A 56,087-nucleotide genomic window follows, 5' to 3' on the forward strand; every position below is an offset into this window, starting at 1 on the left:
CCGTTCCGGGACACTGTGGGCACCCTGCTGGTGGACGACGTGCGGCCGTACTACGAGCGGCTGGTGGCTGAGGGCGCGGAGATCGTGTTCCCGCTCCAGGACGTGCCGACCGGAGCCGGTTTCAACGCCCGGCACCCCGACGGGACAGTGGTGGAGTACGTCCATCATCGTCCCATCTAGAACGGGCGAGCAGCGCGCTTCGGCTCGCGGCCCGGGACGAGGTGGCCTTTCCTGTGGAGGGTGCGGGACCCGGCTGGGCGCCCCCAGACGCGATCACGACCGCACCCGCGCGGTCCATGTCGTATCTCGCGGAGGACTCGGCCGCCCATCAACACCGGACATCCCCCGGCCAGGCCCGACGGAGAAGAATGATCACTTGCGTGGTCCTGCAGCACGTTCAGCACGGCAGCGGCGACCGGGAGCCGTTTGCTCGTCGACCCACGGCGTGCGCCCGTGCCTGTCGGCGGGAGAGTTCGCCGGTCACCGTGGCGGGGCCGGGCACGAGGATTGACTCCTCCTCGTACAGGTTCCGGTACGTCTCCTTCGGCAGCCCGTGCCGATCGAGCAGGTCCACGGCGTCATCCCGGGCGAGGTGACTCGATCGCATGCGGATGGCCCTGGCAGCGAAGTCCTGAAGGACCGGCCCGGCGCCCGGTCAGCGGGCCGCGGGGAGGAAGGCGCGTCGCCACGCCTTGGCGGTCAGGCGGAGTTCCGTGAACACCTCTCCGGCCCTGCGCGCGTCGCCGGTGTCCCCGCCGATGTGGGCGCGCAGGGCCAGCGCCAGGCCTTCGTGCAGGCGGTACCCCGCGGTACGGGCCAGCGCCAGGGCCAGGTCGGCGTGGCGGAGCGCCGGTTCGCGGGCGCCGCGCAGGCTCTGGCCGGCGGCGAGGCCGAGCAGCGCCTTCGTCTCCGGATAGCGGTTGCCCGCCGCCCTGGCCAGCTCCAACGCCCGGCTGTGGTGGTCGAGCGCGGCGTCCACGTCGCCGAGCGCGAGGTGGATCAGGCCGAGGGTGTGCAGGGTGTCGGCGACGAGCCTGCGGTGCCCGGTCTGGTGGGAGGCCTCAAGCGCCGTGGTGGCCAGCCGGAGCGCTTCGCCGAGGTTGCCGTCGTCGCGTTCGACCGCGGCCAGGTTGCGCAGCGTGTCGGCCTCGTTGCCGCGGTTGCCGATCTCCCGGTGCAGGTCCAGCGCGGCCAGGAGGGTGTCGCGGGCCACGGGCAGCCGGTCCAGGCCGTGCAGCACCTCGCCCATGATCGCCAGGCCGTTCGCCTCGCTGGCCCGGTGCTCCAGCTCGCGGCACAGACTCAGCGAACGGGTCAGGCTGGCCTCGGCATCGTGCAGGCGGCCCATCTCCAGGTAGAGGCAGCCGAGATTGCCCAGGTTGATGGCCTTGGCCGGGGTGTGGGCGAGGTCCTCGTTGAGGGCGAGCGCGCGTTCGAGGTGATCGACGGCCTCGCGGAGCATGCCCAGGTCGGCGTACGTGGCGCCGGCGTTGCACAGGGCGGCGGTGAGCGCCTCGTGCCAGCCGGTCTCCTCCGCCAGACGCATGGCCTCCGCGTAATGGTCGAGCGCCTGCTGCTGGCGGCCCTGGAACCCGTTCAGCCCGGCGAGGCTGAGCAGCAGCGCGACCTGCGCCCGTCGCTCGTCGGCCGCTTTGGCCGCCGTCAGGCCGGTGTAGCCCATCGTGCGCCACTCCGCCACCTGGTGACGCAGGAAGAAGTAGCCGCGCAGGGTGTCGGCGATGAGCCAGGCCAGCTCGTACGGGCCGTGCTCGGCGGTGTGGGTCACCGTGGCCAGCAGGTTCGGCAACTCGGCGTCGAGCCACCCGGACGCGGCCGTGTGGTCGGGGAAGCGTTCGGCGGCGGGCGGCATGGGCAGCCGCAGGAACTGCGGGTACAGCGTACGTGCCGCCGCGTCGGCCCGGTCGAGGTAGTGGCGGTGCAGGCGGACCAGCTCGGCCCGCTCGTCGCGGGCGTACTCGGCGGCGCACAACCTCAGCAGGTCGTGCTGGGCGAACCGGCCCGGCAGGTGCTCATCCAGCAGGCTCGCCGAGCGCAGCGCGGCCGCCAGCGCCTCGGCCTCCTCTTCGGTCGTCTCCAGGAACGCGGCCATGGCCGGGACGGTGATGTCGGGGCCGGGGATCAGGCCCAGCAGCCTGAACAACCGGCGCGCGGGCGGCGTGAGCGCGGTGTAGGAGAAGTGGAACGTGGTCCGCACGGCCGATTCGACGTCCCCGGGGATCTGGAGCACGTCCAGCCGGTCACCTGCGCGCAACCGCTCGGCGTACCGGGCGATGGGCCGGGCGGCGGGCCCGGCGGCGGGCCGGTGTGCGGGCCGAACGGGCTGACTGGAGGCGGCGGGCGCGAGCGCGCCGAGCAGGTTGGCGGCGGCGATGCGCAGGGCGAGCGGGAGGTGGGCGCACAGGGCGGCCAGCTCGGCCACCGCCGCCGGCTCGGCCCTGACCTGCGCGCGGCCGAGCAGCCGGGCGAGCAGGTCGCGGCACTCCGCCTCGGTGAGCGCCGGCAGTGGCAGCACCCGGGCGCCGTCGAGCGCGACCAGCCCGGCCAGCGTGTCCCTGCTCGTGATCAGCGTGGCCGAGCCCGCCGTGCCGGGCAGCAGCGGGCGCACCTGGCCTGGGTCCGAGGCGTTGTCCAGCACGACCAGCACCCGCTTGCCTGCCAGCATCGTCCGGTAGAGGGCGGCGGCCTCGTCCGGGTCGGCGGGGACCTGCTCGGGTGGCACGCCGAGTGCGTGCAGGAAGCGGGCGAGCGCGTCGATCGGGCCGAGCGGGTGCGCGGCGGCGTAGCCGCGCAGGTTGACGTAGAGCTGGCCGTCGGGGAACCGGTCGCGGGCGCGGTGCGCCCAGTGGACGGCGAGCGCCGTCTTGCCGACGCCCGCCGTGCCGGTGAGCACCGCGATGGCCGCGCTCTCCCGCCGCCCCTCCAGGAGCCCGTCCAGGCGGCGCAGCGCGGCGGTACGGCCGGTGAAGGCGGCCACGGCGGCGGGCAGTTGCGCGGGCACGGTCACCGCCCGTTCCGGTTGCCGTCCGGCCGGGACCTCGGGCGGGCGGGTGAGGATGCGTTCGCGGGCCCGGCGCAGCTCGTTCCCCGGTTCCACGCCCAGCTCCGCGGCCAGCCTGGCCCGCATCTCGCCGTACAGGCGCAGGGCCGCCGCCTGCTCGCCCTGCTCGGCCAGCGCCGTCATCAGCCTGGCGGCCAGGCCCTCGTGCAGCGGCTCGTCGTGCACCACCCGCCACAGCGCGGCCACCACCTGCGGCCCGGCGCCGGAGGCGGCGTCGGCGTAGGCCAGGGCGGCGGCGACGCGCGTCCTGGCGGCGGCCACCGCGATCGGGTGCTCGCGCAGACGGCCGGGCGATCCGGCGAGCACCGGACCGCGCCAGCACGCGAGCGCCGCCGCAAGGTCGTCCGCGGGCTCGTCGGGGAGGGTGCCGGCGCGGGCGGTCAGTGCCTCGAAGGCGGCCAGGTCCAGGCAATCGGCGGCGGACGCGAGGAGGTGGCCGGCGGACGTGCGCCGGATCGCCTCTGTGCCGAGGACCGCGCGCAGCCGGCCGGCGTACACGTGGATGAGGTTGTCGTACGTGCGCGGCGGCCGGTCCTCCCACAACACGTCCACGATCTCGTCGGACGGGACCGGCCGCCCGGCGTGCAGCGCCAGCAGGCCGAGCAGGGCCCGGGGCATCGCCGCGCCGACGTCCAGTTCGACGCCGCCCTGTCGGACGGCGAGGGGGCCGAGCACCCCGATCCACGGCGGCGCGGCGCGCTCGAAGCCGGCCAGCAGCTCGGCCCGGTCGGCGTCGGCCAGGGGCAGCGCGGCGACCAGGCGTTCCAGGGAGGCGCGCTGCGGGCGGCGTACGTGTCCCCGCTCGATGTCGCGCAGCGTGCGCACGCCTACACCGGCGCGGGTGGCCAGTTCGAGCTGACTCCATCCCGCCGCCACCCGCCTGCGCCGGAGCGCTTCACCGCCCGAGCTCATCTGGATTCCCGCCGCGATTCCTGCCGGTCGCCCCGCCTCAGACACCCCGTGTGCCTGGTGGACATACTGGCAAATAGTTAAGAAGCTTGCCAGTAAATCCGAGGCGCCGATTTTCTACGGTTCGGCGCATGGACCTTCTCGCCGTCGGATGTGGCGTCGCCCTCGTCGTGGTGTTCGGCGCCGCGGTCGCGGGCAAGGCACGCGACCTGCCCGCCTTCGCGCGGTCGCTGGAAGAGAGCGGGATCGTCCGCCGCCGGTGGCGCGGGTGGGCGGCGGGCGCGGTGACGACGGCCGAGTCGGCGGTCGTCGTGCTGCTGGTCGCGCCGGTCCCGCCGCAGTACGGCTTCGCCCTGGCCGCGGCGGTCTGCACGGTCTTCACGGCGGCCGTCGCGTTCACCGTGGCCCGGCGTACGCCGACGTCCTGCCTGTGCTTCGGCGGCCCGCCGCGCACGCTGGGGCCGGTGCACGTGGTCAGGAACGTGCTGCTCACCGGCGTGAGCGTCCTCGGGTACGTCGCCGGCGCTGCCCCGGCGGCGACGGTCCTGGCCGGCGCCCTGGCGCAGAGCGCCGTCGCGGGGCTGGCCGGAGCTGTCGCGGCGCTGTTGCTCATCAAGATCGACGATCTCAGGAGCGTGTTCCGATGACGTACTTGCTCATTTTCGTCACCGTGCTGAGCGTGCTGAACCTCCTGCTGGTGCTGGCGCTCATCGCCCGGCTCCGCGGCAGCGGGGGCGCCCGCGGAGCCGGGCCCGCGCCGGAACGGATCCCCCTGCCGGTGCTCCCGCCCGGAACGACGCCCGCGCCGTTCACGGCCACCACCCGCGACGGCGAGCTTGTGGACGCCGGCGCGATCCGCCTGGTCGGCTTCTTCAGCCCCGCCTGCTCGCTGTGCGGCGAGCGCCTGCCCGGCCTCCTGGACTACGTGCGCCGGGGCCGCTTCCGCCGGGAGGAGGTGCTGGCGGTGCTCATCGGCACGCCCGACGAGGTGGCGGAGCTGGCCGCCAGGATCGGACCGGCGGCCAAGGTGGTGATCGAGGAGGAGCCGGAGGGGCCGGTGTGGCGCGCCTTCGGACTGCGCGGGCTGCCCGCCTTCTACCTGCTGGACGAACGCGGCGTGATCAGCGGTTCGGGCACCGAGCCCGCCGCGCTGCCGACCGCGGAGCCGGTGTGAGGCCGGGCGACGGGAGCCCGGCGCGGTCGCTCGGGCAGGCCGTGGCGCTCGCCTGGGAGGCGGGCCGATGGTACGTCGTGCTGCAGGCCGTGCTGACCGCGGCGACGGGCGTGGCGCCGGTGCTCACCGCCTGGTACACCAAGCTCGTCCTGGACGAGGTGGCGGGGCGGGGCACCACGGCGGCGGCCCTGGCGCCGTACGTCGCCGCGCTGCTGGCGCTGGCCGCGGTCGCCGGGACGGGCCCGTACGTGCTGACCTTCGCCGGCGCCGAGTTCGAGCGCCGGGTCGGCCTGCTCGTCCGCGACCGGCTCTACACGGCCGTGAACGCGCTGCCCGGCCTCGCCCGGCTGGAGGAGCCCGCGTTCCAGGACCGGCTGCACCTGGCCGAGCGGGCCGGCAGTGCCGGGCCCGGCCGGGTGGTGACCAGCGCGCTGGGCCTGGCGCAGGCCGTGCTCATGACGACGGGATTCCTGGCCACGCTGGCCGGAGTGAGCCCGGCTGTCGCGGTCCTCGTCGCCGTCGCGGCGCTGCCGCTGCTCCGCGTGCACCTGCGGCTGGGACGGGAGCAGGCCGAGGTCATGCGGACCACGGGACACGGGCAGCGCAGGGAGCTGTTCTTCGCCCGGCTGCTGAGCATGCCGCACGCCGCCAAGGAGATCCGCCTGTTCGGTCTCGGGGACTTCTTCCGCGGCCGGATGCTGGCCGAGCTGCGGGCCATCGACGCCGAGCGGCGGCGGGTGGCGGTGCGGCAGCTCCGGGGACAGGGCGGGCAGGCGCTGCTGGCCGCCGCCATCTGGGGGGCCGGGCTGGTGTGGATCGTGGCGGAGGCGGCCGCGGGCCGGGCGTCGGTGGGCGATCTGTCGGTGTTCGTGGCGGCGGTGGCAGGCACGCAGGGCGGGCTGGCGGCGGGCGTGCGCAGCCTGGCCGCCGCGCACGAGGCGCTGCTGCTCTTCGGCCACTACCGGGCGGTCCTGGACACCGCACCCGACCTGGCCCCGCGCACGCCGTCCGGGCGCGGCGCGCCGTCCCCCGGCCCGGTCCCGCGGGGGATCGAGGTGCGGGACGTGTGGTTCCGCTACGGGCCCGACCAGCCGTGGGTGCTGCGCGGCGTCGATCTCGACATCCCCTCCGGCCACTCGCTGGCGCTGGTCGGCCTGAACGGCGCGGGCAAGTCCACCCTGGTCAAGCTGTTGTGCCGGTTCTACGACCCCGAGCGCGGCGCGATCCTCTGGAACGGCGTGGACCTGCGCGAACTCGACCCGGCGGCGCTGCGCGAACGACTGGGCGCGGTCTTCCAGGACTTCGCCGCCTACGACCTCAGCGCGGCCGAGAACATCGCGGTCGGCGACCTGACGGCCGGGCGCGCGCGGATCGAGGCGGCGGCCGTCCGCGCGGGCGCCGACGCGATCCTACGGGCGCTGCCGCGCGGCTACGACACGCTGCTCACCAAGCTGTTCTCCGACGACGAGCAGTCGGGCGTGACGTTGTCAGGAGGGCAGTGGCAGCGGATCGCGCTGGCCAGAGGGCTGTTGCGGGACCGTCCCGAGCTGATGATCCTGGACGAGCCGAACGCCGGTCTCGACCCGGCCGCCGAGCACGAGGTGCACACCGTCCTGCGCGAGCACCGCGCCGGCCGGACGACACTGCTGATCTCCCACCGGCTGAGCACGGTACGCGACGCCGACACGATCGCCGTGCTCGCCGACGGCCGGATCGTCGAGCGCGGCGACCACGAGGACCTGGTACGCGCCGGCGGCCGGTACGCCGAGCTGTTCGCGACCCAGGCCCGCGGCTACGCCCCGGCGGGCGTCCGTTGACCGCGGTGGCCGTGGCGGGCGTCGTCGGCGTGGTCGTCCTGGTTCTTCTCGTCGTCCTGGTTCTCGTGTTGCGGGCGCGGTTCCTCACGGTGACCGTACGCGGGCGGAGCATGGAGCCCGCGTTGCGGCACGGCGATCGTGTCCTGGTGCGCAGGTCGCCCCTGGCCCGGGTGCGGCCAGGACGGCTCGTGGTGGTCGCCGCGGCTCCGGGGCTGGGCATGAAGTGGATGGTCAAGCGGGCGGCGGCGGTGCCCGGGGATCCGGTGCCGCGCGCCGAAGTGCCCGCGCTGGCGACCCGGCCGGAGCCCGTCGTACCACCCGGACAGCTGGTCGTGCTCGGCGACAACCGGCCGATCAGCCTCGATTCCCGCAGGCTCGGCTACGTACCCGCCCGGCAGCTCCTGGGCGTGGTCGTCGGCCACCTGCCGCGAACTCCGCGCCGGCGTCCCGCCGGGCGGTGAGGAAAAGGTGAGGAAAGGACAACAGCAATGGTCAAGCTCGCGGAGCGGGTGCTCGCCCGTGTCCTCCCCCAGACGACCGCCGGCGCCGGCTGCACGTACCGCACCTGGTGCGACCACTGTGGCGGCTCCTACTACAAGCGGATCTTCTTCTACACCGACTGCACGTCGAACTACACCGCCTGCAACAACCCCTGCCCCTCGTTCTGACCAACCTCGGAGGCCGGACGGCAGCCCGCCGCCCGGCCTCCGGCCCAGTCACCAGCCGTGGACGTCGTTCAAGGTGAGGGCGGCCGGCGCAGCGTTCCAGCCGGGCGAATCCGACGACAGCGCGACGATCGGCCTGCTGCGCGAGATGGCCGGTGATCGGCGGCTACGACCTGCCGTGATGCGAGTGATGACCGGCGGCACTCGGCCCTGGAGGAGATTCACGCAGCGCTGCTCATGGTGGCCGCCCCGCACGCGCAGCGCAGGGCGGCAGATCACCACGGACAGGGTCCAGCCCGCACGCCAGACCATCGCACGATCGGGGCCTACCCCGGCGATCGGGCGCAAACACCCTGCCGGCTCCCCCAGCTGGGCCCTTGCGGCAGGTCTGACCTGGTGGGACAGATCACGCGCAGATCCGAGGCCCGTGTTCTGACGGGGCTTGCGATGTACTGAACGCCTCGCCGAGCACGTCGCGGGCGGACGGAAGTCGGCGATGATCAGCCGGAGCCGAGCCCGGCATCCCGCGCCCGGACAACCGCCGCCGAACGGTCGGAGACGTGCAGCTTGGCGAAGATGTTGGAGACGTGGTTGCGCACGGTCTTCTCGCTCAGCACGAGCCGCCGCGCGATCGCCTGGTTGTTCAGGCCGACCGCGACCAGGTCGAGGATCTCCACCTCGCGGTCGGTCAGCTCGGGCAGCGGGCGCGGGCGTGCCGCGGTCGTGGCGAGCACCGACAGCAGGCGTTCGCCCGTAGAGGCGCCGAACACCACCTGCCCGGCCGCGACCGCCCGCACCGAGCGCACGATGTCCTCGCCGGTCGACTCCTTCAGCAGGTAGCCGCGGGCTCCGGCGCGGATCGCGGCGAGCACGCTCTCGTCGTCGCTGAGCATCGTCAGCGCCAGCACGACCGTCTCCGGCCGGTCGGCGAGGATGCGGGCGGTCGCCTCCACGCCGCTGATGCCCGGCAGGTGCAGGTCCATCAGCACCACCTCCGGCGCGACGCGTCCGGCGAGGTCGACGGCGGCCTCGCCGGTGCTCGCGACGCCCACGACGTCGATCTCCGGCGCGTCGCCGAGGAGCGCGACCAGGCCCTCGGCGAACACCGGGTGGTCCTCCACCACCATGACCCTGATCATCAGGCCGCCAGCGGGAGTCTGACGAGCAGCAGCGTGCCCGGGCCCGAGCCGGTGACCAGCTCGAACGTGCCGTTCAGCTCCTCGGACCTGCGCCGCATCGAGGCCAGGCCGAACCCGCGCCGGACGGGCGCGCCGACGCCCACGCCGTCGTCCTGCACGCGCAGCTCCAGGGTGTCGGTGGCGCGCAGCGTGACCGTGCAGCGGGAGGCCATGGCATGCCGTACGGCGTTCGTCAGCGCCTCGGCGGCGATCCGGTAGGCGGCGAGCTCGACCGGCGGCGGCAGCACGGGCAGGTCGGGCGGCACCTCCACGTCGACCGCGAGGTCGCCGGCGAAGCCCCTGCCGAGCTCGGCCAGCGCGCCGGCCAGGCCCAGGTCGTCCAGGGGCGGCGGCCGCAGGTCGTTGACGATCGTGCGGACGTCCTCGACGGTGGCGCGGATGCGCCTGGACAGCTCGTCCATCACCCCCTTGGCCTTGGCGGGGTCGGTGTCCACGAGGCGGCGGGCGCGGTCCGTCTGGAGCGCGAGCGCGGCCAGGTTGGGGCCGAGGCCGTCGTGCAGCTCGTACAGCAGGCGGTCGCGTTCCTCCTGGCGGGCGGCGAGCATACGGCCGTGCGAGCGCTCCAGGTCGGCGCCGAGGCGGTGGGCGTGCACGGCCACCGCGACGTGCGGGGCGAGCTCGCCCACCAGCCTGTGGTCCTTCGGGCGCAGCCGTTCGCCGAGCAGCAGCGCGCCGACCGGCTCCCCCCGGTGCAGCAGCGGCACGCTCTCGGCGACCTCTCCCGGACGGCCCCAGGAGGCGACGACCGCGCCGGATTCCTCGACCGCGACGTAGTGGACGCGCAACACCCTGCCGACCTCAGCGGCCATCTGGTCGAGCAATTCGCCCGGCACGCCGGCGCCGGACAGGCGGGTGCCGAGCATGCGCAGCGCGCGGGCCGGGTTGTCGCGGTCGCCGTACACCAGACGGTTGGCGGCGGCGAGGACCCGGGCGTACAGGGGATGCACGACGAGCGCCACGAGCACCGCCGACACGCCCGCGCCGACGATGCCACCGAGGGTGAACGCGACCAGCGCGTACATGATCAGCAGCCCGACGCTGAGCGCGCCGAAGGCGAGCGCCCGCGACAGCAGGAGGTCCAGGTCCCACAGGCGGTGGGCGACGATCGCGACCGAGACCGCCACCGGCAGCGGCACCGCCGCCAGCACGAGCGCGCCCGCCCCCCACGGCGCGGCGAGCGCCACCCCGGCCAGCGCGACCGTGATCAGCGCGGCGGCCACCACCCACTGCAGCCGCCTGCGCACCTCCTCGCCCGACGACCGGTAGCGGACGGCGAGCGAGGCCACCGCGGCGGCCACGGCCCCCGCCGTGCACACCACGACCGGCCCGTCCAGCACGTCGGGCAGGCCGCGCAGACCGGCCAGCACGCCCGCGTACCCGTCGGGGAACAGGCCGGGCACGTTCTCGTACGGCACCGGCCGCAGCATCCAGTCCAGCGTGTTGGCCCCGATCGCGACGAGCGCCGCCACCAGCGCGGGCCGCCAGCGGCGCGAGGGCAGCCGCCCGTCCGGGAAGATCAGCAGGAAGACCGTCGGCACGACGAGGTAAGCCGGCATCCACAACCAGTTGGACGCCCACATCGCCCAGTCGTCACCCGGCAGCCGCCCGCCCCCGACGCCGCCTTCGACACCCTGGTTGATGCCGAGCAGCCCGTACGTGCCGAGCGCCAGCCCCACCGCCTGGGCCGCCCCGGTGAACACCATCACCCAGCCCACCCGGCCCGCTGGCCCGCCCGGCCGCTGCGACACCACGAAGAGCCCCGGCACGCCGAACGACAGCGCCGCCACACCGCGGAAGGCGTCGAACCGCTCGACGATCCCCGTGACGCCGAGCGCCCGCAGCCGCGGCTCGACCGCCAGCGAGCCGACCACGAGGGCGACGAGCACCCCGCCGACCAGCGAGGCTCGCCGTACCGATCTGTCCTTCATGGAGTGAATCGTGCCACCCGGGTGTCCCGCCGTCACGGGACGAGAAGTCCCCTCCGGGTCGGGACATGAGACTCATGACGCCCGGCGGCCGCCCCGCACATCCTTGAGGCCGTTCCCTACGACCTCAGGAGAAGAACATGTCCGTCGCCACCACGACCACCACCGATCGGCCGCTGAAGGTCTCGCTGCTCGCCGGGGTCGGGCTGCTGCTCGCCCTGGATCTGGCCGGCGCGCTCATCTCGCTGTCGGCCGGGCTGAACGCCACGTTTCTGGACGCGCTCGGCCCCCAGGCGCGCCTGTCGGCGCCGATCCCGATGATGGGCGCGCAGGTCGTCCTGGTCGCGGGGGCGACCAGCCGCCGCCGGGCGCTCGCCGCGCCCGCCGCCGGGCTGCTGGTCGTGGCGGGGGTGCTGGCGTTCATGTCCGGCTTCTACGACGGAGGCTACGCGGCCGACCTCACCGGCGGGCAGCGGATCTTCCAGATCGTCCTGGTGTGCGCGCATCTGGGGGTGGGCGTGCTGGCCGCGATCCGGCTGGTCAGGCTGCTGCGCCGCCGTAAGCCACTTGCGTGAGCAGGAAAACGTCGATCGCCGGAGCCGGCGGCGCAAGGTGGACCATCACGACCCGTCCGCAGCACGTCCAGCCATCATGGAGGCCAGCCACTCCCGGTCAGCGGCAACCGCGTCCAGGTCGCCAGGATCCTCAAGAGCACGTGATGGCCGAGCCTGCCATGCGATGACCGCCATCTGCGTGCTGCAAACGGCGCGGGGCACTGGGAGGCCTAACCCTCAAGACGAGCCACAACCACCTGCTCGGGCATGGGCCACACCCGGAGAGATCCGATCACATGGCGGACAAAACGCAGTTTTCGACGCACTACAGGCTCTAAGAGGTTGATTGGTCGGATGAAACGTGACCTTGGCGTGATCGCCTTCGTCTGAGTGGTTGGCCACAATGAGGGCCATCCCCCCACTGGAGGCCCTTGTGCGCCACGGCAAGCCCTGGCGGCTGCTCCTCGCGGCAACGCTCGCCGCGACCGGACTGACCGCTCTCTCCCCCGCCTCCGCCCAGGCGGCCGGCACCGTCTTCCACGTCTCCCCCGACGGCGACGACGCCGCCGCCGGCACCGAGGCGGCGCCGTTCCGTACGATCGAACGTGCCCGGCGCGCGGTGCGCGCGATCCTGCCCAGCGCGCCCGAGCCGCCCCGGGTACGCGTCCGCGGCGGCGTCTACCACCTCGCCGAGCCCCTCACCTTCACCCCCGCCGACTCCGGGGCCGTCTACGAGGCGGCCCCGGGCGAGCAGGTCGTGCTCAGCGGCGGACGCCGGCTGACCCCCGCCTGGACCCCGTACCAGGGCGCGACCCTGGTGGCCGACATCGGCGCGGGCCTCGACTTCGACGAGCTCTTCCTCGACGGCGCCCGGCAGATCCTGGCCCGCTACCCCAACGTCGATCCCAGGGAGCCCGTGCTCGACGGGTACGCCGCCGACGCCATCTCCCCCGAACGGGTGGCCCGCTGGAAGAACCCCACGACCGCGCTGGTCCGCGGGCTGCACCAGGGCGAATGGGGCGGGAACTCGTTCAGGGTGACCGGCGTCGGAGCCGGCGGCGCCCCGATCCTGAAGTGGGTCGGGGACAACAACCGGGGCGACGGCCTGCATCCGCAGAAGCGCATGGTCGAGAACGTCCTGGAGGAGCTGGACGCCCCCGGCGAGTGGTTCTACGACAAGGACGCCGGCCGCCTCTACCTCCAGCCGCCCGCGGGCCTCGACCCGGCCACGGCCCGCGTCGAGACCGCCGAGCGTGAGGAGCTCGTGCGGGTGGTCGGCGACTCGCCCTCCGCGCCGGTGCGCGACCTCACCTTCACCGGGTTCACCTTCACCCAGACCCACCGCACGCTGTTCAGCCGCCCGTACGAGAAACTGCAGCTCGGCGACTGGGCCATCGTCCGCGCCGGCGCGGTCTACCTGCGCAACACCCAGCGGGTCGCCATCCGCGACGCCCGGTTCGACCAGGTCGGCGGCAACGCCGTCTTCATGGACGGGTACGCCGAAGGCAACGTCGTCTCCGGCGGCGAGTTCCGCGGGTCAGGGGCCAGCGACGTCGCGGTCGTCGGCTCGCCGGCGGCCGTCCGCGAGCCGTCCACCTGGGACGACATGCGACGCACGATCACCGACACCACGCCGGGCCCGAAGACCGAGGACTACCCGCGCGACATCACCATCAGCGGCAACCACATGACCCGCAACGGCCGGTTCGAGAAGCAGAGCTCGGGCGTGCAGATCTCGATGAGCCGCCGGGTGACGGTGTCCGGCAACACCGTGCACGACGGCCCGCGCGCCTGCGTCGACATCAACGACGGCACCTGGGGCGGCCACGTCATCGAGGACAACGACATCTTCGACTGCGTGAAGGAGACCTCCGACCACGGGCCGATCAACACCTGGGGCCGCGACCGCTTCTGGCCGCTGACCGCCGGCGACGCCCAGAAGAAGGCGTACGCCAAGCTCGACGCGATGGAGACGACGAAGATCCGGCACAACCGGATCCGGCACTCCTCCCACTGGGACGTCGACCTCGACGACGGCTCCTCCAACTACGAGGTCACCGGGAACCTGCTGCTCAACGGCGGGGTGAAGCTGCGTGAGGGCTTCTTCAGGACCGTGCGCGGCAACATCTTCGTCAACGGCGGCGGCCACTTCCACGTCTCCTACGCGAGCAACGGCGACGTCGTCGAGAAGAACATCTTCGTCACCGACGACCCCTACGACTTCATCCAGAGCGACCCGTCCACGTCCGGGACGGTCTACGACGACAACCTGTTCTGGAACAACGGCAAGCCGGTCGCCGACATCAGCGCCGCGTGGCGGGCCCGCGGGCTGGACACCCGCTCGGTGGTCGCCGACCCGCTGTTCGAGGGGCAGAGCCCGTACGCCGACCCGGCCAAGCTCGACTACACGCTCAAGGCCGGCTCCCCCGCCCTCGCGCTGGGCTTCCAGCCGTTCCCGATGACCGGGTTCGGCAAGCCGGGCTCGCCCACGCCGCCGCCGCTCACCTGGCGTGCGCCCGAGACCGGCATGACGATCGGCAACCTGGCCGAGCCGCTCATGGGCGCGACGGCCACCGAGGTCCACAGCGACGAGGTGAAGTCCTCGGTCGGGCTCACCGACTACGACGGCCTGTTCCTGGCCGCCGTCCCGGCCGGGTCCCACGCCCACGGCCAGGGGCTGCGCACCGGCGACGTGATCAGGGAGATCGCCGGGACCAGGGTGACCGGCCGCGACAGCTTCTGGAAGGTCTACAACCGCACGCCCGCCGGGCGTCCGGTGCCGCTGAAGGTCTGGCGCGCGCAGGCGCTGACCGAACTGAGCCTGACCAAGGCGTACGGCGTGGAGACCATCGACAACGTCTCCGGCGTCACCTACACCGGCGAGGGCTGGGACTGGAAGAACGACCGGCGCGGCGGCGGCGGCTCGACCCTCGACGACCTGCACGCCACCCAGACCGACGGCGACTCCTTCGAGCTGGCCTTCCACGGCACCGGCGTGGAGTACATCGCCCAGGTCAACTCCGACGAGGGCAAGGTCGACCTCTACCTGGACGGCAAGCTCGACGCCACCATCGACAACAGCAACCCGACCCGGGAGTACCAGAAGGTCGTCTACACCAGGACCGGGCTGGCGCCCGGCCCGCACACGCTCAAGGGCGTCAAGAAGGACGGCTCGTACTTCATCGTGGACGGCTTCAAGATCCACTCCGCCCCCGCGAGCGAGGACGGCGAGCCTCCGGTGACGACCGCGTCCGGGGTGCCCGCCGGCTGGTCGGACGGGCCCGTGGAGGTGGTCCTGACCGCCGCCGACGCCGGCTCCGGCGTGGCGCGCACCGAGTACCGGCTCGGCGACGGCTCCTGGCAGCCCTACACGGCCCCCGTCCGGGTGGACCGCGAAGGCGAGAGCGTGCTGGCCTTCCGCAGCGCCGACCGGGCGGGCAACGTCGAGGAGCCGAAGTCGGTCACCGTCCGGATCGACGCGACGGCCCCCGCCCTGACCGTCACGCCGGACCCCGCCCGGCTGTGGCCGCCGAACCGCAAGCTGGTGCCGGTGCAGGTCGCGCTGAAGGCGTCCGACGCCGGGCCCGTCACCGTCACCCTGGTCTCGATCACCAGCTCCCAGGGCGACGCCCGGGAAGACGTGCGCGAGGCCGCCACCGGCACCGCCGACACCTCCTTCGCCCTGCGCGCCGAGCGGGACGGCGGCCAGGACCGGGTCTACACGATCACGTACCGGGCGGTGGACCGCGCGGGCAACGCCACCGAGGCCCGCGCCCAGGTCACCGTGGGACACGCCGGGTAGGCAGCGGACGGACCGGCTCCTTCCAGCCGGTCTGTCCGACTTCCGCCGTCATGCGCGTGGCGGGCTTCCTGTCAGGGCAGGACCCCGCCATGACGTCTGCGCGAGGCTTCGACGGCGGGTCCGGGATATTCCGCCGCAAACCAGTAGAACAGATCGCCACCGAGCACGAGGGCGAGCTCAACCGCGTGCTCGGGCTCTGGCAGCTCACCGCGATCGGGGTGGGCGGCATCATCGGCGCCGGCATCTTCGCGCTGGCCGGCGCCGTCGCCAACCAGACCGCCGGGCCCGCCGTGGTGATCTCCTTCCTGATCGCCGGCATCGCCAGCGCCGCCGCCGCGTTCTCCTACGCGGAGTTCACCGGCATGATCCCGAAGGCCGGATCGGCGTACACGTACGGGTACGCGGTGCTCGGCGAGATCGTCGGCTGGTTCATCGGCTGGGACCTGCTGCTGGAGTACACCGCCATCGTCGCGGTCGTGGCGATCGGCATCTCCGGCTACTTCGGCTTCCTCCTCGGCCAGTTCGGCATCGACCTGCCCGCCTGGATGCTCGGCGCGCCCGGCACCGGGCCGGGACACGTCGTGGACCTGTTCGCGGCGATCCTGTGCCTGTTCATCGCGTTCCTGCTCAACCTCGGCATGCGGTCGGCCGCCCGGTTCGAGACGTTCGTCGTCGCGATCAAGGTCGCGGTGGTGCTGCTGGTGATCGTGGTCGGCTTCTTCTACATCGAGACGGCCAACTACACGCCGTTCTTCCCCTTCGGCTTCGGCGGGGCGGTGACCGGCGCGGCCACCGTGTTCTTCGCCGTCTTCGGCTACGACGCCATGAGCACGGCGGCCGAGGAGTCGAAGGACGCCCAGCGGCACATGCCCAAGGCCATCCTCTACTCCCTGGCCATCTCGATGGTCCTGTACGTGCTGGCCTGCCTCGTGCTCACCGGCATGCAGAACTACCAGGACATCGACCCCGAGAGCGGCTTCTCCTCGGCGTTCGCCTCCGTCGGGCTGTCCGGGCTGGCCAGCGTCATCGCGGTCGGCGCCATCGTCGGCATCCTGACCGTCATGTTCACGTTCATGCTGGGCGTCACCCGCGTGTGGTTCGCGATGAGCCGGGACGGGCTGCTGCCCTCCTGGTTCGCCAAGCTCCACCCCGTGCGGCACGTGCCGTCCAGGGTGACCTGGATCGTCGGCGCCGGGTCCGCGCTCATCGCCGGGTTCCTGCCGATCAGGGAGGCGGCGGAGCTGACCAACATCGGCATCCTGCTGGCCTTCGTGGTGGTCTGCGCGGCGGTGATCGTGCTCCGCTACCGGCGTCCCGACCTGCCGCGCGGCTTCCGCATGCCGGGCATGCCGGTGGTGCCGGCGATCGGGGTGCTCTTCTCCCTCTGGCTGATCACGTTCCTGGAGCCGCTGACCTGGCTCAGGTTCGTCGTGTGGTTCCTGATCGGGCTGGTGATCTACTTCGCCTACGGGCGCCGCCACTCGGCGCTGAACCGCCCCGACTGACGTCCGGCGGCGGGGTCAGTTCGTGTCCTGGTAGACCTTGGGGCCGATGGCCTTGTACGCGGCCTTGGAGGCGTCCTTGAGCCACGGCCGGGTGCTGGTGGAGTTGGCGCGGTTGGTGTAGACGGCCATGGTGTGCAGCAGGTAGCGGTGGGTGTACCCCACCCATCCCCAGGTCTGGGCCCGGCTCCAGCTCGTCGAGTGGCACAGCCCCGAGCCGGGGCCCTTCCTGGGGCATACGATCCCCCAGGCGTCGGCGTAGGCGTCGTCGAGCCGGGCGTACGCGGTGTCGGCCCGGCCGTCGTTCTTCAGCGGCACGACCCACACCGAGACCATGATGCGCTTGTTCCCGGGGGCTCCGGGGTTCACGTACGAGCCCTTGACCATCTTCGAGCAACGCGCCTTGCGCAGGACCGAGCGGACGTTGGCCGCGTGGTAGGCGTCCGGGCACTTGTCCACGCCGCTCGACCGGAGGGTGTAGCGCACGCCCTTGGCCGTGGTGAAGGAACTGGGCAGCAGGGCGCTCGGCGTCAGCGGGATCGGGTCGGTGTCCTGGCGGTCGAGGTCCCCCGGGTCGAACGGCTCCTCGGTGGGCGGTTCGAGGGTGGGCGTCTCAGTGGGCGTCTCGGTGGGCGTCTCGGTGGGCCCCGGGGTGGCCGGCGACGGCGACGGTGTGGGGGCGACCGCGTCCGGCGAGCCGGAGGACGCCGCCGTCAGCCGGCTGTCCCCGCGCTCCGGGCCGAGATCCTTCACCACCGAGACCACGAACACCGCGGCCGCCACGACGAGCGCCACACCGACCACTCCCAAGCCGACCCCCAGACCGACCTTCATCCCCGTACTGAGACCGGCACCGGACGGAGGCGGCCCCCCGGGCCCTGGGAAAGGCGGCCTCGAAGTCCCCTGCGGCGGTGGCGGCGACATGTGTGAGGGCGACGGCAGGAGCGGCGCCCCCGGCGATGGTGCCGGTGACGGTGCTGGGAACGCCGGCGGAGGCGGCGACGGCGGCCCCACCGATGGTGCCGGGGGCAGCAGCGAAGGTGACGGCGGCTGAGGTGACGGCGGCCGCAGCAGCGGGGACCCTTGCGATGGTGCCGGTGGCAGCAGCGGCAGTCCTCGCGATGGTGGCGGGGGCGGTGGTGGGGATGACGGCGATGGCACCAGTGGGGGTGACGGCGGGGGTGGCGGGGGCTGGAGCGGGGGTGGTGGGGGCGGTGCGTGGGTGGGCGCGGGCGTGGCCGACGCGGCGGCCTGCCGCAACTCCTCCGCCCACTGCTCCGGACGCGGCCGCTCGTCGGCGGGCCCATCGAGCGCCGCCGCCGCGAGGTCGGCCGCCGCGGGGGCGACGGCGGCCAGCCGTCTGGGGTCCGTGGAGGTCCGGTCGCGGGCCAGGAGCCGTACGGCCAGCAGCGCGAACCTGTAGGCGTCGGCCTGCGGGGTGCCGTCGGGCTCGTCGGCGGGGATCTCCCAGCCGGGCGTCTCCACCTGGGGTAACGCCGCCGCTCCGGCGAGCCGCATCGTGTCGCAGCCGATGAGGAAGCACTCCGGGGAGCCGTCCGTGGCGAACAGCAGGTGCTCGGGCGACAGGTCGCCGACGACGATGTCCATCGCGTGCAGGCGGGCAAGCGTGTCGGCCAGGTCGGCGAGCAGCAGCAGGCGGTCGCGATCATCGACCCGCCGACCGATGCCACCGCCGTGAGCGCCGTCATGAGCGCCGGCGTCGGCGGGGTCGCCGGTGCTGACGTGGGCAGGATCGTCGGCAGGGGTGTGGGCGTCGTGGTTGAGCAGGAGCTCCATCGTGGCCGGTCGGCGCTCGGTTCCCGAGGGCGTCCGCAGGTCGAAGGAGAACCGGTGGGGCACCGACCGCATGAGGAAGCCGCGGACCGCGCCGTCGTGCCGGACGATCTCGGCGGGCCAGGCAGCCTTGTCGCACAACCAGGCCGCGTCCCATCCGGGTAGCCGGCCGATCAGCCCGGCCATCTCGGTGAGCACGCCGGCGTCGAGGCCAGGCAGGACGGCGGGGTCGTACTCCTTGTAGACGACCTCGAACTGGCCGTTGATCCGGCGCCCGGGCACCTCGTGGACCGTGCCCCGGCCGCCCCGCCCGAGACGCCGTCCGAGGACGAGGTCCGCCCGGTCAGTACCGCCCGTCGCGCCGGTAGCCGGGCCGTTCGTCGGGTCGTTCATCGCGTCGTTCGTCGGGTCGTTCATCGCGTCGTTCGTCGGGTCGTTCATCGCGTCGTTCGTCGAGCCGCTTGTCGAGCCGTTTGTCGAGTCGCTCATCGGGCCGCGTCCCTCGGCCACAGGGCCGGCAGCGTGCGGTCGCCGTCGAACGCCTGCCCGGAGAAGTCCAGCAGGCGCGCCAGCCACGGCGCGGGCTCGGCCCCGGGGCGCGGCGGCTCCGGCTCGGGGCCGGGCGCGTCGAGCACGACGCGCTCCCGGGCGCGGATCCGGTCTGCCTGGTCCGGTGCGTGCCGCACGTGCGCTCCCCGTCCTTCGAGCCTTCGAGCCCGCCCTTTTTCGGAGGATATCAGCGTCCATTTGCTGAAGATCAAGGATTTGTGGAGCCGGATCTGCCGGTGCCCCCGGCATACCGTGGCGTTATGGAAATTTGTGAGCTGTTCGCCTGACCACCCTGGGTGACAACTTTAAGCAAGCCCCAGCCAAAGGGCTCCTTCGATCCCCACACCCCCGGGGACATGTGAGAGGAGTCACCCAGAGTGAACAGCACGTTCAAGTCGGGCACGATCGCCATATTGGCGGCGGCGGCCCTTACCGCCTCGATGACAGGCGCCGCCGGCGCCACCTCGAAGGCGCACTTATCCACCGCGGCGACCACCGTCGCCAGGACCGAACCCCCGGCGTTCGCGCCGGCGGACGCCAAATCGCGCGACCGCGCGAAAGTGAACGCCGACGCGGCACTCGCCGCCGGCGCCGAACGCCTGCACAAGGGCTCCGGCGACGCCTTCACTCTCTCGTCCAACGTCGCCGGAACCTACGGCCTGCAATATCTGACCTACGAACGTACGTACAAGGGCCTGCCCGTCTACGGCGGCGAGGTCGTCGTGGGCACCGACCGGGCCGGCCAGGTGATCCAGCAGGTGGTCACCGGCCAGACCGCGAAGATCAAGGTCGGCACCGAGCCCTCGGTCACGGCCAGGCAGGCGACGGCCACCGCCAGGGCCCTCCTGCCCCAGGTGGACGAGGTGACCACGGCGAAGCTGGTCGTGCACGCCACCAGCGCCACCCCCAAGCTGGCCTGGCGGGTCCAGGTCACCGGGCGGACGGCCACCGGCAGGCCCAGCATCCTCGACGTGTTCGTGGACGCGCGCTCCGGCTCGCTGATCGACAAGTTCGACAAGGTGCACGAGGGCACCGGCCGCGGCTTCTACGACGGCACGGTGACGATCGACACCAGCGGCTCCGCCGGCTCGTACCGGATGGTGGACACCACCAGGCCGGGCCTCCAGTGCGGCGGCCAGAACGGGTCGGCCTACACCAAGAGCAGCGACTCGTGGGGCAACGGCTCGGGCACCGACCTGGAGACGGCCTGCGTGGACGCGCTGTACGCCGCCCAGATGGAATGGAACATGCTGCGCGACTGGCTGGGCCGCAACGGCCACAGCGGGACGGGCCGCTCGTTCCCCATCCGGGTCGGGCTGAACGACGTCAACGCCTTCTGGAACGGCTCGTATACCACCTTCGGCCACAACCAGGCCGGTAACCAGCAGGCCACCCCGATGGACGTCGTCGGCCACGAGTTCGGCCACTCCGTCTTCACCAACACCCCGGGCGGCGACACCGGCAACAACGAGGTCGGCGGCCTGAACGAGTCCACGGGCGACATCTTCGGCGCGCTGACCGAGGCCTACGCCAACAACCCGAACGACCCGCCGGACTACCAGGTGGGCGAAGAGGTCAACCTCGTCGGGAACGGCCCGATCCGGTACATGTACAACCCGTCCCAGGTCGGCGACCCCAACTGCTACAGCACCGCGATCCCCACCACCGAGGTGCACGCGGCGGCCGGGCCCCAGAACCACTGGTTCTACCTGCTGGCCGAGGGCAACAACCCCGGCGGCGGCAAGCCGAGCAGCCCGATCTGCACCGGCGGACCGTCCTCGGTGACCGGCATCGGCATCCAGAAGGCCGGCAAGATCTTCATGGGCACGCTGCAGGCCAAGACGCAGCCGTGGACCCACGCCAAGGCGCGGGTGGCCTCGCTCAACGCGGCCAAGGCGCTGTTCCCGAACAGCTGCGTGGAGTTCAACGCGGTCAAGTCGGCCTGGGACGCCGTGAGCGTCCGGGGTACCAGCGACCCGACCTGCGTGGCCAACCCGGACACCTTCTCGCTGCAGGTCAGCCCCGGCTCCGGCGCGGCCGACCCGGGCGGCTCGGCCGCCACGACCCTGAGCACGGTGACGACCGGCGGCAACGCCCAGCAGATCCAGCTCAGGACGGGCACGCTGCCGGCGGGCGTGACCGCCCAGTTCAGCCCGGCCACCATCCAGTCCGGCCAGTCGTCCACGCTGACCCTCAACGTGGCGGCGAACGCCGCCCGCGGGACGTACACCGTCCAGGTGATCGCGCAGGGCACGGCCCAGACGCAGACGCAGAACTACACCCTGACCGTCAACCGGCCGATCCCCGACCAGTTCTCGCTGACGCTCAGCCCCACGTCGGGGTCCGTGGACGCGGGCGGCAGCACCGCCTCGACGCTGACCACCACGACCACGAGCGGCAACGCCCAGCAGATCCAGCTCAGGACGGGCACGCTCCCGGCGGGCGTGACCGCCCAGTTCAACCCGGCCACCATCCAGTCGGGCCAGTCGTCGGCGCTGACGCTCGCGACGGCGTCCTCCGTGCCGGCCGGGACGTACACCGTCCAGGTGATCGCCCAGGGCACGGCCCAGACGCAGACGCAGAACTACACCCTGACCGTCTCCCGGCCCGGTGACCCGGACGCGTTCTCCGTCCGGCTCGACCCGGAGGCGGGCACCGCGACGGCCGGCGGCACCGTGGCCACCACGGTGAACACGGCGACGACCGGCGGGCAGCCCCAGCAGGTCACGCTGTCGGCGGCCAAGCTGCCGAACGGCGTCACCGCGGCCTTCGACCCGGCCACGATCCAGTCGGGCCAGTCCTCCAGGCTGACCTTCACGGTGGCCTCGACGGCGAAGAACGGCACGTACCCGATCACGGTGACGGCCACCGGCACGGCCCAGACGCAGACGGCGAGCTACGCGCTCACGGTCACCGGCGGCACGCCGGCGGGCGACTTCACCGTCGCCGCGGACCCGTCGTCGGCCACCGTCACGGCGGGCGCGACGGCGACCACCACGCTGAGCACGCAGGTCACCACCGGCCGGCCGATCCCGCTCACGCTGGCGGCCGACGGCGTGCCGCCGGGCGCGACCGTCACCTTCAGCCCGTCGTCCATCAACTCGGGCGAGTCGTCCACGGTGACGGTGACCACGTCGTCCAGCACGCCGGCGCAGACGTACACGATCACCCTCAACGCGAACGGCTCCGCCAGCCACGGCACGTCGTTCTCGCTGACGGTGAACGGTGGCGGCAGCGGTGACACCTGGCAGGAATGGCACGCCTACAACGCCGGCGACGAGGTCACCTACCAGGGTGTCCGCTACCGCTGCGTGATCGCCCACACCTCGCAGCCGGACTGGACGCCCGACGTCGTACCGGCTCTGTGGCAGCGGATCGGATGACGGTCCGCCCGGTGCCCCACGTACCCGGGGGGTGACTGAGGGCCGGAGCGGAGGGGGTCCCACCGGACCCCCTCCGTTCTGGCTTCCGGCGCTCCGGCACTGTCCGATCGCGTTCGGGGACGTCCGGCCGTAACTTTCACCGCGTTCCCTGCGTCGAACACCACATGAGACGCATCACCACCGCCACGCTCGTGGCCGGGCTGCTGCTGGCGGGCGGCGCCGCGCCGGCGCTGGCCGGCGAGTCCGCCCCCGTCCGCCGCTGCTCGGCCGGCCAGCTCCAGGTTCGCCTGGGCACGATCGACGCCGGAGCGGGCAACAGGAACGCGCCGCTGGTGTTCACCAACAGCTCACGCACCGCCTGCACCCTGTACGGCCACCCCGGCCTGATCATGATCGACAAGCAGGGCGACACGCTGCGCACCCGCGTCCGCCGCGCCACCGGCCCCAAGCACCGGGTGATGGTCAAGCCGGGCGGCAGCGCCCGCACCACACTGCACTGGACGGTCGTCGAGACCGGCGACGAGACCGCCTGCCCGAGCCCCGCCCGCCTGCTGGTCATCCCGCCGGACGAGCGGTCGTACCTGAACGTGCCCTTCGACGCCGGCCAGGTGTGCGACGGCGGGCGGCTCGACGTCACCCCGCTGGCCTGAGCTCCACACGGGGCAGGCAGGGGGGCCGGTCAGCGCAGCAGCAGGTTGACGACGACCGTGAGCACGGCCGACAGCAGCAGCGAGATCAGGATCATCGCCAGGCAGCCCGGCCAGCCGCCCAGCGGTCGCACTTCCCAGTTCCCGAACCTCATCCCCGGCCCCTACCCGGTGCGGCCGGGGTCGTACCCGGGCCGGGGCGGGCGTCAGAGACCGGCGACGAAGTCGAGGGCGACCGCCCAGGCGCGCTCGGCGGCCGGGGCGTCGTAGTCGGGCAGGCCGGGGTCGGTGAACAGGTGACCGACGCCCGGATAGCGGAAGACCTCGACGTCGGCCCGCGCCCGGCGCATCTGGAGGTACCAGGCGTTGAGCCAGTCGACCGGCTCGTAGAAGTCGGGGTCGGCGACGTGCAGCTGCACCGGCAGGTCGTCGGCGGCGGCGCCCTCGGCCATGTCGGAGGTGCCGTGCATGAGCAGCAGCCCCTGGGCACGCTCGTCGCCCAGCGCGAGGTTCTGGGCGATGGCCGCGCCGAGGGAGAAGCCCGCGTAGACCAGGCCGTCGCCGGACAGCGGGGCCGCCACCGTGATGGCCCGCTTCAGCAGCTCCTCGCTGCCGATCTCCTCCTTGATCGCGATGCCCTCCTCGGGCGTGTCGACGACGCGGCCGTCGTAGAGGTCGGGGACGTGCACCTCGTGCCCCGCCCCCCGGAGCATTTCGGCGGCCTGGTGGACGGCGGGCCGCAGGCCGTACATCGAGTGCAGGAGGAGAATCCGCGCCATACGCGCAGCTTAGCGGCCCTGGACGAGTGCGCCCGGCCCGGCCGCGGCGGGTCAGCCGTCCTCGCCGGGCAGGTCGCGGGCGGTGAACATGTCGATCAGCAGGCGGACGGGCAGCCCGGCCTCGGTCGGGTAGCGGAACTGCCGGTCGAGGTCGAGGCTGTAGCGGTTGCGGCGGCCGATCCGCTCGCGGGTCAGGTAGCCGGCCTGGAAGAGGTCGGAGACGATGTTCTGCACCGTGCGTTCGGTGACGCCGATGCGGGCGGCGATGTCGCGCAGCCGCACGCCGGGATCACGGGCGATCTCCACCAGCACGCGGGCGTGATGAGTCAGGAAGGTCCACGTCGCCGGATGGTCTTCAGGGTCGGGCACAGCCTCTGACGCTTTCTACCTGGACGTCCCGGATCCGCGGGGCGGACGAAAATGCTTACCTGAAGATCCTATGACGAAAGCTCTTTCCTGCAACCCTCTTCGCCCCTAACCTTGGGTCGAGGGCGGCTCAGACGCCGTCCCTACCGGCCAGGCCCACTTGGGGAACAACAGATGTCCGTCACCCAGACGTACCTTGCCGTCGCGTCGAGCGCCGCCACCAGGCCGCCATGTCCGTGCTCGACATGAGCTGCCGGCCGGTTCCGGCCGGCGCGCTGGTCACGGTCTCCGGTGAGCTCGACGCCACCAACGCCGATCGCCTGGAGGGCGCCATCCACGACGCCCTTCGCCCCGGCCGGTCCGTGATCCTCGACCTGGGCGAGCTGACCTTCATGGACAGCAGCGGCCTGCACGTGCTGCTGCGGGCGCACGACGACGTCCACGACGCGGGCGGGAGCCTGCGCCTGGCCGCCGTGCGGGACATCCCGGCCCGCATCCTGCAGATCACCGGGGTGTGGGACGCGCTGCACATCCACGCCTGCGTGGAGGAGGCCGCCGGCGCGGCCGCGGACGCCCAGCCCGATCGACTGCCGGATGATGTGGAGCGGTTGTGATGCACCTGGCCAGCAGCTATCTGCCGGGGATCACCGTGATCACGGTGGCCGGCGAGGTGGACGCCACCGCCTCCGGCCACCTGGAGACCTACCTCGACCAGGTGCGCCGCCGCCTGGACGAGCACCTGGTCATCGACGCGCACCGGCTGACGTTCCTGGACAGCTCCGGCCTGTCCGTGCTGCTCGCCGCCGCCACGCTGGCCCGCGCGCACGGCGTCGACGTGCACCTGGCCGGCCTCCAGCCCACGGTGGCCCGGATACTGGAGATCACCGGCACCGCCGAGCTCGTGACGCTCCACGACCGCATCTCCCAGGCCGTCACCGCGGTGCAGGCGCTCCGGGACGCCGCGCCCGGTGAGCCCGGGGAGCCGGGTGAGCCCGCCGAGCCGTCCGAGGCCGTCTGACCGTCTCGTGGGTGTGGCGGCCGGCGGCCACCGGGTGCTCACCTGCGGATCCCGCCCTGCCACCGCCGGCTAGCAGGAAGTGCCCTCGGTGTCCAGACCCGGCCGGCCGTGACCTCCCCTCCAGATGGACGGCGGCTTCGTTCATGGGCATGAGCACCGAAATCATCTCCGGTACGGAGTTTTTGCGCGCTGCGCGTACCTAGCGTGGCGGTCATGAATCGCGCACTTCTCCGACGGGGTCTGGCCGCCGCGGTGGCGGTCGGCCTCCTGCTCAACGGACCCGCCGTACAGGCCAGGTCGAAGCCCGTCACCGTGACCCTGCCGCAGCCGACAGGCCCTCGCGAGATCGGCACTGTCACCCTGCACCTGCGTGACGGCTCCAGGGCCGACCCGTGGATCAAGACGCATGACCGGCGTGAGCTGATGGTCAGCCTGTGGTACCCCACGCGCCGTCCGGACGGCCGCCCCGCCGCGCCCTGGCTGCCGCCCCGCGCCGCCGAGGCCTTCTACCGCAACAACGGCCTCTCGCCCGCGGCTGTCGGCCTGCCCCTGACCCATGGCCGCGAAGGGGCCCGGGTAGCCGGGCGGGGGCTGCCCGTCGTCCTGTTCTCGCCCGGCAACGGCGCCGACCGTTCCATGAACACCACCACGGTCGAAGAGCTGGCCAGCTGGGGCTACATGGTGGTCACCATCGACCATCCGGGCGACGCGGGCGAGGTGGAGTTCCCCGACGGCACGGTCACCGGCCGCGTGCTGAAGCCCGTCCCGGTGAGCCGGCTGGCGGAGAAGGCCGACGAGATCAACGTGCGGGTGGCTGACGCGCGCTTCGTGCTGGACCGGCTCAAGGAGCTGAACAAGGGACAGAACCCCGACGCTGAACGCCGGGCGCTGCCGGAGGGTCTGCGCGGCGCGTTCGACCTGAAAAGGGTCGGGATGTTCGGCCATTCCGCCGGAGGAGCGACGGCCGCCGCGACGATGCTGGCGGACCGGCGGATCAAGGCGGTGCTGAACCTGGACGGACCCGCCCTCGGCAAGGTGGCCGCCAAGGGGCTGGCCAAGCCGTACATGCTCATGGAGGCCGAGATCTTCGACAAGCCCATCCGCGGGCAGAAGGCCTTCTGGTCCCGGTTGAAGGGCTGGCGGCTGCACGTGCGCACCAACGGCGCCAAGCACAATTCCTACACCGACCTGCCGCTGGTGTACGAGCAGGCGGCCGCGGCGCTGGGCCTGTCGAAGGAGCAGTTGCGAGCGGTGAACGGGACGCTGCCGGCGGCGCGTGCCGTGGCCGTCACGCGCGCCTACACCAGGGCCTTCTTCGATCTGCAGCTACGACGCGAAGGCCATCTGCTCGACCGGCGTTCCCCGCGCTTTCCCGAGGTGCAGGTGATCGCCCGCTAGTCATCGACGGCCGCCGAACCCCCAGTCGTGCACCTCGATCCCGGCGTAGCGGTCGGCGGTGAGGACCGCGCGGGCCGCGTCCGCGTCCGGCGCGCGGACCAGCAGCGCGGTGCCGACCCAGGTGGCGCCGTCGTCGGACAGCAGCGGCCCGTAGGCGATCAGCTCGTCGCCGTCGGCCGGCGGGACGAGGTCGGCGGGCTGCCCGGAGCCGAGGCCCAGCACCAGGTACCGGTTCCCGCCCTCCCGGCCGCCGGGGAACTCCCACATGGTGCGCCCCAGCACGTTGCGCCAGCGGCGGAGCAGCACGTCGCGGTAGACCCCGGCCTGGTAGTTGGGCTCGTCGAAGGCGAACGCCCGCGCGGCGGCGGGGTCGGGCAGGTCGACGATGTGCACGCTGCCGGTGGCCGCCCTGGTGTCGCGGTCGAAGGTCGGGCCGCGGGCGATCAGCTCCGCTTCGTACCGGTCCATGTAGGACCAGTGCGCCTCCCCCAGCTCCCCGCGCAGGGGGCCCGATCCGGGACGGTCACGGTGGTAGCAGAAGAACTCCATGACGAGAGCGTACCTACCACGTGATCTTCACCCGGTCACGACCGTCGCACGGCCCGGCGGCTCAGCCGAGCATCTGCTCGACGAGGTCGGCGGCGCGGGTGGTGCCGCCCTCGGCCCGCGCCTCGGCCTGCAGGCGCGTCAGCCGGCGGGCCACCTCGGGGTCGCCGGTCAGCTCGGCCAGCGCGGCGCGCAGGGCCTGCGCCGTGGCGTCGGCGGTGTCGATGCGGCGGGCCACGCCCAGCTCCACGAGCCGGTCGGCGTTGGCGAACTGCTCGGCGCCCTGCGGGACGGCGATCATCGGCACGCCCGCCAGCAGCCCTTCGCAGCAGCCGCCCATCCCCGCGTGGGTGACGAACGCGTCGGCCTGGTCGAGGATCGCCCGCTGCGGCACCCACGGGTGCACCTCGACGTTGGACGGGATCTCGCCCAGCTCCCCCACGTCGGTGTACTTGCCGATCTGCAGCACGATGTGCCAGCCGGGCAGGTCGCCGAAGGCCGCCAGGCACCGGCGGTAGAACTCCGGCTGCCGGGTGTAGGCCGACCCCAGGGAGATCAGCAGGACGTTCGCGGCGTCGGCCGGACGGGTCCAGCCGTCCTGCCCGTGCAGGTCGTGGCAGGGGCCGACGAAGGTCACGGTGGCGGTGTCGACCTGGTCGGCGTGCGGCTGCATGGCCCGCGGGATCAGGGCCAGCGCGCGGGGCGGACGGCCGGAGAAGGCATCGACGTCGGTGGTGGTGGCGCCGCATCCGGCGAGCCAGGCGGCGAACCTGGCTCGGTAGGCGTCGGCCCCGGGCAGCCGCCACAGCTGGGCCGCCACCTCCTCCTGGTAACCCTTCCAGGCCACGAACGTCGGCGACAGCTGCAGCAGGGGACGGCCCTGCGCCTCGGCCATGGCCCGCGCGGCGTAGGCGCCGATGTCGTACAGGTAGAGGTCGGCGGGGTCGTCGTCGTAGGCGGCGCGCAGCTGCGGGAGCGCCTGGACGGCGTCGTCCAGGAAGAGGCTCATCGCCGCGATGGGGTCGTCGGGCCAGTCGTTGTCGGCGACCGGCAGCGTCGAGGTGCACGGGACCAGCTCGGCGCCGGTGCCCGTGACCAGGTCGGCGACCGCCGGGTCGTTGGCGTACGTCACCCGGTGGCCGCGGGCCACCAGCTCGCGGACGATCTCCAGGCTGGGCAGGACGTGGCTGACGGCGGGGATGCCGACCATGGCGATGTGGGCGCGGCGGCGGGACACGGGCGAATCACTCATTTCAGGTTCTGTCGCGGCGGGACGAGCGCTGGTCGGCGGGACGAGCGCTGGTCGGCGGGTCAGGCGGGACGCGCACCCGGGGCGGCGGCCTCCAGGTCGGCGACGCTGCCCGACATGATCGTGCGCACGTGCTCGGTGATGTGCTCGGCGGGCCAGTCCCACCAGGCCACCGCGAGCAGCCGGGCGACGTCGTCGGCCGGGTAGCGGGTGCGGATGAGGCGGGCCGGGTTGCCGCCGACGATCCCGTAGTCGGGCACGTCGGAGGTGACCACGGAGCCGGCGCCGATGATCGCGCCGTGCCCGATGCGCACGCCGGGCAGCACCGTCGCGCCGTGGCCGAACCAGACGTCGTTGCCGACGACGGTGTCACCGCGGTTGGGCAGGCCGGTGAGCAGGTCGAAGTGGTCGGACCACGAGCCGCCCATGGTGGGGAAGGGGAAGGTCGAGGGGCCGTCCATGCGGTGGTTGGCGCCGTTCATGATGAACCGCACCCCGGTGCCCAGGGCGCAGAACTTGCCGATGACCAGCCGCTCCGGACCGTAGTGGTAGAGCACGTTGCGGGTCTCGAACGCGGTCGGGTCGTCGGGGTCGTCGTAGTAGGAGAACTCCCCCACCTCGATGAGCGGGGACTTGACCAGCGGCCGCAGCAGCACCACCCGTGGCTGGGCGGGCATCGGGTGCAGGACGGTGGGGTCGGCGGGGCCGCGGGCGTTCATGGATCTCTTCCTTCCGCCACCGCTAATGCGACAACTTGTACATTAAGATGGTGGCATGCCGACGTCCGCCCCGCAAACGGGAAAGGGATCGACGACGCCCGAGAGCCCGTCGTCCGGGCCGCGCCGCCGTCCGGGCGGCCGTACCGGCCGCATCCGCGCGCAGGTTCTCGACGCGGTCCGCGCCGAGCTCGCGGAGCGCGGCTTCGACGGGCTGACCCTCGACGCCGTCGCGGCCCGCGCCGGCGTGCACCGCGCGACGGTCTACCGGCGCTGGCGGGACGTCGGCGGCCTGCTCGCCGACGTCCTGGAGGCGACCGGCGACGACGACTGGCAGCCCGAGGACACCGGCTCCCTGCTGGGCGACCTGACGGCGCTCAACCACGAGAACCAGGCGGCCATGACCGCGCAGCCGTCGATCGCCACGGCCCTGATCGCCGCCTCGTTCCGCTCGGAGGAGGCCGCCCGCGGCCTGCGGCGGCTCTGGGACGACCGGTACACCCGCTGCGAGGTCATCGTCAGCCGGGCGGTCGAGCGGGGCGAGCTGCCGGCCGGCACCGACGCGCGGCGGCTGCTCGTCGCCGCCACCGCGCCGCTCTACCACCACCTGGTGCTGCTGCGCACGTCCCCCGACCCGGACCTGCCGGAACAGGCGGCGCGGACGGCCGTGCTCGCCGCCGAGGCCGGCGCCTTCGCCCCTCCCCCGGGGCGGTGAGGGCGGGGTCGCGGTCAGGAGGAGACGGCGACGGGCAGGCGGTAGGTCCGCGGGTCGTCGAGGTGGGCGACGATGAAGGCGGCCAGGTCGGCGCGGGACGTACGGGCGCCCAGGCGTTCGGTCGCGCCGATCGAGACGCGGGGGTGGCCGGTGCCGGGCCGGTCGGTCAGGCCGGTGGGGCGGACGGCCGTCCAGTTCAGCCGCGTCCCGGCGAGCGCCTGTTCCATGCGGGCCATGTCGGCGTACGGATGACGCATGACGTGGTGCAGGACGCGGCCGAGCAACCGGGTGACGGGCCCGGCGCCGGCCGGGACGGCCAGCCCGGCCGAGGAGATCACGACGAGCCGGGCGGACGGCGGCAGCGCCGCGACGATCGCGGCGGTCCCCTGCGAGTAGACCGTGGTGGGGCCGCGGCCGGACGAGCCTAGGGCGGAGATCACGGTGTCGTGGCCGGTCAGCGCGGCACGCAGGCTCGCGGGGTCGGTCACGTCGGCGGCGCGGCGGACGAGCCGCGGATGGTCGAGGCCGAGGCCGTCGGGGCGGCGGGCGACGGCGGTGACGGTGTGCCCGGCCGCCAGTGCGTGTTCGACGACGAGGCGTCCGGTGCGGCCCGTGGCGGCGACGACGGCGAGGGAGGTCATGAGCGGGCGATCTTCCGTGGCGAGGGGGCGAGGGCTTCAGGCGTGGGTTTCAGGCGTGGGCTTCAGGCGTGGGCGGCGGGCCTGCTGGCGGGCTGGAACTTGAAGGAGATGGCCTCCATGAGGGCCTGGTGCTTGGTGTTCTGGAAGGCGGCGATCTTCCAGTCGCCGTCCGCCTGCCGGACCATCGTGTAGGTCTGGATCTTGTGCAGCTTGCCCGGCTTGCCCTTGTAGGTGTCGCCGCGGGTGATGACGAGGGCGGTGTCGGGGCCGGCCAGACGGATGCCGACGGTCTCGTAGGCCAGCCGGGTGCCCTTGACGAAGCTGTCGAACAGCGCCTGGTGGGCCTCGCCGATCTCGCGGGCGCCGGTGTACAGGGTGCCGACGTAGGTGATGTAGGTGGCGTCCTCGGTGAACAGGTCGCCGTACGCGCCGCCGTCGGCCCGGTTCCAGGCGTCGGCGAGACGGTCGAGCACGGAGGTGATGGCGGCGGCGTCGGCGGCGGTGAGGGTGTTGCCCATGGTCGTTGCCCTTCCGGGGGTAACTTCTCAGAAGCATTTGCTTCTTTGAAGATTTATCTTCTCTGGAGAAGAGATTAGGAGAGGGGCCGGCCACTGTCAACTCTCCGGCGCGAGAGGTCGCGCCGGGAAGCTCGGAACGGGGAGAGCCGCAGGTCAGGGGCGATGGAGCGCCGAGATCGCGAACCCGTCCACCGGGCCGAGCGCGGCCTGCGGCACGCCGGGGGTGATCTCGGGGAAGGGGAAGAAGTCGTACCCCTCGCCCGGCTTGACCTGGTTGCCGTCCCAGTAGCCGCTGATCCAGGTGCCCATGAGGGTCATCGCGGCCTTGCCGGAGGGGACCATGTCGCCGGCGTCCGTTGAAGTAGCCCCCGTATGCTTGCGGTCCCATGAGTGAGCAGTTGACGATCGGCGAGCTGGCCGAACGCACCGGGGTCGCCACCTCCGCGCTGCGCTACTGGGAGGAGCTCGGGCTCATCCCGGCGCCCGAGCGCGTCTCGGGGCAGCGGCGCTATCCGCCGGCGGCGGCCGAGCGGGTGGCGGTGATCCTGTTGCTGCGCGAGGTCGGCCTCACGTTGCGCGAGATCAGGACGTTCATCGCGGCCCGGTCCGAGCCGGGCGACGCGTGGCGCGAGCTGTACCGGCGCAAACTCGCCGAACTGGACGAGCGCATCGCCCGTGCCCAGGTGGCGCGCACCGCCATCGCGCACGGCATGGCCTGCCCGCACGAGAACGTCTTCGAGTGCCCCGCCTTCACCGGAGCGGTCAGGGCGCGGCTGGCGGGGGCGTCCCTGGAAGAGGCGCACCAGCACTGAACGGCGGCCCGGCGGCCGCGAACGCCTCGGCCGCCGCAGGCACCGAGGCGGTGCTCGCGGCGGCCGGGACGCGCGTCAGGGGGCGGACCGTCAGGCGGTCGGCTCGGGGGTGTGGCGGGGCAGGGCGAGGGTGACCAGGAGGCCGGCGATCATCACCGCCGCGGTCAGCAGGACGACCAGGAACTCGCCGTCCGCCGTGGCGGCGCGCAGGGCCTGGCCGGTCCTGCCCGCGGTGCCGACGTCGGCGATGACGGTGAAGACGGCCAGGCCGATGGCGTTGCCGATGTTGAGCGCGGTGGAGGCGATGCCGTTGGCGACGCCCTGCTCGTGGGCGGGGGTGCCGGTGGCGGCGGCGATCCACATGGCGGTCCAGACGACGCCCTGACCCAGCCCGGAGACGACCAGACCGGGGATCAGCAGGCCGTACCCGGCGTCGGCGTCGAAGCCGAGGGCCAGGACGGCGGTCCCGGCGACCCCGACGGCGAAGCCGATCAGCAGCGTGGCCCGGGTGCCGATCCGGGTGGCCAGGCGTTCGCCGCCCTGGGTGCCGGCGGCGATGGCCAGCGACGGGACGAGGAAGGCCAGCCCGCTCTGCAGGGCGCTGTAGCCGTGGACGCTCTGCAGCAGCACGGTGAGGAAGTACGGCAGGACGCCGAACGTGGCCATGTAGACGAAGGTGACCAGCATGCCGACGGTCAGGCTGCGGTTGCGGAACAGCCGGAACGGCATGAGCGGATCCGCGCTGCGGGCCTCGACCAGCGCGAAGACGACCAGCAGCACGGCGGCCACCGCGAAGGCGCCCGCGACCAGGGGGCTGCCCCAGCCCAGCTCGGGCCCCTCGACCAGGGCGAAGACCAGCAGCGTGGACCCGCCGGTCACGGTGAGCGCCCCCGGCATGTCGAACCTGCGCCGCTCCCGCCCGGCCGGGTCACGCGGGACGACGGCCAGCGCGGCCAGCGCGACCAGCCCGGCCAGGGGGACGTTGACGAAGAAGACGGCGGGCCAGCCGAAGTTCTCGGTGAGGACGCCGCCGAGCAGCGCCCCGATCGTCAGCCCGCTGGCGCCCGCGCCGCCCCAGACGGCCAGCGCCCGGTTGCGCTGCCGCCCCTCGGCGAACAGGCTGTTGAGCAGCGCCAGCGTTGACGGCAGCAGCAACGCCCCGCCGACGCCCTGCACCGCGCGGGCGACGATGATGACCACGGGGCCGGTGGCCAGCCCGCCCGCCAGCGAGGACAGCGCGTAGAGGGCCAGGGCGAGCACGAAGACGCGGCGGCGGCCGAGCAGGTCGGCCGCCCGGCCGCCGAACAGCAGGAAGCCGCCGGCGAAGACGACGTACGCGCTGACCACGAGCTGCTGGGTCTGGCCGGGGAAGCCCAGGTCGGCGCCGATCCGCGGGAGCGCGACGAAGACGATGTTGAGGTCGAGCGCGTAGATGAGCTGGGCCAGGGCGAGCAGCGCCAGGGTCCAGCCGAGCCGGGGCTTGACGCCGTCCGCGACGGCCGCGGGCAGCGTGGATGGTGTGGACATGGAACGCCCTTCGGAGGGAGCCGGTGAGCGGGCACGCGAAGGCCCGCCGCACGAAACGATAGTACGAGTATTGACGTACGGTCGTACTATGCCAGACCGAAGGGGAATTGTTCGACAGTCGCGGTACAGTTGGACCATGGCCTTCCGTCATCCCGACCGCGACCAGATCCGGGTCGAAGACGTGCTGTCGGCGCTGGGGAACGGCGTGCGCCTGTCCGTCGTCCGCATCCTCGACGCCGGCGGCGAGCACAACTGCACCAGCGTCCTGAACACGCTGGGGATCACCGCGAAGTCGACCATGACCCACCATTGGCGGGTGTTGCGTGACAGCGGGGTGATCTGGCAGCAGCCGTCGGGCCGGGAGAACCTGCTCGTCCTGCGGCGCGAGGATCTGGACGCCCGCTACCCCGGCCTGCTCGACGCCATCCTGTCCGGCGCCCGCACCGACGACGCCGCCCAGCGGCCCGACCGCCCCGGCCCGGCCACCTGACCTGCCCGCCCACTTGACCTGCCCGGCCGCCTGACCTGCCCGCCTGCGGGGCTTCCGCCGCGCGGGACGGAGGCCGAGCCCCGGCCTACCGGTCGGCCGGGGCTCGGACCCGATCAGCTATCGGCGCCGGCGGCGGCCGCCACCGCGGCCCGGCTGGAGGCCACCCAGGCCGCCCAGGACGTCTTGGATCGGTTCCAGACATCGGGCGGGAAGAGATGATCGGGTGGCTCCTATCCCTGGTAACCGGGGATGGAGAGCTCCGGGACGGTGCTGCCGGCGCAGCGGGCGCGCTGGTCGGCGGTGGGGGCGGCGTTGCGCATGCCCACGACCGGCACGGCGCGGCCGTCGGCGTAGGTGTTGTCGGAGGCGGTGAAGGCCGCCGCGTCCCCGGCGACCTGGGAGACGTCGGGGCGGCCCGGGGTCCCGGCGAGCGGGTCGAGGAAGCGGTTGCCGAAAACGGCGATCGCCTGTTCGGCCCCGGTGCCGGGGAAGTTGCGCCAGTACATGATCCCGCTGTGGTCGGCGGCGGGCGTGACCGTGCGGATGTCGTAGACGTTGCCGCAGACGACGACGTCCTGGAAGACCTTGGGGGCGTTGGTCACGTCGTAGGTGTAGAGCAGCAGCGCGGTGCCGTACAGGAGGTTGCCGGCGATGGTCGCGCCGGCGCCGTTGCGCACCTTGAGCCCGCCCCTGGCGTCCTGGGGCCAGCCGCGCAGCCAGTTGCCGGTGATCTTGAGTCCGTCGAAGCCCCAGGCGTACACGCCGTGATCGCTCTTGGCGCGGCTGCGCGGGTCGCGGTTGACGATGTTGCCGGAGACGGTCGCGTTGATGTCGCCCTTGATGCTGATGCCACGCTGGATGTGGCCGAGGGCGGCGGGCAGGCCGGTACGGCGGCGCACCTCGGCCAGGCGCGTCGCCGGGGCCTGCGACCAGGAGCGTCCGCCGGCCCAGGTGCTCAGCCATGCCGTCGAGGACAGGTCGGCGCCCAGGACGTTGCCGCTGATCGTCAGTTCGCGGGTGCGGTAGGTGAACAGCGGGGCGCCGCCGTCCACCTGCCGGTCCGACAGGAAGATCGAGTCCTGAACCTTGGCGCCGACCACGTTGGTGAGAGCCACGGCGACCTGGGCCGAGCTCGTCTGCTGCTCGTCGCCCCCGCTGGGCGTCTCCCCGTCGCCCGTGCGGTTGACGAACACGCTGCGCCGGATGATCGGCCCGGTCTTGTAGGGGCTGTTGACGTCCAGGCGCAGCCCGTCGAACACCACGTTGTCCAGTACGGGCGTACGGTCCCACCGGTTGGCGTAGGTGGTGTCGGCGAGGGCGGCGTTGGTCGTGCTGCGCAAGATGGCGGGTGTGTCGGGGTCGCCGAGGATGGAGGCGGGCTTGCTCCAGTCGAGGCCGCCGGTGATGCGGTAGAGGCCGCCCGGCAGGTAGAGGCAGCGTCCCGAGGCGTACGCGGTGGTGATCGCCTGCCGCATGCTCGCGGTGTCGTCGGCCTGCCCGTCGCCCTTCGCACCGGCGTCGGCGACGGCGTTCAGCACGCCACCCGAGCAGGCCGGGTCCGCGGCCACCGACTCCGGCACCGCAGGAGCGGCACCGGCCATGGCCGGCTCGGCGCCGAGCCCCGACACGACGACCACGCCCGCGACCAGCGCCTTGCGCATCCGCCCTGGGTTGCTTGCTCGCATCGCCCGACTTCCTCCGGTTCCCCGACGCCGGCCGCGACGTGGTTGCCGCGTCCCCCGTTCAGCAAGGTGATCTTGCCATACGCGGCCGCCGCCGGGGTGGCGCGTCAAGACGCCAGGGGCCGCACGAGCGACGATCATCGAGACCGGCTCCCGGTCGCCCTGCGTACCGCAGGGTCCAGTGAAGTGCTCAGGCGTGGCGGCCTGTGGATCTCGATGGAACGCTCAGCCGGGCAGTGGCCAGCAGCGGAAGATCCGTTCGTCTACGCCCGGAACCGCCTGGACATGAATGCCGTAGACGACCTACGGGGCGATGGGTTCGCCGGGTTGCCGGATCTCGAATCCGGATCGGCGGCGGAAGGCATCCATGCCTGGCGTAGGCGGCACCTGTCCATAGAGCTGCATGTACCTGCAGTGGAAATAGATCTGTTTGCAGCGCTTGAGTAGCGTGGCGCCGACGCCTCTGCCGCGGGGTGTGCTCGGCGACCGCGATGGCCTTGATCTTTGTCAGGGCCGCCCAGACTCAGGCCCGAGCACAGCGGGAGGCGGCGCACGGCGAAGGCTGACCCTGGCTAGCGATGGCCGCACGGCATCGACGGACCCTCCAGGGCGGCAAATCGGTTGCCGGGCGACGAACGGGCCATACAGAATCGCCACCATGATCTCTCAAGGCCGCGACCACCGCCATCCGGACATCGCCGGCCACATTGAGTATCCCCGCCTTGCACTACGCCATCCGTGACTACAACCCCGAGCACGAGAGCGCCTGGCTGCGCTGCCGCGTTCTGTCCTTCCTGACAACCGCCTACATCGACGACGTCGTCACGAGCAAACCCGCGACCCCAGCTCCCGGTTTCGAACTCATCACACAGGACATCGGCACTCTTGCCGGAATTCTCGACGTCGCCATTGACGGTGAACTGGCGACCGTTGAAACCATCGCGGTTCATCCTGACCATCAACGTCGGGGCATCGGCCGCGCTCTCCTCGACCAAGCCCGTGCCCGAGCCCGCAGGCTCGGCGCACGCACGCTCGACGCCTGGACAAGGGACGATCCGGGGACATTGCGCTGGTATCGAGCCAACGGCTTCACCGAGGGAGAGCACTACCTCCACGTCTACACGAACTACTACACCGATCCCAGCGAGCCGGACAGGGCCATCGGTGCGCGCCAGCCAGGCCTGCGGCCCATGGCGATCTTCGCGCATGCCAGCTTGCAGGACGAGCATGCCATGCGCACGCAGTTCGCCCGAGTTCACGTCTGTCGGCGCTTCGTGTCAATGCTCTGAAGCACGCTCCCGACGTCCTCAGAGACCTTGAGTCCTGACCGCCCCGGGATTCGCGAGCCTGTGCCGACGCAGTACGTCGCGCCGACGGTACGGGCCTCAGCGTCGAGCCGTCGAACGCCTGTGCTTGGGCGCCCGGCAGGCCCACGGCATCGGACCTCCGTACGGGCTCCTCATGTCCCGTAACGGCGGCGGGGACATGGGGCCGCGGCCGCGCGTGTCGCCGGCCCGGTCCGGCTACTCTCGCTGCCGTGACCACTCCGCCGTCCGGCTCTCCCGAACGTCTGCGCGCCGACCTGGTCGCCGAGCTCAGGCGAGCCGGCTGGATCCGCTCCCCCGCAGTCGAGGCGGCCTTCGTGAAGGTGCCGCGCGAGCGGTTCGCCCCCGAGGCTTCTGCGGAGGCGGCCTACGCGGCCGACGACGTCGTCGTCACCAAGCGCGGCCCGGACGGCCGGGCCACGAGCTCGATCAGCGCGCCCTGGCTGCAGGCCGGCATGCTCGAAGCGGCCCGGCTCCGCCCCGGCGCGAAGGTTCTGGAGGTGGGTTCCGGCGGCTGCAACGCAGCCCTCATCGCCGAGATCGTCGGGCCGGACGGGCTGGTCGTCACCGTCGACATCGATCCCTTCGTCACCGAACGCGCGAGCCGCTTCCTCGCCGACACCGGCTACGGCAGAGTGCGGGTCGTCCTAGGCGACGCCGAGCACGCGGCCGGGCGGCACGCGCCGAGCGGCGGCTTCGACGCCGTGATCGTCACCGTCGGCGTGTGGGACGTGCCCTGGGGGCACCTGCTCGCCCCGGACGGCCGGATGGTCGTCCCGCTGCGCTTCTCCACCATCAGCCGGTCCTTCACCTTCGTCCGCGAGGGCGACCACTTCGCCGGGCTCGACCCGACGGTCTGCGGCTTCGTCCCGTGCCAGGGGGCCGGCAGGCTGCCCGACCAAGAACCGGTGCTGGCCGGCGGCGCCGTCAGGCTGACGCTGGAGCAGGGGCCCGCACTCGACGCGGCCCGCCTCGACCAGGCGCTGGACGGCGACCGCACCGAGCTGTGGACCGGCGTCACCGTCGGCCATGGTCGGCCGTTCGACACGATGCACCTGTCGATCGCCGCCGACGACGAGCGGTTCGGCATGTTCTGGCAGGACCCCGGCCGCGACTGCGGGCTCGTCCAGCCGGCCATGCGCTGGTACTGTCCCGCGCTCATCGTCCCCGACAGCTTCGCCTACCTCACCATTCGGGAGACCCACGGCCCGCACGACGCCGAGCGGCGATGGGAGTTCGGAGCCTGCGGCCTCGGCCGCGAGGGCGCCGGGCTCGCCCGGCAGCTGCACGACCACGTGCTGGCCTGGGATCGCGATCGGCGCCACCGCCCGGACCCGGTCTTCACCCTCCACCCGGCCGACGCCGCCGTACCGGCCCCCGCCGACGGCCGCGTCTTCCGCAAGCGTCACACCCAGCTGGTCATGGCCTGGCCCTGAGCACGAACGAGCCGACCGGTTTCCGGTGTCTTGCCGGTGGTCAGGCGGATCTGACGGCGGAGATGTCGAATTCCAGGGTGATCCGGTCGGAGATCATCACGCCGCCGGTCTCCAGCGCGGCGTTGTACGTCATGCCGAAGTCCTTGCGGTTGATCGCCGTGCTGCCCTCGAAGCCGACCCTGGTGACGCCCTGCGCGTCGACCGCGGTGCCGGTGTAGTCGAGCGGGACGGTGATCTGCCGGGTCACCCCGCGGATCGTCAGGTCGCCGGTGACCTCGAAGCTGTCGCCGCCCGCATGCTTGACGGACGTGGACTCGAACGTGATGTGCGGGTGGGCGGCGGCGTCGAGGAAGTCGCCGGTGCGCAGGTGGCCGTCGCGCATCTGGTTGCCGGTCTGGATGCCGGCCACGTCGAGCACCACGCGGACGGCGGAGGCCGCCGGGTTCGCCGCGTCCAGGCGGGCGGTGGCCTCCTGGACGGGGATGCTGCCGCGCACCTTGGTCACCATGGCGTGGCGGGCGACGAACAGCAGGCGTGGCGCAGGTTCGGGCTGGCCACCCGCCTGCTGACCGACCGCCTGGAACGCGACCTGATGGCGGCCGCCGGCATGCCGCCCACCTACTACGAGCTGCTCGTCCTGCTCTCGGAGGCCCCTGAGCGCACGATGCGCATGAGCGAGCTGGCGCAGTGGACCAACTCCAAGCCGAGCCGCATCTCGCACGCGGTCAACAAGCTGGAGCAGAAGGGGTGGGTGCGCCGGGAGCACTACGCCGGCGACCGGCGCGGGTGGCTGGCCGTGCTCACCGACGACGGGCACGCCGCGCTCCGGGCGGCCGCCCCGAAGCACGTGACCAGCGTCCGTGAGCACCTGGTCGACCTGCTCACCGCGGAACAGCTGCGGCAGCTCGCCGACATCAGCCAGGTCCTGCTCGACCACCTCACCGAGCACGAGTGAGGGCGCCCGTCCGGCCGGGCGGGGGCGAAGCGCCCGGCCGACGGTCAGTTCATCGGGCGGGGGTGACGCGGACGGGCGGGTCGGTGGTGAAGGCCGCCAAGGCGTCCGGGTCCGGCGTGACGCCGACGCCGGGGCCGTCGGGCACGGTGATGGAGTCGCCGGTCAGCTCGATCGGCGCGGTGATGTCACGCTCGTAGTAGCGGGCGGTCGCCGAGATGTCGCCCGGCAGCGTGAAGCCGGGCAGGCTGGCCAGCGCCAGGTTCGCCGTCCGGCCGAGCCCGGTCTCCAGCATCCCGCCGCACCACACCGGCACGTCCGCGGCCAGGGCCAGGTCGTGGATCCGGCGGGACTCCAGGTAGCCGCCGACCCGGCCGGGCTTGATGTTGATGATCGAGCAGGCGCGCGCCCTGATCGCGGCGGTGGCGGAGCGGGCCGAGGTGATCGACTCGTCCAGGCAGATCGGGGTGTCCATGCGGGCGGCGAGCCGGGCGTGGCCGTCCAGGTCGTCCGGGGCGAAGGGCTGTTCCAGCATGGCCAGGCCGTAGGCGTCCAGGCCGGCCAGGTGGCGGGCGTCGGCGGGGGTGTAGGCGGTGTTGGCGTCGGCGGTGAGCATCAGGCCGGGGCCGAACGTCTCGCGCACCAGCCGCACCGGCTCCAGGTCCCAGCCGGGCTCGATCTTGAGCTTGATCCGGGCGTACCCGGCGCCGATGTGCCGGTCCACGGTGTCGAGCAGGTCGTCGAGGGTGGCGGCGATGCCGACGGACACGCCGACGCGCACGCTGGACCGCACCCCTCCCAGGTGGGCGGCGAGCGACAGGCCGCGCGCCTTGAGCACGGCGTCCAGCACGGCCGTCTCGACGGCGGCCTTGGCCATCGGATGGCCGCGCAGGTGGGCCAGCGCGGGCCCGACGCCGGCCGGGTCGAGGCGCGGCACCGCGAACAGGGCGGGCAGCAGGAAACGGCGGATGAGGTCGGCCGCGCCCTCCAGGTACTCGGGGCTGTAGGTGGGCTCGTCGTCGGCCACGCACTCGCTCCAGCCCTCCTCCCCCTCGGCGCCGCGCACGCGCACCAGCAGCGCCCGGCGCACGGTCTGCGTGCCGAGCGAGGTGCGGAACGGGGTGATCAGGGGCAGCGCGACCGTGCGCAGCTCGGCTTCGGCGATCCTCATGCCGCGCGCTCCAGCACGTACCAGCCGTCCCTGGTGAACCCGGCGATCCGGTAGCCGCGGGCCAGCGCGCCGCCCAGGGCGGCCCGCTGGGCGGTCCGCCACCGCGCGGCCTCCCGGGGCTGCTCGCGCCGCAGCCGCTCGGCGTCGGCGGGCGTGGCGCAGCGCAGCACGGCCGCGCCGCCCGGCTCACGCGGCGCCCCGGTCTCGTCGAGGATCACCTCGGCCTCCTCGGTCCCGCCCAGGGCGCCCGGCTCGCGGTCCGGGGCCGGGTGCACGGGCCAGTGGGCGAACAGGCGGTCGGTGACGTCGCCGCCGTTGATGCCGTCGTTCATCGGCCCGTAGAAGTCGGGCACGTACCGCTCGGCCCGCGCGCCGAGCCTGGCGAGGTTGAAGAAGGCGTTGCGGCGGACGAGCGGGTCGAAGGTCCAGGAGATGGAGTTCAGGGCACGTTCGGCGGCCCACGCGCGCTGGTGCGCCTTGATCGCCTGGCCGATCCCCCGGCCCCGCGCCTCGGCGGCCACGCCCACGACGTGGGAGTGCAGGCTGCCCCCCTCGGCGAGGAACCCGGAGGCGGCGGCGACGAGCACGCCGTCGAGGAAGGCGCCGCCGATGTAGCCGCCGGTGTGCTCAAGGGCGCACATGAGGTCGACGGCCACCGGCGGGTCGTCGCCCGCCCTGGTGTTCCAGACGCGGCGCAGCAGCCGGTCGGCGGCCTGGAACTCGGAGGTCCCGTGGAGGATGCGGATTTCGAGCATGGCACCAGCATTCCGCCGGACCGCCGCCGGATCGTTGGCGCGCAAGCCCAACTTCAGCCGCCGCCGTTTGTGCCGGACGCCGGGCTCTGGCCGCCGCTCGCGCCGGACGCCCCGATCTCGGCCAGCCGGAGCTGAAGGCCCAGCACGAGCCGGACGTCGGGGTCGTCGAGCGCGATCAGCTCGCCGATGCGGCGCAGCCGGTACCTGAGCGTGTTGGGGTGCAGCGACAACGCCTCGGCCGCCCTGGGCACGTCGTAGTGGGCGGCCAGCCAGGCCCGCAGGCTGCGGACGTACTCGGTGCCGTGCCCGGCGTCGTGCTCGGTCACCAGGGACAGCGGCTCGCCGACCAGCGCCGGGCCGGACCGCATCGAGGCGGCCGCGTCCAGCAGGAACAGCGCGGCGGCCAGCTCCTCGTGCAGGCCCACCTCGCCGCCCGCGAGCGGGCCGCCCATCGCGCGCAGGGCCTCGTCGGCCTGCCGGGCGGCGGCGGGCACCTGCGCGAGCGAGGCCGCGACCCGTCCGACGCCGGCCCGCCAGTGGCCGCCGAGCCGGTCGGTGATCCGGCCGAGCGTCTCGGCGGTGACGCGGCGCAGCAGTGCGGTCCCGGCGCCGGCCGCCACGATCGCGTACGTCCGGCCGTCCACGGCGCCGACGGCGGCCCTGATCCGGTAGACGGCGTAGGCGGTGCGCAGCAGGTCGGCGGCGTGCGTGGCGGCGAAGACGTCGGTCCGGCCGGCCGGGTCCCCGGCGGCCACGACCCTGACCGGCTCGTCCGGGCGCAGGCCCAGGGAGGCGGCCAGCTCGCCGGCCGGGCCGACGCCGCGCAGCAGCCGGCCCACCCACTCGTCCCTGGTCCGGCGGGCCTCGTCGGCCGCCAGGCTGAGGCGGGCCAGGTGCGGGGCGGCGGTCCTGGCGGCCTCGGCGAGCACGGCGTCGGCGTCGGGCGCGAGCGGCTCGTCCGCCTGGATGGCCCAGATGGTGCCGAGCGCCTCGCCCCTGGCGCGGACCGCGATGGCCAGCCGGGGCAGGTACTCGCGCGGCTCGTGGCTCCACACGGCGCCCTCGCAGCGCAGGACGGCGGCGTACTCCTCGGCGTTCGTCGGGTGCTCGGGCACGCGCCGGCCGAGGATGCCCTCCCTGCGCAGGTCGTCGATCGGCTGGCCGATCGTGGAGTAGGCCAGGACGCGCATGGCCAGGTCCTCGATGGCCACCGCGCCGCCGACGCGGGCGGCGACCTGGTTGGCCAGCGCGAACAGGTCGCCCGCCGGGCCACCGCCCAGGTCCGCGGCCGGGGCGACGAGCGCGAGCAGGGCGTCCACCAGGGCGTAGAGCTGGCCCCAGGCCAGGCCGGGGGCGGCGGCCAGCAGCGCCACGCCCGCGTCGCGGGCCGCCTCGGTCAGCGCCGCGGCGTCGCCGAGCCCGTCCCGGACGACGACCGCGCTCACGCCCGCCGCGGCCGCGCTCTCCAGCAGGGACGGCTCCGGCCGCCCGGTGGCCAGCAGCAGCGCCCCGGCGTAGGCGGCCAGCGGCTCGTCGGAGCCGTGGATGACCGGCGCGCCCACCATCGCCTGGCGGCCGGCCGGCAGGCACAGCGCGCTCACCGTCTCCGCGCCGAGGCTGTCGAGCAGCACGCCGAGCGTCACCCGGCCCTGGCCGCTCACGCCCGGCCCCCGCGCAGGAGGCGTCCGTGCCGGCCGCCGGTGAACTCGCCGTCCTCGATCACCATGCGACCGCCCAGGAGCACGTGGGTGACGCCGGCCGGGCGGGTCGCGGGCTCGTCGTAGGTGCCGTCGTGGCGGATGGCCGCGGGGTCGAACACGCACACGTCGGCCACCGCTCCCCTGCCCAGCCAGCCCCGGTCGGCCAGGCCGAACTGGGCCGCGGTGGCCGAGCCGGCCTTCCTGATCGCCTCGGCCATCGGCACGAGCCCGCGCTCGCGCACGTACTCGCCGAGGAAGGTGGGGAAGGTGCCGTACGTGCGGGGATGGGTCGGCCCGGCGGGCGGCCCGCCGTCGGAGCCGATCGACACGAGGGGGTGCCGCATGATCCGGGTGACGTCGTCGTCGTGCATGGTGTGGAAGACGCCGTCGGCGTGCGGGTCGGCCATGAGCAGGTCGCACAGCGCGTCCCAGGGCTCGCGGCCGTCCAGCAGATCGGCCAGCGAGCGGCCGGTGACGCCGGCGGAGGCGTGCCGCAGCAGCCGCACGTCCTCGGGGTGCGTCTCCCGCCACAGGCCGACGCCGGTCGTGCGCTCCGGGTCCTCGGCCAGCGCGCGCAGCGCCCGCCGTTCCCCGGGGTCGGCCAGCCTCCTGAGCAGCTCCGGCTCGCCGCCTTCGCACGCCGCCGGCGGCAGCAGCGCGACCAGTCCGGTGCAGAACGCCCGGTACGGGTAGACGTCGGCCCGCACGTCCACACCCCTGACGCGGGCGGCCGTCAGCTTGTCCAGCAGCATGGCCGACGAGCCGTGCACGGCCCGGCCCGACGCCTTGCAGTGGGAGACCTGCAGCCGCACCCCGGCCGCCGCCGCGACCTCGACGGCCTCGTCCAGCGCGGCGGCCAGCCCCTCGCTCTCGCTGCGCAGGTGGGTGGCGTAGACGAGGTTCCAGCGCCGGGCCGCGCGGGCCAGCGCGATCAGCTCGGCGGTGCCGGCGTAGGCGCCCGGCACGTACTCCAGGCCGCTGGACAGCCCGCACGCGCCCGCGGCGAACGCCTCCTCGGCCAGCTCGGTCATCCGCTCCAGCGCGCCGGGCGGCGGCGCGGCGTCCATGCCGCAGACGGCCGTGCGCAGCGTGTTGTGGCCGACGAGCGCGGCCAGGTTGTTGGTCGTGCCCTCCCGCTCCACGGCGTCGAGGTAGCCGCCGAAGGTGGTGAAGGCGTGCTCGCCGAAGATCCCGGGGGTGAAATGGGGCGACTCCGGGTCGGCCGGCCCGCAGGAGAAGCCGCAGTTCCCGATGATCTCGGTGGTGACGCCCTGCCGCAGCTTGAACGGCTGCTCCCCGGCCATGAACGGCACGGTGTCGGAGTGGCTGTGCGGGTCGACGAAGCCGGGCGCGACGACCATGCCGTCCACGTCCACCACGCGGGCGGCCCGGCCGAGGTCGCGGCCGGTCGCGGTGACGCGTCCGCCGGCGACGGCCACGTCCGCGGTACGGCCCGGCGAGCCGAACCCGTCGTGCAGGGTGCCGCCGCGCAGGATGAGGTCGTGCATGAAGGTCTTACCTTTCCCGGGTACGAGGTTCGTCGGTCATGTCAGGGGACGGCCGCCACCAGGCGCCTGGTGTAGTCGTGGGCCGGGGCGTCCAGGACGGCCGAGGTCGTCCCCTCCTCCACGACCGCGCCCTTGAACAGCACCACGGTCCTGACGGCGACCTGGCGGACGACCGCGAGGTCGTGGGTGATGAACAACATCCCGGTGCCCAGCTCCCGGCCGATGCCGCGCAGCAGTTCGAGCACGTGCGCCTGGACCGACACGTCCAGGGAGGCGACCGGCTCGTCGCAGATCAGCAGCGCGGGCCGGACGGCCAGGGCCCGGGCGATGGCGACGCGCTGGCGTTCGCCGCCGGACAGCGCCTTGGGGCGGCGGGCGGCGTACGCGGCGGGCAGCCCGGCCAGCTCCAGCAGCTCGCCCACGCCCATCCGGTCGGCGGGCGCGGCCCTGGCGATCGCCTCGGCCAGCGTCGCGCCGACGGTCATGGCGGGGTTGAGCGAGGTGGAGGGGTCCTGGAAGACGCACTGGACGAGCCGGTGCACGCGGGCGCGCTCGCGCGGGTCCATGGCGGCCCGGTCAGTGACGTCGAGGCCGGCGAGCCGGATCCGGCCGCCGTCGGGGGTGACCAGGCCGAGCACCGACCGGGCCAGCGTGGTCTTCCCCGAGCCCGACTCCCCCACCAGGCCGACGGTCTCGCCGGGGTTCACGTGCAGGCTGACGCCGCCCAGGGCGGTGTGGGCGCCGTACCGTTTGCGCAGGTCCTCGATGTGCAGCAGCGGTTCGCCGGCGGCCGGGGCGGCGGGGAGCGCGGCCTCGCGCAGCGCCGGGCGGGCGGCTCCGGCGGTGTCGTGCACGCAGGCGGTCAGCCGGCCGGGCCCGATCGGGCGCAACGGCGGCCTGGCCGCGGTGCAGGCGTCGGCGACCCGGTCGCAGCGGGTGGCGAACGCGCAGACGTCCGCCACCGCGTCCGCCCGCGGCACGGCGCCCGGGATGCCCACCAGGCGCTCCAGCGTGCGTTCCGCCGAGGGCAGCGCGGCCAGCAGCCCGGCCGTGTACGGGTGCGCGGGCTCCGCGGCCAGCTCCGGGCCCGGCCCCTGCTCGACGACGCGCCCGGCGTACATCACCGCGACCCGGTCGCAGACGGCGAACGCCACGCGCAGGTCGTGGGTGATGAGCAGCACGCCCATGCCGCGCGCCTCCTGCACCCGGCGCAGCAGCGCCAGGATCTCGTGCTGGGTGGTGGCGTCCAGCGCGGTGGTGGGCTCGTCGGCGACGAGCAGCTCGGGGTCGCCGGCCAGCGCGGCGGCCAGGGCGATGCGCTGCCGCATGCCGCCCGAGAGCTGGAACGGGTAGCGCCCGGCCACGGCGGGGTCGTCGATGCCGACCTCGTCCAGCCTGCGCGCGATCTCCTGCCGGGACGTGCGGCCGGGCAGGGTCTCGGCGATGTGCGCGCCGGCCGTGCGCAGCGGGTTGAGCATGGCGAAGGGGTCCTGCATGAGCAGCGAGATCCGCCGTCCGCGCACGCCGCGCAGCAGCCGCTCGGACGCGCCGACGAGCTGCGCGCCGCCGACCTCGACCGACCCCTCGGCGCGCAGGCCGCGCGGGAGCAGGCCGACGAGGGCGCGGGCGGTCAGGGACTTGCCGCTGCCGGACTCGCCGACCAGCCCGACGGTCTCGCCCGCGGCGACCGTCAGGTCCACGCCGTCCACGAGCACCCGGTCGCCGACGACCCGCAGGCCGCGTGTCTCAAGCATCGGAGAGCCTTTCGAAGAGCTGGTCGCCCAGCAGGGTGGCGGCGGTGGCGGCGACGGTGACCAGCGCGGCGGGCACCACCGCTGCCCACGGGTTGAGGTCGAGCAGGCCGCGGTTCTCCTCGATCATCAGCCCCCAGTCGGGCGTGCCGGCGGGCAGGCCGATGCCCAGGAAGGACAGGCCGGACAGGGCCACCAGCGCGGCGACGAAGCTGAGCAGCGCGCCGGCCACGACCGTGGGCGCGATGTTGGGCAGCAGGTGCCTGAACATGATGCGGCCGCGGCTGAGCCCGAGTGTACGTGCCGCCTCGGCGTAGGCGAGCTCGCGCTGGGCCATGGTGAGGCTGCGCACCACCCGGATGTCGCCGGGCGTGAACAGCACCGCCATCGCCAGCACCGCCCAGCCGATGCCGCCGCCCAGCACGCCCACCAGGACGATCAGCATGAGCAGCCCCGGCATCGCGATGAGCAGGTCGACCACCCGCATCATCACGGCGTCGATCCAGCCGCGGCGGTAGCCGGCCAGCAGCCCGAGCGAGGTGCTCATCGCGCACGTGCCGAGCGCGACGACCAGCGGCCACAGCAGCGCCGAGCGGGCTCCGGCCAGGCAGCGCGACAACACGTCCCGGCCCAGCTCGTCGGTGCCCGCCCAGTGGGCCCAGCTGGGCATCGACGCGCCGAGCGCGAGGTCCTGGGCGGCCGGGTCGTAGGGCGCGAGCCACGTCCCGAACAGCGCGGCGAACGCCATCAGGGCGAGGATCCCGCCCGACAGCAGCGTCAGCGGCCCCGGCCTGGACCGGCGCAGCCGCCGCGCCCGGCCGCCGAGGCGCACGGTCCCCGTCACGACGCTCACGCGGCCACCGCCCCATGACGCACCCGCGGGTCCACCGCGAGGTAGGCCAGGTCGATCAGCAGGTTGACGGCGACCACCACGGCGCCTCCCATCAGGACGAGCGCCTGGACGACGGGCAGGTCCTTCTGCCCGACGGCGCTGACGAGCAGCTCGCCGACGCCGTGCAGCCCGAAGGCCCGTTCGACGAACAGCGCGCCGGTGAGGTTGGCGGCCAGCAGCAGTCCGCCGACCGTGAGGACGGGCAGCGCGGTGTTGCGCAGCGCGTACCCGATCCAGTAGCGGGCCCGGCCGACGCCGCGCGCCCGGGCGAAGGTCATGAAGTCCTGCCCGGCCAGGTCGAGCGCGGCTGCCCGCATCTGCCTGATGACGACCGCCGCCTGCCCGGTGGCCAGCGCGATTGCGGGCAGCGTCAGGTGCGCGACGCGCTCGGCGAACGTCTCGCCCGCGCCGAAGACGGGGAACCAGCCGAGGGTGACGGCGAAGCCGTACAGCAGCAGGATGCTCATCGCGAACGGCGGGATCGCGAGGCCGACCAGCGCGGAGAGCGTGATGCCCCGGTCGAGCGGGCCGCCTCTGCGCATGGCGGCGGCCAGCCCGGCGGGCAGGCCGACGGCGAGGGTGAGGATGATCGCGTAGGCGGCCAGCCCGGCGGTGACGGGCAGCCGGTCGGCGATGACGCTGGTGACGGGCTCGCGGCTGTAGAGGGAGGCGCCGAAGTCGCCGCGCACGGCGTCGCCGAGCCAGGTGGCGTAGCGGACGGGCAGCGGGTCGTCGAGGTGGTACTGCGCGCGGACGGCGGCGCGCGACTCCGCGGTGGAGGGCCGCGGCCCGAGCAGGACCTGCTCCGGGTCCCCGGGGGCGAGCGCCAGCAGCGCGTAGGTGAGCACGGACAGGACGCCGAGCAGGAGCAGCGCGGCGGCCAGGCGGCGGGCGACGAAGGCCATCAGACACCGGCCGCCGGGCGGATGGTGCTGAAGACGTTCATGGTCCAGGTGCCGAACTGGCCGGTGAACCGCTTGCGCAGCGCGACGGCGGCCTCCTTGGTGTAGAGCGGCACGTACGGCACCTGGTCGGCGATCTCGGCCAGCACGTCGGTGACGACGGCGGCACGGTCCGCTCCCTCGAGCTTGCCCAGGTCGTCGAGCCGGGCGTCCGTCTCGGGCGAGCCGTAGCCGCTGAAGTTGAAGCCCTGGGGCCCGGCCGAGGCGCGGCTGACCAGGTCGGGCAGCACCTCACCCGGGTCGGGGGTGCCGTAGAGCAGGTCGACGAGCTGCAGCGGGGTGTCCTGGTGGCTGAACATGCGCTGCCGGTACTGCTCGGTGGGCAGCGGCTGGAGGTCGAGCTTGACGCCGATCACCGCCAGGTCGGCGACGATGGCCTGCAGCGCCTTGACGTCGTCGCTGCCGCTGTCGTACGGCGCGGTCAGGGTGAAGCCCTGGGGGTGGGCCGACTTGGCCAGCTCGGCCTTGGCGGCGTTCACGTCGTGGGGGTAGGCGGGCAGCTTGGGCAGCTTGCCGCCGTACAGGGCGGCGAGCTGCGGCTTGGGCAGCATCAGGTCGGCGATGCCGCCGTGGCCGCTGGTCATGAGCGTGGCCAGCGCCTCCCGGTCGAGGGCGTGGGCGATGGCGCGGCGGACGTGCACGTCCTTGAGCGGCCCCTCGCGCACGCCGAGTGACAGGTAGGTGATGTTGTTGGCCGGGTAGAAGGAGGTCGTGACGCCGGGCAGGGCGCTCCACTTGCGCGTCTCGCTGACCTGGATGTCGTTGGTGCCGTCCACCTCGCCGGAGGAGACGGCCAGGCGCAGCGTCTCGGCGTCGCCGATCGCCTTGATCTCGATCTTGCGCAGCTCCGGCTTGGGGCCCCAGTACAGATCGTTGCGTTCCAGCGTCACCCCGGAGGTGAGCGAGAACTTCGTGACCTTGAAGGGGCCGGAGCCGAGCGTGCCGACCTCGGGCGAGCCGAGGTCCTTCGGGTGCGCGGCGGCCAGCCTCTTCGGGACGATCTGCCAGGCCAGCGCGGCGGTGGCCAGGAAGCTGGCGCTGGGCTTGCTCAGGGTGACCTTCACCGTGCGCGGGCCGGTGGCCTCGGCCTTCTTGACCTGCGTGACGTAGCTGGCGGCCTGGGAGGTCACGGCGGGGTCGAGGTGGCGGGTCAGGGAGTAGGCGGCGTCCTCGGCGGTGACGGGCGTGCCGTCGCTGAACTTCGGGCCCTCGCGCATGGTGAAGACGTACGTGCGCGGGTCGGGATGGGTCCAGGAGGCGGCGATGCTCGGGATGACCCTGCCGTCCGCGCCGAGGGTCACCATCGTGTCGAGGACGGCGAACTGCACGGTCGTGGAGGCGTCGTTGAAGCCGTGGGCGATGTCGAGGCTGTTGGGGGCCGTCCCCGTCGCCCAGCGAAGCGTGTCGGGGGCCGCGCCGGAGCTCGCGGCTCCGGCGCAGCCGGCCACCAGCACGAGCAGAGCGCCCGTGGCGAGCCTGGCGAGTGCGGTTGCGGATGTCATGGAACCACCTCGGGGTGTGAGCGGGGGGAATAGTCGGACGCTAGAAGCCCGGCCTTCCTCGTTCACTGACCCGGCAGCCAAACTCTGCGCGCCCCGGCTCGTGCTGCAGGCCAACACGGCCCTAGACCAGACCAGGGGGGACGCCGACGGGCGCGGTGCCCTCGGGCTGGGCGGCGAAGCGCAGTCCGAGCAGGCCGAAGCCGCTGAGCAGCAGGTCGCCGTCCCCGTCGAGGCGCAGGGTGAACGGGCCCGCCCGCCACGTCCCGGCGGGTGCGGGGGCGACGGGGGCCTGGAAGGTCAGGCCGACGCGCAGCGTCCCCTCGTCGATGACGGCGAGCACGCCCGTCTCGTCGTTGAGCCAGGCGCCCTGCGGGGCGGGCTGCTCCCCCGGCGGGTCGCAGGGCTCGTACACGTTCGGCCACCGGATCGAACCGTCGTGGCCGAACAGCAGCCGCCCGTCCTCCGGCACGATCCAGATCCGGCCGGCCGGCACCTGGGCGTACCAGCGGCCGTCGACGTCGAGGGCGAGTTCGAGGTCGGCGGCGCCGGTCAGGGCGATCTTGCCGTCCTGGTCGTCGCCGGCGGGTTCGAGCGTGAGCGTGGCGTCGGTCTCCGGGTCGTACCAGTGCCCGAGCAGGGCGGGCCGGGCCGCCTCGGCGTCGGCCCGGGGGGCGGGGGCCGGGCGGGGGGCCGGGTCCTGGCCGGTGAGTGCGCGGGCCAGGCCGAGGCTGAGGCCGACCGGGTCCAGGCCGCTGTGGTTGGTCAGCACGGCCACGCCGAGGCCGGGCTCCGGCAGGTGGAGCAGGTTGCCGACGTAGCCGTGCATGCCGCCGGCGTGGCCGTAGGCGTCCAGCTCGCCGACGGTCAGGTGGCAGATGCCGCGGGCGTACCGCAGGACGGCGCCGTCGGCGAGCGTGGTGCGCTCCAGCAGCGCGCTGCGCACGTCGGCGCCCAGCACCCGGCCGTCGGCCAGGAAGCCGAGCCAGGGGGCGAGGTCGGCGACGCTGGTCACCAGGCCGCCGTCGCCGACCGCGCTCTCCTGCGTGTCGGCCCGCGCGCCGGCGCCGTCGTAGCCGTAGGCCATCCGCGGCAGCGGGACGGAGGCGTCGTCGCGGAAGACGGTGTCGTCCATGCCGAGCGGCTCGAAGAGCCGTTCGCGGGCGAAGTCGGCCAGCGAGCGGCCGGTGAGCCGCCGGATCACGACGGCGGCCAGGACGTAGCCGGTGTTGGAGTAGGAGAAGCGGGTGCCGGGCTCGAACGTGGTCCGGCGCATGCTCGCCACGATCTTCATCAGGCGTTCCTCGTCCATCAGGGTGAACGGGACGCCGGTGACGGCCTGCAGGCCGTACCACTCCGGCAGGCCGCCGGTGTGCCGCAGGCACTGGTCGAGCGTGACGGGCACGCCGAGCCGCAGCTCGGGGACGTGCTCGCGGACGTCGTCCGACAGGCTCAGCCTGCCGTCGCGGGCCAGCAGCAGCAGGCACGCGGCGGTGAACTGCTTGCTGATGGAGGCGATGTCGAAGCGGGTGCGGGAGTCGATCGGGACGCCGAACTCGACGGTGGCCATGCCCCTCGCCGCGGTGTGCAGCACCTTGCCGTCGGCGTAGACCCCGACCGCCAGTCCCGGCCCGCCGGGGCGGAGGCCGGGAAGGGCGTCGAGCGCGCGTTCTACCTGCTCAAAATCCATCGTTCAAGTATCTGGATGTCCGGGTTCGAAACGCTTGTCCGGAGCGGCAAACCTGGGGGCTACCTGGTTGGTCTGCCGTACAGGGCCATCCTGGCGATCATGGCGTCCGCCGCCAGGTGGTAGCAGGTCGTCACGCATCCGAGCACCTCCCTCGGGGTGGTGAAGGTGGCCGCGAGCGTCTTGTCGGCGATGCGGCGCACGCCCGGCACCAGCTCGCCCAGCTCGGCGGCGGGCGTGGTGGGCATGTCGATCTCCAGTTCCAGCACGCCGGGCAGCTCGAGCGGCCGCAGCTCCCCGGCCGAGCGCACGGTCTCCGCGGCCGCCTCCTTGATCAGCCGTCGCGCCTCGGACGGCGAGAGGCTGTCGGCCGCGGTGTGCCCGTGAGCGATCTTGACGGCGACCGTGCGCACCCCGGGGAACGCCTTGCCGGCGACGTCGCAGATGACGTCGTCGCCGGTGAGCAGCCCCACCGGCACGCCGACGGCGGCCGCCTGGAGTGCGTTGACCTCGGCCTCGGAGACGATCGCGCCGTTGAGCCGCACCTCGTAGAAGTGCGAGGAGTAGGTGTGGGCGAGCACGCCCGGCGAACCGGCGGCGGCGTGGTAGCCGAGGAACATGGCCACGTCGTGCTCGGCCGAGACGCCCTCGGCCATGCAGTCGAGCTTGGGCGTGCCGAAGATCAGCCGGGCGCGCGGGTCGAGCTCCTCGTGCAGCAGGTTGTCCATGGTGCCGTGGCTGTCGTTGACCAGGACGCTGGTGGCCCCGGCCGCGAAGGCACCCTCGATGGCGGCGTTGGCCTCGGCGGTCATCAGGCGCTGCGCCCGCGGGTAGCCGTGGCCGGCGCGGGAGACCTGGTCCATGGTCGCGATGCCCGCCACGCCTTCCATGTCGATGGAGATGTAGACGTTCGTCATCGTCACAGGCTTTCACCGGGGCGGGCGGACGGCTTCGTCGCCAGGGCAGAAACCGCCGGCCCCGCTTGCGTCTTCCGCACAGTCGCGGGGATCACGAAGGCGGCGGCGACGGCCAGCAGGCCCAGCGCCGCCGACAGCAGGTACGTCTCGACGAAGCTCTGCTCGGTGGGCACCCCCGCGACGGCGCCGGAGGCCAGCACCATGGCGCCGAACTGCGCCCCGAACGTGCCGCCGATGCTCTTGGCGACGAAGACCACGCCGCTGACCCCGGCCGCGCGCTCGCCGGGCACGTCGGCGGCCACGGCGTTGAGCCCGGCGGTGAGGCCGATGGAGGCGCCCAGCCCGATGACCGTCACCGCGGCCATGACCTGCCACGCGGCGGAGTGCCACAGGGCCAGCCCGCCGGTCCCGCCGCAGACGAGCACGCTGCCCAGCACCAGCACCGCGCGCCGGCCGAGCAGCCTGGTCATCGGCCCGACCAGCGGCGCGATCACGGTGCCCGCGACGCCCATGGGGAACATGTAGATGCCGATCCACAGGGTGTCGGCGCCCTGGCCGTACCCGGTGCCGGCGGGCGCGGCCAGCATCATCGGCAGGGCGACGACGAGGCCGAAGGAGGCGAAGCCGAGCAGCACCCCCATGGCGGTCACCCCGGCCGGGGTGCGTCCGGCCAGCAGCCGCAGGTCCACCAGCGGGTCGGCGACGCGCAGCTCGACCACCGCCCACGGGCCCAGCGTCAGCGCGGCGGCGGCGAACAGGGCCAGGGTGGCCGGGGACGTCCAGCCCCAGCTGGAGACGGCGGTCAGGCCCAGCATGACCAGGGCCACGCCGCCGCCGAGCAGCAGCCCGCCCGCCCAGTCGACGCGACCGCCGGCCGCGCGCGGGGTGGACGGCACGGTGAACCAGGCCAGCAGGGCGGCCGCCGCGACGCCGGCCACGGCCAGCAGGAACAGCGACCGGTAGCCGAGGGCCGAGGTGATCGGCCCGGCCAGGATGAGACCGAGCGCGCTGGCCAGCGCGGCGACGCCGACCACCAGTCCGTTGCCGGTGGCGGCGCGCTCGGGGGTGAGGGTGTCGCGGAACAGCCCGACGGTCAGGGGCAGCACGCCCAGCCAGATGCCCTCGATCGCCATGCCGGCGATCATCAGGGTGATGTTCGGCGCCAGCGCGGCGAGCAGGACCCCGGCGCCGCTGATCGCCATCAGCGCGAGCAGCACGCGCCGCTTGTCGTACATGTCGGCCAGGCGGCCGACGATGGGGGTGGCGATCGCCGAGCTGATCAGCGAGCCGGTGAAGATCCACGCGAGCGCCCCGGGCGAGGCCCCCAGGTCCTGCTGGACGAGCGGAAGCGCGGGCGAGAGCGTCATCTCCATGGTCTGGAGCACGCCGATGTACAACACCGGCGCGCCGATGACGCCGAAGCCGGATCTGGACATGGTTCTGCCTTTCGGGGTGGGGTGACGTGCGGCCGTGTGGTCCCCCCGAACCCCGGCCGTGATCTAGGCCGGTCCGAGCACCGCCGGCGTGATCAGCGCCAGGGCGGTCTCGACGAAGAACTCCTCGTCGGCCTCGTGGGCGCCGAGCACGACGCTCTGGCCGAGGCCGGACAGCAGGGCCGACAGCGCCCGCGCCAGGCGCAGCGCCTGGCCTTCGGTGACGGCGGCCCCGCCGTGCTCGCGGCCGGTGAACAGCGCGGCGAACTCGACCTCGGTCGACCTGATCGAGGTGTTGAGCCTGCGGTGCAGGTCGGGGTCGTTGAGCACGAGGTCGAGCACGCGGGTCTCGAACAACATGCGGCCGGCCGCCTGCGGGTCGGCCGACATGTGCAGGTAGCGGCGGGCGATCTCGGCCACGACGTCCGCCAGCCGGGCGCCGAACCCGCCGGTCTCGGGCGTGCGCAGGTCGAGCGGGCCGACGTAGTCGTCGACCATGGCGGCCATCAGCCCGTTCTTGCCGCCGAACAGGGAGTAGACCGCTCCCGTGGTCAGGCCGGCCAGCTCGGTGATGTCCTCCAGCTTGGCCTTCGAGCCGTCCCTGCCGACGATCTCGCGGGCGGCCTCGATCAGCGCGCGCCTGTTGGCGGCCTTGCTTTCCGCCCTGTTCAGCCGCATGACATCTCCTGCATGCCGTAAAGATAATCTGATTTACTAGAATAATCCAGATTATCAGGAGGCCCGAAATGGACGTCACCCCCCACATGAGCCGCGTGCCCGACTTCACCGCGTTCCCGACGGTGGACCAGATGCACGCCGAGCTCGACGACCTCGCCGCCGCCCACCCCGACCTGGTGCGCCTGCGCCGCATCGGCACCTCCCGCCTCGGCGAGCCGCTGCGCGTGGCCACCATCGGCGCGGGCCCCCATGACGCCGTGATCATCGGCGGCCCCCACCCCAACGAGCCCATCGGCGCGCTCACCGTCAGCACGCTGCTGCGGCAGCTCGTCGAGGACGCCGCGCTGCGGGAGGAGTTCGGCTTCCGCTGGCACCTCATCCCCTGCGTCGACCCCGACGGCGCCCGGCTCAACGAGGGCTGGTACGCCCGCCCGAGCGACCGTCGCGCCTACGCCGAGCACTTCTACCGCCCGGCCGAGGCCGACCAGGTCGAATGGACCTTCCCGCTGACCGGCGAGGACTACTTCTTCGACCGCACGCTGCCGGAGACCGAGGCGCTGATGCGGCTGATGGACGAGGTGCGGCCCGCCCTCGTCTACTCCCTGCACAACGGCGAGCTCCAGGGCGCCTTCTACTACCTCAGCCGCAACGACCCCGCGCTCGCCGCCCGCCTGACCGCCATCGCCACGGCCGAGGGCCTGCCGCTGCACATGGGCCCGCCGGAGCTGCCGGGCGCCGTCCAGATCGCGCCGGCGGCCTACCTGACCCCGCGGGGCGCCGAGATCGGCCCGACGTACGGCACCGGCGGCGGCAGCGTCGACTACGCCGACCGGTTCGGCGCCCTGCACCTGGTCACCGAGCTGCCCTATTGGGCCGATCCCCGCGTCTCCGACCAGACCCCGACCGGCCAGAAGTACGAGGAGACGATCCGCGACTGCCTGGCCGGGCAGCGCGACCTGATCGGCGAGCTGGCCGCCTCCCTCGCCCGCGTCAAGGGCGACCTGACCGTGCGCTCCGCCTTCCGCCGGGCGCTGGAGGACTTCGTCGGCACCCACGACGACTTCATCGGCGAGTGGGAGAGCCTGCCCGGCACCGACCGCCCGGCCACGGTGGCCGAGGCGGTCGGCGGCCGGCAGCTCGTGCACCTCATGCGGCTGCGGTACTGCGGCACCTGCCTGCGCATGCTGGACGCCGAGCTGGCCGCGGGCAACGCGACGCCCGCCGTCCGGGCCGAGCGCGCCCGGCTCGGCGCGCGCTTCGACGAGTGGTTCGCCGAGGCCGAGGCCGACGCGCGGAGCACGCCGATCCCGCTGCGCTCGCTGGTCGCGGTGCAGCTCGGCGCGGCGCTGCTCGCGGCGGACGCCGTCAGGCGGGCAGGAGGGCGGTCAGCTCACGCCTGACCAGCGGCCAGGTTCGGCTCTCCGGATCGATGAGCACGAAGTGGCCCGCCCCCGGGACGCGCACCAGCGACGTCCCCGGGTGGGCCGCCAGGTACGACTCCGAGACCTGGACGGGGACCCGCTCGTCCGCCGTGCCGTGCACGATCACCAGCGGGCCTCGCCGGTCCGGCAGGCGTACCGGGTCCAGGCCGGGATGCTCGTCCGGCGGGCCGCCGAGGAAGTCGGTCACCGCGCCGTCGTCGAGGTCCAGCCGCGCGGCCAGCCGCAGGTCGGCGACCGGGGCCAGGGCGAGGACGGCGGTCCCGTCCGGGGCGGCGCACATGGCGAGATGACCGCCGGCCGAGTGACCGACGACCACCGAGGGACGCAGCAAGCCGACCGCGGCCCGCAGGTCCGCGACCGCCGCCGCCGGATCCCCCGGCCGGCGGCGGTACTCGACGGCGGCCACGCCGAACCCCGCCCGGTGCAGCGCGTTCGCCATGGGCCGCAGGTGCGTCCGGTCGTACTCCGGGCGCCAGAACCCGCCGTGCACCAGCGCCACCACGGGTCCCTCGCCCGGCCACAG

General features: G+C 73.4%; 51 protein-coding genes and 1 pseudogene (1 of these 52 running past the window's edge). 21 read left to right on the forward strand and 31 right to left on the reverse strand.

Features of this window, described 5'->3' with window-relative positions:
• Positions 1-180 (forward strand): VOC family protein (locus tag AB0J76_RS47605; RefSeq protein ID WP_352330923.1); only part of this gene is annotated, 180 nt, incomplete at its 5' end.
• Between the two features lie 475 nt (positions 181-655).
• Here AB0J76_RS47605 and AB0J76_RS47610 read toward each other — a convergent pair.
• The gene (locus AB0J76_RS47610) at positions 656-3,991 is read right to left on the reverse strand and encodes a BTAD domain-containing putative transcriptional regulator (RefSeq protein ID WP_364394013.1); all 3,336 of its coding nucleotides are present in this window, start codon (positions 3,989-3,991) and stop codon (positions 656-658) included.
• A gap of 128 nt (positions 3,992-4,119) precedes the next feature.
• Between AB0J76_RS47610 and AB0J76_RS47615 the strand changes: the two genes are divergently transcribed.
• Genes AB0J76_RS47615 through AB0J76_RS47635 form a run of 5 tightly spaced genes read left to right on the forward strand, consistent with a single transcriptional unit; the run spans position 4,120 to position 7,647 of the window.
• Positions 4,120-4,635 (forward strand): MauE/DoxX family redox-associated membrane protein, encoded by a 516-nt coding sequence (locus AB0J76_RS47615; RefSeq protein WP_352331302.1) that lies wholly within the window; start codon positions 4,120-4,122, stop codon positions 4,633-4,635.
• Positions 4,632-5,162 (forward strand): hypothetical protein, encoded by a 531-nt coding sequence (locus AB0J76_RS47620; protein ID WP_364394016.1) that lies wholly within the window; start codon positions 4,632-4,634, stop codon positions 5,160-5,162. Before AB0J76_RS47615 ends, AB0J76_RS47620 begins: the two co-directional genes overlap by 4 nt.
• Positions 5,159-6,979 carry an ABC transporter ATP-binding protein gene (locus tag AB0J76_RS47625; RefSeq protein WP_352328481.1) on the forward strand — a complete coding sequence of 607 codons (1,821 nt, stop codon included), beginning with the start codon at positions 5,159-5,161 and terminating at the stop codon, positions 6,977-6,979. The genes AB0J76_RS47620 and AB0J76_RS47625 overlap by 4 nt, the downstream gene beginning before the upstream one ends.
• 5 nt (positions 6,980-6,984) lie before the next feature.
• Positions 6,985-7,440, forward strand: a complete 456-nt coding sequence (locus AB0J76_RS47630; protein ID WP_352328490.1) for a S26 family signal peptidase — start codon at positions 6,985-6,987, stop codon at positions 7,438-7,440.
• Between the two features lie 27 nt (positions 7,441-7,467).
• Positions 7,468-7,647 (forward strand): hypothetical protein, encoded by a 180-nt coding sequence (locus tag AB0J76_RS47635; protein WP_352328482.1) that lies wholly within the window; start codon positions 7,468-7,470, stop codon positions 7,645-7,647.
• Between the two features lie 48 nt (positions 7,648-7,695).
• On the opposite strand, the gene AB0J76_RS47640 is transcribed toward AB0J76_RS47635, so the two are convergent.
• The 3 genes from AB0J76_RS47640 to AB0J76_RS47650 form a co-directional block, all read right to left on the reverse strand.
• The gene (locus AB0J76_RS47640; protein WP_352328484.1) at positions 7,696-7,956 is read right to left on the reverse strand and encodes a hypothetical protein; all 261 of its coding nucleotides are present in this window, start codon (positions 7,954-7,956) and stop codon (positions 7,696-7,698) included.
• A 188-nt stretch (positions 7,957-8,144) separates the two neighbouring features.
• Positions 8,145-8,771: a response regulator transcription factor gene (locus AB0J76_RS47645; protein ID WP_352328485.1), complete on the reverse strand. Its 627-nt coding sequence runs from the start codon at positions 8,769-8,771 to the stop codon at positions 8,145-8,147.
• Between the two features lie 11 nt (positions 8,772-8,782).
• Positions 8,783-10,771 (reverse strand): sensor histidine kinase, encoded by a 1,989-nt coding sequence (locus AB0J76_RS47650; RefSeq protein WP_352328486.1) that lies wholly within the window; start codon positions 10,769-10,771, stop codon positions 8,783-8,785.
• A 137-nt stretch (positions 10,772-10,908) separates the two neighbouring features.
• Between AB0J76_RS47650 and AB0J76_RS47655 the strand changes: the two genes are divergently transcribed.
• From AB0J76_RS47655 to AB0J76_RS47665, 3 genes are all read left to right on the forward strand, one after another.
• Positions 10,909-11,343, forward strand: a complete 435-nt coding sequence (locus AB0J76_RS47655; protein WP_352328488.1) for a hypothetical protein — start codon at positions 10,909-10,911, stop codon at positions 11,341-11,343.
• Between the two features lie 412 nt (positions 11,344-11,755).
• Positions 11,756-15,124, forward strand: coding sequence for a right-handed parallel beta-helix repeat-containing protein (locus AB0J76_RS47660; protein WP_364394022.1), 3,369 nt, complete (start codon positions 11,756-11,758; stop codon positions 15,122-15,124).
• A gap of 89 nt (positions 15,125-15,213) precedes the next feature.
• On the forward strand, positions 15,214-16,629 hold the full coding sequence (locus tag AB0J76_RS47665; protein ID WP_352326281.1) for an amino acid permease: 1,416 nt from the start codon (positions 15,214-15,216) through the stop codon (positions 16,627-16,629).
• A 15-nt stretch (positions 16,630-16,644) separates the two neighbouring features.
• Here AB0J76_RS47665 and AB0J76_RS47670 read toward each other — a convergent pair whose 3' ends face one another.
• Complete coding sequence (locus tag AB0J76_RS47670) at positions 16,645-18,909, reverse strand: hypothetical protein (RefSeq protein WP_352326282.1); 2,265 nt, start codon at positions 18,907-18,909, stop codon at positions 16,645-16,647.
• On the reverse strand, positions 18,906-19,106 hold the full coding sequence (locus AB0J76_RS47675; RefSeq protein ID WP_352326284.1) for a hypothetical protein: 201 nt from the start codon (positions 19,104-19,106) through the stop codon (positions 18,906-18,908). The genes AB0J76_RS47670 and AB0J76_RS47675 overlap by 4 nt, the downstream gene beginning before the upstream one ends.
• Before the next feature lie 240 nt (positions 19,107-19,346).
• Between AB0J76_RS47675 and AB0J76_RS47680 the strand changes: the two genes are divergently transcribed.
• The gene (locus tag AB0J76_RS47680; RefSeq protein WP_352326285.1) at positions 19,347-22,352 is read left to right on the forward strand and encodes a M4 family metallopeptidase; all 3,006 of its coding nucleotides are present in this window, start codon (positions 19,347-19,349) and stop codon (positions 22,350-22,352) included.
• A 164-nt stretch (positions 22,353-22,516) separates the two neighbouring features.
• A complete protein-coding gene (locus tag AB0J76_RS47685) occupies positions 22,517-23,002 on the forward strand; it encodes a DUF4232 domain-containing protein (RefSeq protein ID WP_352326286.1) in 486 nt (161 codons plus the stop codon).
• 29 nt (positions 23,003-23,031) lie between these two features.
• On the opposite strand, the gene AB0J76_RS47690 is transcribed toward AB0J76_RS47685, so the two are convergent.
• Genes AB0J76_RS47690 through AB0J76_RS47700 form a run of 3 tightly spaced genes read right to left on the reverse strand, consistent with a single transcriptional unit; the run spans position 23,032 to position 24,147 of the window.
• On the reverse strand, positions 23,032-23,154 hold the full coding sequence (locus tag AB0J76_RS47690) for a hypothetical protein (protein WP_352326287.1): 123 nt from the start codon (positions 23,152-23,154) through the stop codon (positions 23,032-23,034).
• A gap of 51 nt (positions 23,155-23,205) precedes the next feature.
• Complete coding sequence (locus AB0J76_RS47695; protein ID WP_352326289.1) at positions 23,206-23,778, reverse strand: dienelactone hydrolase family protein; 573 nt, start codon at positions 23,776-23,778, stop codon at positions 23,206-23,208.
• A gap of 51 nt (positions 23,779-23,829) precedes the next feature.
• Positions 23,830-24,147, reverse strand: a complete 318-nt coding sequence (locus tag AB0J76_RS47700) for a helix-turn-helix domain-containing protein (protein ID WP_352326291.1) — start codon at positions 24,145-24,147, stop codon at positions 23,830-23,832.
• Positions 24,148-24,374: 227 nt separating this feature from the next.
• Here AB0J76_RS47700 and AB0J76_RS47705 point away from each other — a divergent pair, with 227 nt between their 5' ends.
• From AB0J76_RS47705 to AB0J76_RS47715, 3 genes are all read left to right on the forward strand, one after another.
• Positions 24,375-24,758 carry an STAS domain-containing protein gene (locus tag AB0J76_RS47705; protein ID WP_352326292.1) on the forward strand — a complete coding sequence of 128 codons (384 nt, stop codon included), beginning with the start codon at positions 24,375-24,377 and terminating at the stop codon, positions 24,756-24,758.
• The gene (locus AB0J76_RS47710; RefSeq protein WP_352326293.1) at positions 24,758-25,162 is read left to right on the forward strand and encodes an STAS domain-containing protein; all 405 of its coding nucleotides are present in this window, start codon (positions 24,758-24,760) and stop codon (positions 25,160-25,162) included. The genes AB0J76_RS47705 and AB0J76_RS47710 overlap by 1 nt, the downstream gene beginning before the upstream one ends.
• 213 nt (positions 25,163-25,375) lie before the next feature.
• Entirely contained in the window at positions 25,376-26,560 is a 1,185-nt protein-coding gene (locus AB0J76_RS47715) for a lipase (protein ID WP_352326295.1), read from the forward strand.
• Here AB0J76_RS47715 and AB0J76_RS47720 read toward each other — a convergent pair whose 3' ends face one another.
• The 3 genes from AB0J76_RS47720 to AB0J76_RS47730 all read right to left on the reverse strand — a co-directional run bounded on the left by AB0J76_RS47720 (position 26,561) and on the right by AB0J76_RS47730 (position 29,074).
• The gene (locus tag AB0J76_RS47720; RefSeq protein WP_352326296.1) at positions 26,561-27,109 is read right to left on the reverse strand and encodes a YciI family protein; all 549 of its coding nucleotides are present in this window, start codon (positions 27,107-27,109) and stop codon (positions 26,561-26,563) included.
• A 61-nt stretch (positions 27,110-27,170) separates the two neighbouring features.
• A complete protein-coding gene (locus tag AB0J76_RS47725) occupies positions 27,171-28,358 on the reverse strand; it encodes a macrolide family glycosyltransferase (protein WP_352326298.1) in 1,188 nt (395 codons plus the stop codon).
• A 59-nt stretch (positions 28,359-28,417) separates the two neighbouring features.
• Complete coding sequence (locus AB0J76_RS47730; protein ID WP_352326300.1) at positions 28,418-29,074, reverse strand: CatB-related O-acetyltransferase; 657 nt, start codon at positions 29,072-29,074, stop codon at positions 28,418-28,420.
• Positions 29,075-29,129: 55 nt separating this feature from the next.
• Between AB0J76_RS47730 and AB0J76_RS47735 the strand changes: the two genes are divergently transcribed.
• Positions 29,130-29,786 carry a TetR/AcrR family transcriptional regulator gene (locus AB0J76_RS47735; RefSeq protein ID WP_364394034.1) on the forward strand — a complete coding sequence of 219 codons (657 nt, stop codon included), beginning with the start codon at positions 29,130-29,132 and terminating at the stop codon, positions 29,784-29,786.
• Positions 29,787-29,800: 14 nt separating this feature from the next.
• On the opposite strand, the gene AB0J76_RS47740 is transcribed toward AB0J76_RS47735, so the two are convergent.
• From AB0J76_RS47740 to AB0J76_RS47750, 3 genes and pseudogenes are all read right to left on the reverse strand, one after another.
• Entirely contained in the window at positions 29,801-30,427 is a 627-nt protein-coding gene (locus AB0J76_RS47740) for an NAD(P)H-binding protein (RefSeq protein WP_352330282.1), read from the reverse strand.
• A gap of 62 nt (positions 30,428-30,489) precedes the next feature.
• On the reverse strand, positions 30,490-30,945 hold the full coding sequence (locus AB0J76_RS47745; RefSeq protein ID WP_352330284.1) for an SgcJ/EcaC family oxidoreductase: 456 nt from the start codon (positions 30,943-30,945) through the stop codon (positions 30,490-30,492).
• Between the two features lie 153 nt (positions 30,946-31,098).
• Positions 31,099-31,308: pseudogene (locus tag AB0J76_RS47750) on the reverse strand (extracellular solute-binding protein); the annotation flags it as partial.
• A 23-nt stretch (positions 31,309-31,331) separates the two neighbouring features.
• Here AB0J76_RS47750 and AB0J76_RS47755 point away from each other — a divergent pair.
• Complete coding sequence (locus AB0J76_RS47755) at positions 31,332-31,757, forward strand: MerR family transcriptional regulator (protein ID WP_352330285.1); 426 nt, start codon at positions 31,332-31,334, stop codon at positions 31,755-31,757.
• 90 nt (positions 31,758-31,847) lie between these two features.
• Here the strand turns inward: AB0J76_RS47755 and AB0J76_RS47760 are convergent, their stop codons facing one another.
• Positions 31,848-33,284: an MFS transporter gene (locus AB0J76_RS47760; RefSeq protein ID WP_352330287.1), complete on the reverse strand. Its 1,437-nt coding sequence runs from the start codon at positions 33,282-33,284 to the stop codon at positions 31,848-31,850.
• Positions 33,285-33,420: 136 nt separating this feature from the next.
• Here AB0J76_RS47760 and AB0J76_RS47765 point away from each other — a divergent pair, with 136 nt between their 5' ends.
• Positions 33,421-33,774: a helix-turn-helix domain-containing protein gene (locus tag AB0J76_RS47765; protein ID WP_352330289.1), complete on the forward strand. Its 354-nt coding sequence runs from the start codon at positions 33,421-33,423 to the stop codon at positions 33,772-33,774.
• Positions 33,775-34,004: 230 nt separating this feature from the next.
• Here the strand turns inward: AB0J76_RS47765 and AB0J76_RS47770 are convergent, their stop codons facing one another.
• Positions 34,005-35,459, reverse strand: coding sequence for a glycosyl hydrolase family 28-related protein (locus AB0J76_RS47770; RefSeq protein ID WP_352325739.1), 1,455 nt, complete (start codon positions 35,457-35,459; stop codon positions 34,005-34,007).
• 719 nt (positions 35,460-36,178) lie between these two features.
• Here AB0J76_RS47770 and AB0J76_RS47775 point away from each other — a divergent pair.
• Positions 36,179-36,745: a GNAT family N-acetyltransferase gene (locus tag AB0J76_RS47775; RefSeq protein ID WP_352325737.1), complete on the forward strand. Its 567-nt coding sequence runs from the start codon at positions 36,179-36,181 to the stop codon at positions 36,743-36,745.
• Between the two features lie 248 nt (positions 36,746-36,993).
• Positions 36,994-38,217: a methyltransferase, FxLD system gene (gene fxlM, locus AB0J76_RS47780; RefSeq protein ID WP_352325736.1), complete on the forward strand. Its 1,224-nt coding sequence runs from the start codon at positions 36,994-36,996 to the stop codon at positions 38,215-38,217.
• A 40-nt stretch (positions 38,218-38,257) separates the two neighbouring features.
• On the opposite strand, the gene AB0J76_RS47785 is transcribed toward fxlM, so the two are convergent.
• The gene (locus tag AB0J76_RS47785; RefSeq protein ID WP_352325735.1) at positions 38,258-38,713 is read right to left on the reverse strand and encodes a YceI family protein; all 456 of its coding nucleotides are present in this window, start codon (positions 38,711-38,713) and stop codon (positions 38,258-38,260) included.
• 15 nt (positions 38,714-38,728) lie between these two features.
• Here AB0J76_RS47785 and AB0J76_RS47790 point away from each other — a divergent pair, with 15 nt between their 5' ends.
• The gene (locus tag AB0J76_RS47790; protein ID WP_352325734.1) at positions 38,729-39,172 is read left to right on the forward strand and encodes a MarR family transcriptional regulator; all 444 of its coding nucleotides are present in this window, start codon (positions 38,729-38,731) and stop codon (positions 39,170-39,172) included.
• A gap of 49 nt (positions 39,173-39,221) precedes the next feature.
• Here AB0J76_RS47790 and menC read toward each other — a convergent pair whose 3' ends face one another.
• From menC to AB0J76_RS47850, 12 genes are all read right to left on the reverse strand, one after another.
• Positions 39,222-40,340 (reverse strand): o-succinylbenzoate synthase, encoded by a 1,119-nt coding sequence (menC, locus tag AB0J76_RS47795; protein WP_352325732.1) that lies wholly within the window; start codon positions 40,338-40,340, stop codon positions 39,222-39,224.
• A complete protein-coding gene (locus AB0J76_RS47800; RefSeq protein WP_352325731.1) occupies positions 40,337-41,095 on the reverse strand; it encodes a GNAT family N-acetyltransferase in 759 nt (252 codons plus the stop codon). The genes menC and AB0J76_RS47800 overlap by 4 nt, the downstream gene beginning before the upstream one ends.
• Before the next feature lie 53 nt (positions 41,096-41,148).
• Positions 41,149-42,756 (reverse strand): helix-turn-helix domain-containing protein, encoded by a 1,608-nt coding sequence (locus tag AB0J76_RS47805; protein WP_352325730.1) that lies wholly within the window; start codon positions 42,754-42,756, stop codon positions 41,149-41,151.
• A complete protein-coding gene (locus AB0J76_RS47810) occupies positions 42,753-44,303 on the reverse strand; it encodes an amidohydrolase family protein (RefSeq protein ID WP_352325729.1) in 1,551 nt (516 codons plus the stop codon). The genes AB0J76_RS47805 and AB0J76_RS47810 overlap by 4 nt, the downstream gene beginning before the upstream one ends.
• A 41-nt stretch (positions 44,304-44,344) precedes the next feature.
• Positions 44,345-46,057 (reverse strand): ABC transporter ATP-binding protein, encoded by a 1,713-nt coding sequence (locus AB0J76_RS47815; protein WP_352325728.1) that lies wholly within the window; start codon positions 46,055-46,057, stop codon positions 44,345-44,347.
• Positions 46,050-46,907 (reverse strand): ABC transporter permease, encoded by an 858-nt coding sequence (locus AB0J76_RS47820; protein WP_352325727.1) that lies wholly within the window; start codon positions 46,905-46,907, stop codon positions 46,050-46,052. The genes AB0J76_RS47815 and AB0J76_RS47820 overlap by 8 nt, the downstream gene beginning before the upstream one ends.
• On the reverse strand, positions 46,904-47,851 hold the full coding sequence (locus tag AB0J76_RS47825) for an ABC transporter permease (protein ID WP_352325726.1): 948 nt from the start codon (positions 47,849-47,851) through the stop codon (positions 46,904-46,906). The genes AB0J76_RS47820 and AB0J76_RS47825 overlap by 4 nt, the downstream gene beginning before the upstream one ends.
• On the reverse strand, positions 47,851-49,410 hold the full coding sequence (locus tag AB0J76_RS47830) for an ABC transporter substrate-binding protein (RefSeq protein ID WP_352325725.1): 1,560 nt from the start codon (positions 49,408-49,410) through the stop codon (positions 47,851-47,853). The genes AB0J76_RS47825 and AB0J76_RS47830 overlap by 1 nt, the downstream gene beginning before the upstream one ends.
• Positions 49,411-49,531: 121 nt before the next feature.
• The gene (locus AB0J76_RS47835; protein WP_352325724.1) at positions 49,532-51,097 is read right to left on the reverse strand and encodes a serine hydrolase domain-containing protein; all 1,566 of its coding nucleotides are present in this window, start codon (positions 51,095-51,097) and stop codon (positions 49,532-49,534) included.
• 59 nt (positions 51,098-51,156) lie between these two features.
• On the reverse strand, positions 51,157-52,011 hold the full coding sequence (locus AB0J76_RS47840; protein ID WP_352325723.1) for a M55 family metallopeptidase: 855 nt from the start codon (positions 52,009-52,011) through the stop codon (positions 51,157-51,159).
• 2 nt (positions 52,012-52,013) lie between these two features.
• Positions 52,014-53,447: an MFS transporter gene (locus tag AB0J76_RS47845; RefSeq protein WP_364394049.1), complete on the reverse strand. Its 1,434-nt coding sequence runs from the start codon at positions 53,445-53,447 to the stop codon at positions 52,014-52,016.
• 63 nt (positions 53,448-53,510) lie between these two features.
• Positions 53,511-54,122, reverse strand: coding sequence for a TetR/AcrR family transcriptional regulator (locus tag AB0J76_RS47850; protein WP_352325106.1), 612 nt, complete (start codon positions 54,120-54,122; stop codon positions 53,511-53,513).
• Positions 54,123-54,190: 68 nt separating this feature from the next.
• Between AB0J76_RS47850 and AB0J76_RS47855 the strand changes: the two genes are divergently transcribed.
• Entirely contained in the window at positions 54,191-55,522 is a 1,332-nt protein-coding gene (locus tag AB0J76_RS47855) for a M14 family zinc carboxypeptidase (protein ID WP_352325105.1), read from the forward strand.
• On the opposite strand, the gene AB0J76_RS47860 is transcribed toward AB0J76_RS47855, so the two are convergent.
• Positions 55,488-56,087, reverse strand: partial view of an alpha/beta hydrolase gene (locus AB0J76_RS47860; protein ID WP_352325104.1) — the 3' portion only. 87 nt of this gene lie beyond the right edge of the window; the window shows 600 of its 687 coding nt (coding positions 88-687); the start codon falls outside the window, past its right edge; the stop codon is at positions 55,488-55,490. The genes AB0J76_RS47855 and AB0J76_RS47860 overlap by 35 nt on opposite strands.

This window comes from Nonomuraea sp. NPDC049624 (assembly GCF_040675255.1).
In the GTDB taxonomy this organism is placed as follows: Bacteria; Actinomycetota; Actinomycetes; order Streptosporangiales; family Streptosporangiaceae; genus Nonomuraea.

Coding starts and splice junctions, on each gene's coding strand:
- AB0J76_RS47695 (WP_352326289.1), bottom strand. CDS start 23,778: ATGGCGCGGATTCTCCTCCTGCACTCGATGTACGGCCTGCGGCCCGCC.
- AB0J76_RS47725 (WP_352326298.1), bottom strand. CDS start 28,358: ATGAGTGATTCGCCCGTGTCCCGCCGCCGCGCCCACATCGCCATGGTC.
- AB0J76_RS47615 (WP_352331302.1), top strand. CDS start 4,120: ATGGACCTTCTCGCCGTCGGATGTGGCGTCGCCCTCGTCGTGGTGTTC.
- AB0J76_RS47685 (WP_352326286.1), top strand. CDS start 22,517: ATGAGACGCATCACCACCGCCACGCTCGTGGCCGGGCTGCTGCTGGCG.
- AB0J76_RS47635 (WP_352328482.1), top strand. CDS start 7,468: ATGGTCAAGCTCGCGGAGCGGGTGCTCGCCCGTGTCCTCCCCCAGACG.
- AB0J76_RS47655 (WP_352328488.1), top strand. CDS start 10,909: ATGTCCGTCGCCACCACGACCACCACCGATCGGCCGCTGAAGGTCTCG.
- AB0J76_RS47735 (WP_364394034.1), top strand. CDS start 29,130: ATGCCGACGTCCGCCCCGCAAACGGGAAAGGGATCGACGACGCCCGAG.
- AB0J76_RS47610 (WP_364394013.1), bottom strand. CDS start 3,991: ATGAGCTCGGGCGGTGAAGCGCTCCGGCGCAGGCGGGTGGCGGCGGGA.
- AB0J76_RS47645 (WP_352328485.1), bottom strand. CDS start 8,771: ATGGTGGTGGAGGACCACCCGGTGTTCGCCGAGGGCCTGGTCGCGCTC.
- AB0J76_RS47620 (WP_364394016.1), top strand. CDS start 4,632: ATGACGTACTTGCTCATTTTCGTCACCGTGCTGAGCGTGCTGAACCTC.
- AB0J76_RS47755 (WP_352330285.1), top strand. CDS start 31,332: ATGAGTGAGCAGTTGACGATCGGCGAGCTGGCCGAACGCACCGGGGTC.
- AB0J76_RS47715 (WP_352326295.1), top strand. CDS start 25,376: ATGAATCGCGCACTTCTCCGACGGGGTCTGGCCGCCGCGGTGGCGGTC.
- AB0J76_RS47855 (WP_352325105.1), top strand. CDS start 54,191: ATGGACGTCACCCCCCACATGAGCCGCGTGCCCGACTTCACCGCGTTC.
- AB0J76_RS47745 (WP_352330284.1), bottom strand. CDS start 30,945: ATGGGCAACACCCTCACCGCCGCCGACGCCGCCGCCATCACCTCCGTG.
- AB0J76_RS47690 (WP_352326287.1), bottom strand. CDS start 23,154: ATGAGGTTCGGGAACTGGGAAGTGCGACCGCTGGGCGGCTGGCCGGGC.
- AB0J76_RS47720 (WP_352326296.1), bottom strand. CDS start 27,109: ATGGAGTTCTTCTGCTACCACCGTGACCGTCCCGGATCGGGCCCCCTG.
- AB0J76_RS47710 (WP_352326293.1), top strand. CDS start 24,758: ATGCACCTGGCCAGCAGCTATCTGCCGGGGATCACCGTGATCACGGTG.
- AB0J76_RS47640 (WP_352328484.1), bottom strand. CDS start 7,956: ATGGTCTGGCGTGCGGGCTGGACCCTGTCCGTGGTGATCTGCCGCCCT.
- AB0J76_RS47770 (WP_352325739.1), bottom strand. CDS start 35,459: ATGCGAGCAAGCAACCCAGGGCGGATGCGCAAGGCGCTGGTCGCGGGC.
- AB0J76_RS47740 (WP_352330282.1), bottom strand. CDS start 30,427: ATGACCTCCCTCGCCGTCGTCGCCGCCACGGGCCGCACCGGACGCCTC.
- AB0J76_RS47825 (WP_352325726.1), bottom strand. CDS start 47,851: ATGGCCTTCGTCGCCCGCCGCCTGGCCGCCGCGCTGCTCCTGCTCGGC.
- AB0J76_RS47650 (WP_352328486.1), bottom strand. CDS start 10,771: ATGAAGGACAGATCGGTACGGCGAGCCTCGCTGGTCGGCGGGGTGCTC.
- AB0J76_RS47815 (WP_352325728.1), bottom strand. CDS start 46,057: ATGCTTGAGACACGCGGCCTGCGGGTCGTCGGCGACCGGGTGCTCGTG.
- AB0J76_RS47850 (WP_352325106.1), bottom strand. CDS start 54,122: ATGCGGCTGAACAGGGCGGAAAGCAAGGCCGCCAACAGGCGCGCGCTG.
- AB0J76_RS47830 (WP_352325725.1), bottom strand. CDS start 49,410: ATGACATCCGCAACCGCACTCGCCAGGCTCGCCACGGGCGCTCTGCTC.
- AB0J76_RS47760 (WP_352330287.1), bottom strand. CDS start 33,284: ATGTCCACACCATCCACGCTGCCCGCGGCCGTCGCGGACGGCGTCAAG.
- AB0J76_RS47705 (WP_352326292.1), top strand. CDS start 24,375: ATGTCCGTGCTCGACATGAGCTGCCGGCCGGTTCCGGCCGGCGCGCTG.
- AB0J76_RS47765 (WP_352330289.1), top strand. CDS start 33,421: ATGGCCTTCCGTCATCCCGACCGCGACCAGATCCGGGTCGAAGACGTG.
- AB0J76_RS47800 (WP_352325731.1), bottom strand. CDS start 41,095: ATGCTCGAAATCCGCATCCTCCACGGGACCTCCGAGTTCCAGGCCGCC.
- AB0J76_RS47835 (WP_352325724.1), bottom strand. CDS start 51,097: ATGGATTTTGAGCAGGTAGAACGCGCGCTCGACGCCCTTCCCGGCCTC.
- AB0J76_RS47810 (WP_352325729.1), bottom strand. CDS start 44,303: ATGCACGACCTCATCCTGCGCGGCGGCACCCTGCACGACGGGTTCGGC.
- AB0J76_RS47730 (WP_352326300.1), bottom strand. CDS start 29,074: ATGAACGCCCGCGGCCCCGCCGACCCCACCGTCCTGCACCCGATGCCC.
- menC (WP_352325732.1), bottom strand. CDS start 40,340: ATGAGGATCGCCGAAGCCGAGCTGCGCACGGTCGCGCTGCCCCTGATC.
- AB0J76_RS47845 (WP_364394049.1), bottom strand. CDS start 53,447: ATGTCCAGATCCGGCTTCGGCGTCATCGGCGCGCCGGTGTTGTACATC.
- AB0J76_RS47670 (WP_352326282.1), bottom strand. CDS start 18,909: ATGAGCGACTCGACAAACGGCTCGACAAGCGGCTCGACGAACGACGCG.
- AB0J76_RS47665 (WP_352326281.1), top strand. CDS start 15,214: ATGACGTCTGCGCGAGGCTTCGACGGCGGGTCCGGGATATTCCGCCGC.
- AB0J76_RS47840 (WP_352325723.1), bottom strand. CDS start 52,011: ATGACGAACGTCTACATCTCCATCGACATGGAAGGCGTGGCGGGCATC.